Source organism: Maribacter luteus (genome assembly GCF_009674825.1).
GTDB classification, from domain to species: domain Bacteria; phylum Bacteroidota; class Bacteroidia; order Flavobacteriales; family Flavobacteriaceae; genus Maribacter_A; species Maribacter_A luteus.
The window spans coordinates 1-57,671 of sequence record NZ_WKJH01000008.1; the positions used below are offsets into that span (position 1 = coordinate 1).

Sequence of the window (57,671 nt, forward strand, 5' to 3'; positions counted from 1 at the left end):
TGCGGAGCAAGTTATATTAAAGAAAAAAAGGTGGTTTAAGGCAAAAAAGAAAATATTGATTAACTTTAGAGAACTGGACTAGGGCTTTTCATAGGAGCCATTGTTAGGCACAGTTTTTATTCAGACGTTTTTAAATGTTTTATATAATTATTTAAAAGCCCTCTTATTTGCTCCGCTGCAACAGGATTCGCTGAATGAACTTTAAATTCCAAATTTCGTAAATCAATTCCAGATTCATAGACAAGCCATTTCGCAGCAGCCAATCCATCAGGTGCAACTTTTCCGTCTTCTCCAAGTCCAAGGTCATTATCAAAACTTATGTAGTTCGGAAGACCATTAGTTTTTATGTAATCAACAAAAGCAGAGTAGCTGCGAACAATATCAAATTCAGATTCCATTGATTTGTCATAAATCATTTCGATAGTTCTTACGTCGTCTAAAAACAGCTTTTTCATTTTATTTTTATTCTGGAATTGGGTCTCCTTCTCCTGGTTTTAATACTGAAAATGCCCAATCCGCAGATTTTGGTACATTTAATTTGTCGAGCCATTCTCCACCTAATCCAGCTACTTGAATTTTATTGTCAATTACTTCCAATCCTTCCGTTTCTCCAAAGAAGAATTGAATTCCATTGTCAAGCGCAATACCCATCGTGTCAGGTATTTTAAATACATAACTTTCGTTTGGCTTAATTGTTACTTTTTCATTGGCACTAATTGAATTCGCAGTTTCATTGAAAATAAAAATGCTATATACTTTCCCAGTCGCATTATATGTTTCAGGTTCGATGGTCTCTCCACTATAATTCGGATTAACGTAAACCTTATTATTTTGCGTGTCTTCACTCTCGTTTGAATTATTTTCCGTCTGCGATTTACATTGGAAAAATAAAATTGAGACAAATGTTACTATGTAAACTAAATACTTTCTGTTTTTCATTTTTCTAATTGTGCCTAACGGTTTCGTATAACCGTCAGTTACGGGATTAAAGATAATGTTTTTCGGTTTAGCACTGACGTTAGCAATTCCGAGTGGATTCGGACGCAGTCGAATCCGCCGTAATTGCGGTTATACATTGTTAGGCAACGTATTTTATTTTAATATTGATTTCTGTTTTGAAAATTCAGATTCCAACACCTTAAATATCGGAATTGTCCTTTCAAAACATAATTCATTCACTTCTTTAAAATCAGATTTAGTCTTTTTTATAAAATTCGTTAAAGTTTGTTGTCTTATGAATTTAAATTTTTCTTGTTCTTCCGGACTCGCTTTCATAAAATAATGTTCCACTATTGTTGGGTTATAAAACTTTTCGAGTCTAAATAACTCCTCATTGATATAAGAATGTCTATGAATAATAGCATTTCTGTCTCCTGTGAAATCGATTAGGATTTTTTTGAAATTTTTAAAATGTTCAGGAATATTCGTTTTTAAAACTTTTGAGTTGTTTAGAACTAACCTCTCTTTTACGTCTTTTTCATTTATTCCCAAGTTGAAAATTGCATTAATCATTTGTAGCATCCTATCAGAAACAGATGTTATTCTAATGATATAATTTTCGACATTATAAACTAAATGTTTTCCTCTACCAATTTCATCTTTCTTGTTATATCTGTAATTAGAAAGGAATTCGATTGAGTTTTGAAGTTGGTCATATAAAGTCATTAAGTGAATTGTGTAGAAAAAACTATCATTCAAGTAATTCAATAAATCAAAATTTTTGTCATTTTTCCTATCTCTATTTTCAAACTCCATATTTTCTAATAGAATAGTCTTTAAAAAGGGTTGTTCTAATAATTTATCAAAATTGGTCATTGATTGGTTTATATGTTGCCTAACACATAAATATGTGCATGTTTTAATTTGCACCTCCAATTTACACATTTTTCACTTAGACCTGTCACTATAGGGGATAACAATTTTTATGGTGTTATTCATTTTGTATATCAATTAAGTAAAGCGTTGTTGATATATATTTTTGTGATATACAAAATGCGCAATAGTTGCCGAAGTAATTATAAAAAAAATTAGGTCTTAACAATCAGTCAAATATACCCCAACGGCGAGTCCGCCTTCCGAGGTTTCTTTGTATTTGGTGTTCATATCCTTGGCGGTTTCCCACATGGTACGTACCACCTTGTCCAATGGTACCTTGGCTTCCTTGGGGTCAGAATCCAATGCAAGTTCAGCGGCATTAATGGCTTTTATGGCACCCATTGAGTTTCGCTCTATACACGGCACTTGTACCAAACCGCCAATAGGATCACAGGTAAGGCCCAAATGGTGCTCCATGGCTATTTCGGCGGCCATTAAAACCTGTTCGGGGCTTCCGCCCAAAAGTTCGGTCAGGGCACCTGCGGCCATGGCCGATGATACGCCGATCTCTGCTTGGCAACCTCCCATGGCCGCGGAAATCGTTGCTCCTTTTTTAAAGATACTCCCGATCTCACCGGCTACAGATAAAAACCGTTTTATCTCCCCGAAACCTGCATCATGGTTTTCAATGACCAAGTAATACATGAGTACGGCGGGGATTACACCGGCACTCCCATTGGTTGGGGCAGTGACCACACGGCCCAACGAGGCATTTACCTCATTGACCGCCAAGGCAAAGCAACTTACCCACTTTAGGATTTGTCGAAATTTGACCTCGGTCTGCCGAATCGTCCGTAGCCATTCCTCGGGATTGGAGTAGGGCAACCCGCCCTTTAGGTTTTGGTGCATGCCAAAGGCCCGTCTCCGCACTTGGAGTCCGCCTGGGAGTATGCCTTCGGTATGGCAACCGATATACATGCATTCTAGCATGGTATCCCAAATGCGATGCAGTTCACGGTCTATTTCAGCATCCGTGCGCAGGGATCGTTCGTTGAGCAGTACAATTTCAGAAATACATTTATTTTCCTGTTCGCAATAGGCCAATAGTTCATTGCCCGTGGTAATGGGCAAGGGAAAGGTTTTAAGGGTCTCTATATTACGCTTGGCATTCTTGCGCTCTTTTACGACCACGAAACCACCTCCGATAGAATAATAGGTTTTCGATTTCTTATCGCCGTTGGCAAGGGTAGCAACGAATTTCAATCCATTGGCATGAAAAGGGAGGAATTCCCTATTGAAAACAATATCGGTGGCCGGATCAAAGGGAAGCGATACTTCGTTGTTCAGGATCAAGGTTTTAGTGTCCTTTATATGTTGAACAATAGCATGTATGTCGGCAATAGGTACATATTCGGGATCGGCGCCCGAAAGGCCGAGCATAACGGCATAATCGGTGGCATGGCCTTTTCCCGTCAAGGATAGGGAACCGTACATATGAACCTGTATTTTTATTACTTGGGAAAAATGTCCTTGGTATTTGAGCCTGGCAATATAACGTTCAGCGGCACGCCAGGGTCCTAAGGTATGGGAGCTAGACGGACCGATACCTATTTTCAACATATCAAAAATACTGATACACTCTATCTTTGTTTCCGTTTGCTTCACGTTGTAAAGATAAAATTATTGTTGAATGAAATGTTGTATCCGAAATTTCTTGGGCACTAAAATTTCAATTTCGTTTCAGTATTTTCCATAAAGCGAATATTGCCGGGCTAAAAGCTATTTTTTTTTGGTATAAAACGACGATGTGGAAAAATATTGGTAGGGCGTTCAATTTAAAAGATACTGAAATATTAATGGTTTACACCGTAATCGATTAAAAGAAGTCGGTTTGTCCTTCCAAATAAAACAGGAAAGTCAAGGAATAGGAAAACCTTCAAGTGCCCATTAGATGGAGGTTTTACCCGGATATGACAATATTCTGAATGACATCATGTCAGTTCACCGGCAATTGGCATATTGTTTGTCATTCCCTTACCGACGAATAAAAACAAGCACTAATATTTAAAACATAAATAATGAGCAAGATCATAGGTATAGATTTGGGTACGACCAACTCCTGCGTTTCAGTAATGGAAGGTAACGAGCCCGTTGTAATCCCCAATGCCGAAGGTAAACGAACTACACCATCAGTAATCGCATTTGTAGAAGGTGGTGAAATTAAAGTGGGCGACCCTGCAAAAAGACAGGCAGTTACCAACCCGCATAAAACCGTTTACTCGATAAAACGTTTTATGGGCAACAAGTTCTCTGAATCTAAAAAAGAGGCAGACCGTGTTCCTTATAAAGTAGTAAAAGGGGATAACGATACCCCAAGGGTAGATATAGACGGTCGTTTATATACACCACAAGAACTTTCAGCCATGATTCTTCAGAAAATGAAGAAAACCGCTGAGGATTATTTGGGCCAAGATGTGACCAGGGCGGTAATTACCGTACCTGCATACTTTAACGATGCCCAAAGACAGGCCACCAAAGAGGCCGGTGAGATTGCCGGACTTAAAGTGGAACGAATCATTAACGAACCTACCGCCGCTTCTTTGGCATACGGAATGGATAAAAAGGATACCGACCAAAAAATAGTCGTTTTTGACTTTGGTGGTGGTACCCATGATGTTTCCATTTTGGAGTTGGGTGATGGTGTGTTCGAGGTATTGTCTACCGATGGAGATACCCACTTAGGTGGTGATGATGTTGATCAAAAAATCATTGATTGGTTGGCCGAAGAGTTCAAGAAAGATGAGAGTATGGACCTTCGTGACGATGCCATGGCATTGCAACGTTTGCGTGAAGCTGCCGAAAAAGCCAAAATCGAGTTATCTTCTTCTGCACAGACAGAGATCAACTTACCTTACGTTACAGCAACGGCTACAGGACCAAAACACTTGGTACGTACGTTGACAAGATCAAAATTTGAGCAATTGATCGCTGATCTTGTAAAAAGAACAATCGATCCTTGTGAGTCGGCCTTAAAAGCAGCCGGACTTTCAAAAAGTGATATTGATGAGATCATTTTGGTAGGTGGATCAACACGTATCCCAGCAGTACAGGAAGCAGTTGAGAAATTCTTTGGTAAAAAACCTTCTAAAGGGGTTAACCCGGATGAGGTTGTTGCCGTAGGTGCCGCCATTCAAGGTGGTGTATTGACCGGTGATGTTAAAGATGTATTGTTGTTGGATGTTACCCCTCTTTCCTTAGGTATAGAGACCATGGGTAGCGTAATGACGAAACTGATCGATGCGAATACAACGATCCCTACCAAGAAATCACAAGTGTTCTCTACTGCAGCTGACAACCAGCCATCTGTTGAGATCCATGTGTTGCAAGGGGAAAGACCAATGGCAGCGGATAACAAAACGATAGGACGTTTCCATTTAGACGGTATTCCACCTGCACAAAGGGGAACACCACAGATCGAGGTTACTTTCGATATAGATGCCAACGGTATCATCAAGGTTTCCGCAACCGATAAGGCTACTGGAAAATCCCAAGATATCCGTATCGAGGCTTCTTCAGGTTTAACCGAGGAGGAAATCAAAAAAATGAAAGCAGAAGCGGAAGCAAATGCTGAAACCGATAAAAAAGCGAAGGAAACTGCCGATAAATTGAATGAGGCCGACGGAATGATCTTCCAGACCGAAAAACAATTGGCAGAGTTCGGGGACAAACTTTCAGATGATAAGAAAAAGCCTATCGAAGAAGCTTTGGAAGAATTGAAGAAAGCACATGAAAGTAAAGACCTTGCGGTAATTACCCCAGCTTTGGATAAAATCAACGAAGCATGGAAAGTAGCTTCTGAGGAAATGTACAAAGCCCAAGCCGAAGCGCAACAACCGGGAGCAGCACCAAATGGTGAGGATACTGCCGGCACTGCCGATGCGGGTGAAGGCGATAATGTTGAAGACGTAGACTTCGAAGAAGTCAAGTAGCCTGTCTTGAGCGCAGACGAAGGGTAGACTTCGAAGAAGTCAAGTAATCTTCATAACATTTATACAAAAAAAACATCCTGACGTTTCCGTCAGGATGTTTTTTATTTTATATACTTAACGAATAAGCAGGCCGCGATCTGGCTCACGGCCATACCCCTTTACGATAAGGGAATCATTATGAAATGCGACCCTTGCAAAGGAGGTGCTGTCCCGAGTATCTAACATTCCCTTGAAATTTAGGTAGTGTACGCCATCTTTTTGTACATAACTGCCATCGTGGTGGTGACCATTGAAATAGAACTTTACACAATCGTATTTATCGATTATAGAGAGTAATTGTTCATAATTCCAGAGGTTAAGGTCATTGGTTTCCCCGAGAACGGGAAAATGGCAATAAAAACCTACACGCTCCTTGTTCTGTGTGGCGAGTTTCAGCTCATCTTCGATCCATTGTAATTGTTCTTTTCCCAATCCGCCGTTCCAAGGCTTCAAATTGGGCAGCTCTTTACTTGATAGTTGTTGAAAGAGCGAGTCGGTCTGTTGCTTTTTGGTTTCCGTAAGGGCACCATGTACACTCAGGTCATTTCCATCCAAAACAATGAACCGCCATTTATTCTTAACGATGCTGTAATACCGGTCTTTAAGATCCATTTTTTCAAATACCAAAGGTTTAAGGGAGTCGGCAACACTAAAATCATGGTTGCCCAAAACATGGTACCTTTCCGATTTTAATCCGCTCCAAATAGGGATAAGGGTATCGAAACTATTAAAATCCCTGTCAATAAAATCCCCCAAATGTATGGTATAGTCCAAGGTATGGGTATTCAGTTCGGTTACCGCTTGCTTTAAACGAGCCGGTGCTTTCTTATAAAAACGTACGTCGGTCGGTTCACAATAACAGTATTGGCAGTCGGCAATGACCCCGATTTCAAAATCGGGATATTCGGGAACGGGCTTTTCTTTGGTGTTGCACGCCATGATCAAAAGTAGCGGTACAAGGGCATAAAAAAGTTTCATATCGTTGGTTTACGGGTTACATTAATTTCAATGGGGCTAAAGATACAGGTCTATTCGATTAAAAATACATGTACGGTCAACGAATTTTCACTGCAAAAGGCAATATTAATGGTACGGAATTTGTTTTATTGTTGCAGTATTATAAAGTACATTTGGTATATGGTAAAAAATTACGCGTCTACTTTTTTACATTCTTGGATAATCGTTGCCCTTTTTGGCTTTGTCGCTATAGGTCAAGGACAAGAACCCAGGATTTTCACAATTTCCGATTTTGACCTAAAAGGTCCCGTAAAATCGTGCTTGGTAAGTACCAAGTATGGCAAGGAGGCTTATGATTTTGATAAACAGGGAAAATTAACGAAATCGGTTACCCGATATAACGAAAGTGATTACGATGTTACCTACTATAAATACAAGGGAGGGGAGCTTGCGGAAAAGCGTTTTGAGAATTATAGGAACAATGTTTTTGAGCGCAGTACCTCCTACGCGAATTTCTATGAGGTAGATACGGTTCCTGAACGTAGGGTCACTGAAAAGATAATCTCTTACGATAAGGAGTTTTTGGACCGTTATGAATATATCTATAATGCGGATACCATTCTGACAAAAATAATACGTACCAATAATGATGGTAACGACGAAACATTGATTGATTATTCGGAATACCGTGGGGAGCAGACCCAGATCCATGAATTGAACGGATCTGTTATCAAATCTATTCGCAAATCGGTCAAAGTAGGTAAAAACAAGCAAAAACAAAGGGTAATATTGACCAAGAAGTTTTTGGAAGGGGAACCACAAAGCGCTTTGGAAGAGGTGTTCGATGAACAAGGGAAATTACTATCGGAAACCCATTTTGTAAACGATCCCAATAAAAATCAATTTGCCCCCAAAGAGGTCATTACCTATGAGTACGATTCAAAAGGAATGCTCTTGAAATCAATTACCAAAAGAGGGAAGTCGGTAGCCGTAAAAGAATACATTTACCAATTCGATAATGGGGAAGAAGGTAACTGGATCAAAGAGATCATTACTCCCGAAAATTCTTATACTACCCGAAAAATAAAGTACTACGAAGACGAAGTTACCGAGAAGAAAGAAGAGTAACTAGGATTTAGGTTCTATAAGGTCCCATAGGTTGCCATAAAGGTCCTTGAACACCGCTACCGTGCCATAGGCTTCCTGTCTTGGTTCTTCCTTGAAGACCACCCCGTTCTCGCTCATGTGCTTATGGTCTCTCCAAAAATCATCGGTATGCAGAAACAGGAATACGCGGCCCCCGGCTTGGTTGCCGATACACCGTATTTCTTCTTGGGTTGTGGCCTTGGCCAAAAGTAAGGTGGCACCATCAGATTTGGGAGGAGTGATCAGTACCCATCTTTTATCCGGGCCTAAAGTGGTATCCTCCAGAACCTTGAAACCTAATTTTTGGGTATAAAATGAGATAGCCTCATCATAATCTTTTACGATCAAGGCAATAGTGGCGATTTTCTGTTTCATGGTTCAACTGCTTTTTATGATCCTTGGTTAAATTCTTCCTTTAAAATACCATAACAGCAGGTATTTCGCTTAAATCCGTCTAAGAGGTATACATTTTTACGTAACACCCCTTCAAGTATTCCGCCTACTTTTTCAACCGCCTTTCGTGAGCGCATATTACGTTCGTCTATCCGGAATTCGATTTTTTCGAATCCCATTTTCTCAAAGGCATACCCGAGCATTAGGGCTTTCATTTGGGAGTTGAGTCCCGTACCATGGAATTCCCTGCCGATCCAAGTAGACCCGATATGAAGCACCTTGTTTTTCCAATCTATGTTCATGAATCGGGTACAACCGGCATAGTGTTGGTTTTTCTTGTCAAACACGATAAAAGGGATACTTGTCTTTTCCTTATTCTGCAGCAAGGCAGTTTCCACATATTTTTTCAAGGCCTCGGGAGTTTCAATATCAGAGGGGGAATATTGTACCAACTTTTTCTGGCAAGCAATGGGGATAAGGTGCTTATAATTGTCCAAGGTCAAAGGTTCAAGTCGTACCCTTTCATTTTCCAGGGTAAAGGAAAGGTTGTTTTGCATAGGGTCCATGGGTTAGAGGGATTTATATTCACTTTTTGTCATTCTATATTGAATCAGGGAAACATAGGTGTTGTCTTCAATAGTATGACCTCTTTTAATATCATGGTCCTTGAATACCCCTTCTTTGACCATTCCGTTTTTGACCATTACCCTGCCCGATGCTTCATTGGTGGTTAAATAAACGGCAATGATTTTGTTGAGTTTCAGTTTATCGAATCCGAAGGCAAGTATGGCCTTTGCAGCTTCGGTGGTTATACCTTGGTTCCAAAAGTCCTCAGCCAACCAATAACCTAATTCCGCTCGGTTGTTTTCCTTGTTGATGTCAAGTCCGATCGCACCGATCAATCCGGGAGAATCTTTTAATCGTATGCCAAACATATAATTGTCTTTTTCCTTAAAACCGGAATTGGTCATTTGGAGCCATGCGATGGCATTTTCTTCAAGGTAAGGATGAGGAATACTTCGGGTGTTTTCGGCGATTTTAATATTACCCGCATAAGTAAGTATATTTGGAATGTCGGAAGTTTTGACTTGGTCAAGCACCAAACGTTCTGTCCTAAGGGTAGGAAACTGTTCCATATTAAAGAAATTGATTTAGTAGTTCTTTTTTCACTTCATGTTTGCCTTCGAAAATCTTGAATTTTGCCTTCCCGCTGAAAAGTGATTTTATTCGCTCCTTTTCCTTTTGTAGTCGTTCGGCGTTGATGTATTCATCTTGGTCGCCTACCAAGGCCGTGACTTTGGTGTTGTTTTCGATCAGGAAATCAAAATCGCCCGGGCGCAGTTCATTGGGAATTCCTCCGGCATATAAAACCAATTGATGGCACTTTAATTTGCTGTGTTTTACCCAACGTGTGGCAATGGAAACACCTTGGGAATATCCGAAAACTATCAAATTACAGGAAGGTGGAAGATTTTCACTATCGAAAACCGCATCTAAATAATTCAGTACGTTTTTGGTTTCCAAGGCTGTATTTTCTTTGGTCAACCAGCTGGCACCTACATGGCGATATTCATTGTTCAGATAATATTTTGAAGGGGCTTGTGGGGCAATGATGTAATTTTCATCGCATGGCAGGTCTTTGAAATATTTAAGGAAATATCTGCTTAGATATCCTATACCATGAAAAACGAGCCAAACATTCTTCGTTTTGTCCGAGAGCGAATTTAGCGTTGTATATGAATTCGTTGTTTGGAATGTCACCAGTTTTTCAACCTGCTTCATGTAAATATGATTATTCAGCGAGATGTTGTTGCCTAAGTTATGCTTAATTTTACAAAAAATCTTTAGATGAACGAATACAAAGATAAGATCCTAAAGGTTTGCAACGAGTCTTCGAAGAACACTTTAATGCAAACATTGGAAATTGAGTATGTTGAAATAGGGGAAAATTTTTTAGTGGGTAAAATGCCGGTAACCCCCAAGGTGCACCAACCCGATGGTGTGTTGCATGGTGGGGCCATGGTCGCCTTGGCTGAAAGTGTGGGTAGTATGGCTTCCTACATTTTCCTGGATGCCCAGAAATTCTTTGTACGTGGTATTGAAATTTCGGCCAACCATGTCAAAAGTGTAAAATCCGGTGATGTTTTCGCCAAAGCCACGATTTTACATAAGGGTAGAACCACGCAATTGTGGGATATAAAGATTACCGATGCCGATGATCAGTTGATATCTATCTGTAAATTGACAACGATCGCATTACCCAAAGAATAGAATGTTGAAAGATGTTTTGAATAGGGTAGAGGGGCAGTTATCCCTAGAATTACCTTTTGTAATCTACCGAAAACCGAATGCACAGGAGGTACATGCCATTTTGCAAAAGGATGCCGAGCTGCACCATGTGCGGGATTTTAGTGAAAAAGGATTTGTTTTTGCGCCTTTCAATGTTGAAAGTCCAACTATATTATTGCCTTTGCACGAGCAATTGAAGGCCGATTTTGTAAAAGAAAAACTGCCGAAGGGATTAAGTGTTAATGAGCAAAAGGAGGCAGGGGAGGAAAAAGCACATCACGTACAGATAGTAAGGCAAGGTATCCTGGAAATAGGAAAGGGTACGTTTGATAAGGTCGTGCTATCCAGAAAACAGGAGGTAGCTTGTGCCAATTCGCCTTTAGCTATTTTTCAACGATTATTGAACACCTACGATAGGGCATTTTGCTATTTATGGTACCATCCTAAAGTTGGTATGTGGTTGGGGGCCACCCCAGAGATATTGCTACGAACCTCCAATAACAGTTTAACGACCATGTCATTGGCCGGTACAAAGGCTTTTATTGAGGGGGAACAGCCGGTTTGGGGGCAAAAAGAATTGGAAGAACAGCGAATGGTCACCGAATACATAAACAAGGCCCTACAGGATAAGGTTACGGGAATAAGGCAATCGGAAGTAGAATCGTCCAAAGCTGGTAACCTATGGCATTTACGTACCAAAATAACTGCCGTGTTCCAAAATAACCTTTCGAGCATCATTAGGGCGCTTCATCCTACCCCGGCCGTATGTGGCATGCCTTTATTACCTGCAAAAAACTTCATTGGGGAATTTGAACAGTATGATCGGGAATATTATACAGGGTTTTTGGGTGAATTGAATTTTAAGCAGGAAGTTTCAAGGGTAAGAAGTCAACGTAACCAGGAGAACAAGTCGTACAAAACGATAAAGACGGCTACAGAACTGTTCGTGAACCTGCGCTGTATGAAATTTACCGACGCAAAGGCCACCGTTTTTGTTGGTGGCGGAATCACCAAAGATTCCGACCCTCTGAAAGAATGGCAAGAAACGGTCGCCAAAAGCAATACAATTTTACAAGTAATTATCGATTAACAGTATTTAATTGAACATTGGGTTAAGAACAACGGAGGTTGTATTTTTGTTTTAATGAACTATTCGAGCATACCTGTGGCCCAAACTGTGGTCATGCATTGTAAGGCCAAAGGCATAAAGGATATTGTTATATCCCCTGGATCCAGAAACGCCCCTTTGACCATAGGATTTACTGAAGATCCCTATTTTGATTGTTATAGCATTGTTGATGAGCGCAGTGCCGCTTTCTTTGCATTGGGTATGGCCCAACAATGGCAAAGGCCCGTAGCTGTCCTATGTACCTCTGGGAGTGCTTTACTTAATTATTACCCTGCAGTTGCGGAAGCTTTTTATAGTACAGTGCCCTTGGTGGTCATATCTGCAGACCGTCCTTTTTATAAGATCGATGTGGGGGACGGACAAACCATTCGTCAAGATCATGTTTTTGATCGCCATATCGGGTATTCGGCCAATTTGAAACAAGATGTCTCCCATGCTACCGGGAAAGTAAGGAAATATGCACCTGAAACTATGGATGGTGAGGTTGAAAAGCTTCAAGTGGGCATACAGGTGTATAACGATGAGGTTTTGAACAAGGCCATGAACCTGGCTATTGATCGCCGATTGCCCGTGCATATCAACGTGCCATTGGAAGAGCCCTTGTATGATAAGGTGACCAAGCCCAATGTATATCCGAATTGTGAGGTTAGCCATGAAAAAGATGCAATACTTGAGAATCTAGAGGAATTTTCAAAGCAATGGAATTCGGCCAAGCGTAAAATGGTCTTGGTAGGGGTCAATTATCCGAATTCCATAGAAGAAAAGTTCTTGGATAGTTTGGGAACCGATCCTTCTGTCATTGTTTTGACCGAAACTACTTCGAACCTGCACCACCCCAATTTCTTTCCAAGTATCGATAGTATTATCGCCCCTATTGAAAAATCGGGACATTCCGAAGAAATGTTCAAAGCGCTACAACCAGATATCCTACTTACTTTCGGCGGCTTGGTCGTATCTAAAAAAATCAAGGCATTTTTAAGAAAATATAAACCTACGCAGCATTGGCATATAGATCCATTAAGGGCAAATGATACTTTTTTCGCCCTAAACCACCATTTTAAAGAGCATGCCAACGGTTTTTTTAATCGATTCATGCCCAAATCAGTTCATGTCGATAGTGAGTATTTTGAGTTTTGGGATCGGTTCAAAGTGGTTTATGAGGCTAAAAGGGAGTCGTATATAAAGAATATCCCATTTTCTGATTTTCTGGTTTTCAAAAACATTTTCGGGAAAATGCCCGAAGGGGTGCAATTGCAAATGGCGAACAGTTCTACCATAAGGTATGCCCAATTATTTGATTTAAAACCTTCCCTTGAGGTTTTTTGCAACCGAGGCACTAGTGGTATAGATGGGAGTGTATCCACGGCAGTGGGGGCAGCAATGGCCAATGGTAAACAAACCGTGTTGATTACCGGGGACCTGAGTTTTTTCTATGATAGTAATGGATTATGGAACAAGTACTTAAGGCCTGATTTTAGGATTATCGTAATAAATAATGAGGGAGGGGGGATTTTCAGGATCCTTCCCGGAAAGGAAGAAACTGAAACCTACGCCACCTATTTTGAAACCACACATGGTTTGGATGCGGCACATTTATGTAAAATGTACGGTCTGGATTATTGCTCGGTGAAAGATGAAGTCGCCTTGAACGATCAACTGGATGATTTCTTCGAATCTTCAACAATACCCAAGCTTTTGGAGATTAAGACCCCTAGAACATTGAACAATAAAATTTTGATGGAATACTTTGATTTTATATCTTCGGGTATTATTAATCATATTCTATAAGAACACTAACTATTATGAGTAAAAGAGACGATTTGATCAAGAAGTATGCCGAAGACATTAAAGATAAATTCGGTGAAGCTGCAGACATGGACCTTTTGACCAAAGTAACTATTGGTTTGGGCCCATCTATTTACAATATCGATGCTTCTAAAGTTTCAGGTTCCGATGAAAAGGAATTGGAAACCGTTAAGAAAAACTATTTGATGAAAAAATTAGGGATGAGCGATAGCCCGGAACTAATGGAAGGTATCAAAACCGTTATGGACAAATATGGTTCATCCAATAGAAACAAGCATAGAGCTGTGGTTTACTATATGCTTTGTAAGCATTTCAAAAAACAATCTGTTTACTAGTAGGCAATACGATTAAAGATAAATGAAACCGCTCTTTTTAAGGGCGGTTTTTTTATGCCAACACTTTTAAACCTTACTTTTGCAATATGATAGCATTGGGAACATACAATACACTTGAAATCTTGAGGGATACCAGTGTGGGACTTTTTTTAGGGGATGGTGAAGGCAATGATATTCTATTGCCCAACAAATACGTTCCAGAGGATTATTCAATAGGGGATTCATTGACCGTATTCTGTTATCTTGATCATTCTGAAAGGCCCGTGGCCACTAACTTGGAGCCTGAAATACTCGTTAATGAATTTCAGTTGTTGAAAGTCGTTGAGGTCAATGAATATGGAGCCTTTTTGGACTGGGGACTTGAAAAGCATCTTTTGGTGCCATTTAGGGAACAGCGAGATAAAATGCAAGAAGGCCATTGGTATGTGGTCTATTGTTATTTGGATCAACAGAGCAATAGATTGGTGGGTTCGAACAAAATAGACAGGTTCTTGAGTAACGATACCTTATCGGTCAAAGAAGGTGATGTGGTAGATTTGGTGGTTGCCAGGAAAACCGAATTAGGATACGAGGTGATCATTAACAACCTGCACAAAGGCTTGGTATATCTCAATGAGATTTTCAAGACCATATCCATAGGGGACAATACAAAAGGTGTTATTAAGAGAATACGTCCCGATAATAAAATAGATGTTTCATTGCAGCCCTTGGGGGAAAAGATCTTGGAACCTGCAGCAAACAAGATTTACGAGCAGCTAATGGCCCATGGAGGGTATTTGGGTCTGCACGATAAGTCCGATCCCGAATTGATCAAGGAAGAGCTGCAAATGAGTAAAAAAGTCTTTAAAAAAGGAATAGGTACACTTTATAAGGCAAGAAAGATCGAGATAAAGAGTGACGGTATTTATGCCATAGGTACCTGAAGGGGGCAAAACCTACTTGAATAATGGTCTAAGGTAATGAATATCAGTTCTGTACTAAGAAATTTGTTGCAAAGTATGGATATAATGGGCAAAAATTTTAATTTTATTGCTTGATATTTTTTATATGTTAAATTCATTAATTTTTTTTGGTTACCTTTAACCGATCAGACCCCTAAAAACATAACATTACATGCCATTTATAGAAGAAAGCGATTTATTGGAATTGCATAAGGATATAGACAAGGCGCAGATCATAAACGAACGTCTTCTAGATCAAATTAAAATAAAGAACAAGGAACTTAAAAGAAGTAAGGTACAACGGAATGTACTGGCAGTGATCACCGGACTGTTTCTAGTTGGTACATTTGGAATAACCACCTATACCGCAGGGCTTAGTACTTCGAATAGTTTGGAGAACCGAAATAACCTTTTGGTTTCCATAGATAGTTTAGAGGCACATAAGGCCCGTATCGACAATCTTAGGAAACAAAATGAGGAATTGAGCTTGGTGAAGGAATTTTACTTGGCCAAGAGTTTTTTGGATAAGGAAACCATCTATTCAGTTCAGGTAAAATCATTTGTCGATAATAATGTTACTTTGGCCTCTGAGGCTTTGACCAACACACTTTTTGTTAAGACCAATCCGTTTTACTCATACTCGTTAGGTAATTTCGAAACGCTTCAAGAAGCGCAGAAATTTCGTAAGCAGTTGGTTAACTTAGGATTCAACGACGCATTCGTTGCCTCCTACAAAGATGGGAAACGACTACAAATAGAAGACCCTTACTAGGTTGCCTAAATTATCTACTTGGATAAACGCTGCGCGATTACGTACACTTCCTCTTTCCGTATCCGGGATTTTGGTAGGTACTGCTTTGGCCGGTTTTCAGGGCAGTAGCGACATAACCATTTTTATCTTGGCACTATGTACGGCCATCGGTTTTCAGATAACATCTAATTTTGCCAATGATTATGGAGACGGGGTCAAAGGTACCGATAATGAAGACCGTATTGGCCCAAAACGGGTTTTACAAAGCGGGTTATTGACCAGGAAAGTACTGAAACGAGGTATTGTCATTTCGATAATCATCAATATAATTTTTGTGGTCGCCGTGGTCTATCTTGCTTTCGGACCTGAAAACCTAGGATATATTTTCTTGTTCATGGCTTTAGGGGCATTTAGTATTTGGGCCGCGATTAAATATACCGTTGGGGCTTCGGCCTATGGATATCGGGGTTTGGGAGATGTTTTTGTTTTTATCTTCTTCGGATTGTTGGCTGTTCTGGGAACCATGTTCCTATTTACCAAGAGTATTTCATTAACGGCGGTATTACCGGCTATGTCCATAGGGGCTTTGAGTACAGCGGTACTTAACCTCAATAACCTTAGGGACCACGAATCGGACAAGGCATCGAACAAAAATACCTTGGTGGTAAAAATGGGTTTTGAAAAAGGTAAGGTCTATCATACCTTCTTGATTGCGATAGGCCTGATATGTTTATTGGTCTATTTGATTTTGGAGTTCCAATGTTATTTTCAGCTTCTTCCTTTAATTGTTTTTATTCCGATAGTATTACAGCTTAAAAGGGTTGTTAAAACTGGTGATCCATCTTTATTGGACCCCGAATTGAAGGTGTTGGCGATTAGTATATTTTTCCTTTCCCTCTTGTTTTATTTGGGTAATAATATTTTTTGTAATTTTGGGTAATAACTTACTAAACCATAAATGTCTTGGAAAAACCTATTAGAATATTGATCGTTGAGGATAATGTGATTATTGCCGACGATATGCAATCGATGCTTGAAGAAATCGGCTATGAGATTGTAGACAATGTCATAGTGTATGAACAAGCTGAAAAAGTTTTGAAAACGGAGCAAGTGGATCTTGTTCTGATAGACATTATTTTGGCATCTGATAAAACTGGGATAGATCTGGGCAAGCATATTCGTGAGAATTATGATATACCTTTTATCTTTGTTACTTCCAATTCGGACAGGGCCACTGTTGAAAATGCGAAGACGGTAAAACCCAATGGTTATTTGGTAAAACCTTTTGAGCAACAAGATCTTTATACTTCCATAGAAATAGCCCTTTCGAATTTTACATACGGCACCAACAAGAGCGCTGCACCCGAAAATGTTGCGAACGATGATGTGCCCATGTCCAATTCCGTACTAAAGGATTCTATTTTTGTTAAGAAACAACATTTATATTATCGAATACAGTTCGGGGATATCCAATTTATCAAGGCGGATAATGTATACTTGGAAGTAAACACGGTTGACAAGAAATTTTTGGTACGTTCTCCATTAAAGGATTATTTGGAGAAATTGCCTAAGAACAAATTCTATAGGGCACATAAATCCTATATCGTGAATGTGGATCATATTGATGCCATCAATTCAAAGGATATAATGATCAACAATAACCTTATCCCTATTTCAAAAGATTTTAAAGAATTCATCATATCAGCAATGAATTCTTAACGAATAGCTTTAACTATTGAAAAAGAGGTGCCGAAAGCACCTCTTTTTTTATTACAACATTTTTTAAAGGGCCTCACCACAAGAATCAACTACTTCACAACAATAAGTTTCAGGAACTCGAACTTGGGTATATATTAGCCATGTGATTCAAAACAAGGAATTGCATTTAAAAAGTAAATAATTTTTTCATTTTCATATAGTGTTCTCGTAAAAGAGCTTTGTTGTAAAACAGGGCTCTTTTTAGTTTAAAAAAACCATGCGTTTGCAGAACATGCTATAATCGGGATAAAATCAATTTTCTTTCCTACAATCATTCTGTGAAATGCATGAAAAACACGATGAAATACATAGTGGTTTTCGGTTTTGCCTTTTCGCAACAGAAAACGGGGGTTTCACAACATTGTTCTAGCGACACGGGCAATGAAATCATATTTTTGTTTCTCTTTATAAGTTCCCAAAACTTACCGTATTACTTACCTAAAAGCACTATCCCATCAGGATGGTGTCTTGTGGGTTTAAAAACAAGGGAATCCAGTTGTTTTTTAGTATACAGCAGGGTTTTCTGTGTAATTATGGTAGAAATTATTGAAACGAGGACAATCACTATTGTAAAATTTCGTTCTATCGATACACGTATGTTATCTTATGAACGGGCGTTTACAACTAAAATCTAATGAAACCGATTTATCACGAGTAAGTTCGGTTTTATATTACGTATGAAAAAGCTGCTTGGCAAATCTTTGATCATAAGCATATTTTGCTTATTTATAGCTCCCGGAATTCATTCACAGGACTCTGTGCCATTGGTCGATGATGTGTATCTTAATTTTAAGAATCAGGACCAGCACGCCCAACGCTTTTCATATTTTTTCGGTTCACCTAACCGATATAAGCAGAATTCTGCCTACGATTGGTTAGATTCGGTAAACCAGTATCTGAACGAAGCCATAAAAGATAAGGATTCTATGGCCATTAAGCATTATATGCTTATGCAATCCCAAGTTTATTATGATCTAGGTGATTACGATAAAAGTTTGGCCATTTCCAGCGAACTGTATGATGAAAAGGATCAGTTGGAACTTGATTTCAAGGCCAAGTTATTGGGGTTGATGGATAGTACATATTCGCAATTGGCCCTTTATGCGGAACAAATTGATATCCGAAAAGAAAAAAAAGACCTTGGCTTAACAGAGGATATCGCTTTTTATGATATCTATTCTAATTTGGGGTTACACCGAAAGGCCATGAAAGACTATATTATCGAAGTTAGGAAGACTTTTCCCGACGATGATGAATTCAGTCAGGCCAAATACCACAACAATATCGGTAATTATTTACGTTTGGATAATTCCCCTTCCGTTGCCCTTAATAAGTATAAGGAGGCCAAGGGGCATTTAACCGTGTATTTAAACAATATAACAGTCGTTAAATCCGAAAGTGAGCTTATCAGTGCAAATAGCCTTATGGGGGTCATTGACGGTAATATCGGAAAATGTTATTCCCAACTTGGCCAGTATGAGGTGGCCATTCCTTTTTTGGAATCAAGTATTCAACAGATTTCAGAGAATAGCAAAGGGAAATACTCTTCCGATATCGTTGAGAACACCCTGGAAATTGCGAATTGCTATCTTCGATTGGAGAATTATGAAAAGGCAGTGGAGTATTTGAGTTCGGATTTGAGCTTAACGAAGACGGCCCATATCTTAAAAAGAAATCGCCTTTTGTCTTCCTATTATGATAAAACAGGTGACTATCAAAATTCAGCCGCGTATTTAAAGCGTAATATGCGGATCAGGGATTCTATAGACGTAAATGAATCTGAATTACGTACACAACAATTGGCCACCGTTATGGGTAGGGATCTGGCCAATACCCAGGCCATGTTCGAAGAACAGAAAAAAAACTTGGAACTGCAAAGGCTGGAAATGACCGCTCAGGATGAAAAAATAAACCTTGTTTTCATTTCACTGGTATTTACCTTAATGGGATTTGCCGGACTTGTGTATGCCTATTTAAAAAGTATCAAAAACCAACGATTGATCGCCGAGCAGAAATATATCATCGAGAATTCGTTAAAAGAGAAAGATTCCCTATTAAAAGAGATTCACCATAGGGTTAAGAATAACCTACAAATGGTTTCAAGTTTATTGAGCCTTCAAACCAAAAATACGCGTAGTAAGGCAGCCATCGTTGCATTGGAAGAAGGTAAGAGCAGGGTAAAGGCCATGGCGCTTATACACCAGAAACTTTATCAAAACGATGACCTTTCGGTAATTGAAATGCAAGGATATATTGAAAGTTTGATCAATAGCGTTCAATCGGTCTATAAAAAAGGCGGTCATAACATCAATATTACCATAGATGCCGAGGGGGTTGAGTTAGATATTGATAGGGCCATTCCTTTTGGGTTGATTTTGAATGAATTGGTATCCAATACCTTTAAATATGCATTTCCACATGACGAGGAAAATGGTAAGATCTATATCCATATCAGAAAACAAAACGGTCAAGAAGGCTTTTTTGAATATACCGATAATGGGGTTGGTTTGCCCGATGATACCGATGAACGCGCTCAAGCTTCCATGGGTATTCGTCTTATGAATAGACTGGCGAATCAGTTACAGACTAATTTAAATGTAGATAAAACATCGGAAGGTGTGCGCTACTGGTTTAATTTTAAGTAAGAGTTCTGTAACTTTGAAGTACCAAAAACTTCAAAAATGAAAATAACGTTCCTAGGTCATGCTTCACTTTTGATTGAAGCTGAAAAAGCATCCATTTTAGTAGATCCCTTTATTTCAGGAAACGAAAAGGCTTCCGGAAAAATCAATATTACCGATCTTAAGCCCGATTATATTCTTGTAACCCACGCACATCAAGATCATATTTTAGACGTAGAGGAAATTGCAAAGGCCTCTGGTGCGATCGTTGTAAGTAATTTTGAGATCGCCACACATTATGAGACAAAGGGAATAAAAGTACACCCGATGAACCATGGTGGTCAGTGGCAGTTCAATTTTGGAAAACTCAAATATGTTCATGCCATTCATACTTCATCTTTTCCTGATGGGTCATATGGTGGCCAACCCGGTGGATTCATTCTGTCTACTGAAGGGAAAAACATCTATATTGCCGGCGACACCGCTTTGACAATGGATATGAAACTGATTCCATTGAGTACGAAATTGGATCTTGCCGTTTTACCGCTTGGGGACAATTTCACCATGGGTATCAATGATGCGATTTTAGCTTCTGATTTTGTGGAATGCGATAATATCTTAGGGTATCATTACGACACTTTCGGTTATATTGAAATTGATCATACAGTGGCCATTGATGAATTCAAGAAAACCGGAAAAAAATTACATTTGCTGGAGATAGGTGGTTCTTTGATTATCTGACCTGGCTTCTTAGGACCATTTTGTGCAATAGTCTTGGAAAAAACCGTTTTAGGTAAACGCCTTTCGTTTCTCCTTTTCCGATATATACCTCGAACTTTTTTTGTTCAATGGCACGAATCATTTTTTTAGAAAAAGTTGTGGCCGAGAGCCCGTTCTGTGTGGCGACATCATCATTTTCCTGTGCGCTACCATCTCCTGTGAGGGCATTTTTCGCAATATTGGTCTGTACAAAACCAGGGCAAACCAAGGTAACGGAGACCCCATCCTTTTCATGCTCCATACGCAAAACATCAAAAAAACCATGAAGCGCATGTTTGGCCCCACAATAACCAGACCTATAGGGTGATCCAAATTTCCCCATTAAACTGGTAACGGTAACAAAATGTCCTTTTTTGGTTTGGATAAAATAGGGGAGAAGGGCCTTGGTCAAGGCAATGGTTCCGAGGTAATTGATGTCCATCAATTTTTTATAGACTTCGAACGCGGTATCGATAATCAATGAGCGCTGGCTAATTCCCGCGTTATTAATGAGAATGTCCACGGAGCTATAAAAGGAAAGGGCTTGTTCCACAGTTTGCCCCATGGTTTTAAAACTCCCTAAATCCAATGGTAAGATCTTTACTAGGTCTTTTTTTGCGCAATTGTTCCTAACGCGCTGTAATGCTTCTTCGTTTCTAGCGGAAATGATCAGTTTACAGTTTTTTTCACTTAATGCATAGGTTAGTGCTTCACCTATACCGGAGGACGCTCCCGTAATCCATACCACTTTACCTTCGATACTTTGCATTTCTTTGTTTTTTAGACCTAAAATATAGTTAAATTTGGCAGCAACGAATGCAGGCCTCAGTAAAAAAATATACGTTAGATTTTAAAAGACCCAGTGGTACTTCGCGCGGAATCCTTACACAAAAGGAAACTTGGTTCCTGATAATAAGGAAAGATGGTAACTATGGGATTGGGGAATGCGGTATGTTCAAAGGCCTTAGTTTTGACGATGTACCCGGATTTGAGGAAAAACTTGAATGGACATGCAGGCATATACAAAAGGGTTTACCATATCTTTTAGACGAATTACGAGACTTTCCTAGTATTCAATTTGCTGTGGAACAGGCTTTTTTGTCTTTAAATTCTGAGGATTTCCTTGATTTATTTCCATCGGCATTTACAAAAAGCGAAGCCCATATACTTATAAACGGACTCATTTGGATGGGCGATGAATCTTATATGCTGGAACAGATACAACAAAAATTGGAAATGGGCTTTCGATGTTTAAAACTAAAGATAGGGGCCATCGATTTTAGGGCCGAAATTTCCCTCTTAGAGGCAATTCGTAAGGAGTATTCACAAGAACAGATAGAACTGCGCGTCGATGCCAATGGGGCTTTTAAACCCATTGAAGCTTTAGATAAACTCAATGAATTGGCTAATTTTGGATTACATTCCATTGAACAACCCATACGTCAAGGCAATATTCTGTTAATGAAGGACCTATGTGCAAAAACACCCTTACCCATAGCCTTGGATGAAGAATTGATCGGTGTGGTCGATATTAAAAAGAAAGAAAAGTTGTTGGAAACTGTTAAACCCCAGTATATTATATTAAAACCAACATTGGTCGGGGGTTTCAGGGGAAGCGGGGAGTGGATTGAAATTGCGGAACGTTTGGGTATTGGTTGGTGGGTCACCAGCGCGTTGGAAAGTAATATCGGTTTGAATGCCATTGCCCAATGGACGTACACCTTAAAGAATACAATGCCTCAAGGTCTGGGTACAGGCGGGTTGTATACCAATAATTTTGAAGGCCCGCTACAGGTGGAAAAAGGATATATTTATAGCCGAAAGAATAAAGGTTGGCAACCGAATTTAATAGAGAATTTATGTTTATAGAACAAGGTTACAAAGGTAATTTAGGATTGTGGAAATATTGGGTTCCTATCTTGGGCTTTTCAGCGATGATGGTGGCCAATTACATTATGACCATTAATTCCCCGGTAGATACCGATGTGATGATGAAGAGTATCATTGATAAAATAGGGCTCAATGCATTTTTCATCTTGGCCATAGGACCTTTGGTTGCTGGGTTTTTCATTATTCTTGGATGGGTATATTTGGTGCATGGGCAGTCGATAACCTCTTTGACCACATCCCGTAAAAAGGTAGATTGGAAAAGGATATTATTCGCTTTTTCATTGTGGGGAGGTATTACAGCCGTTATGATGTTGGCCGATATTATGTTATCGCCCGAGGATTATGTCTTCAATTTTAAGCCCATTCCTTTTTTGGTACTATTTGTCATGGCCGTGGTCCTGGTGCCTTTACAGACCAGTTTTGAAGAATATATGTTCCGGGGACATTTGATGCAAGGCCTTGGTATTATGGCGAAGAATAGATGGGTGCCCTTGATTGTTACCTCCGTACTCTTTGGGGTTATGCATGCCGCGAATCCGGAAGTAGGTAAAATAGGATACGGTATCATGGTTTTTTATATTGGAACTGGATTCTTTTTAGGGATTTTGACCTTGATGGATGAAGGACTTGAACTGGCTATCGGTTTTCATGCAGCGAACAACCTTACGGCAGCATTACTGGTAACCGCCGATTGGACCGCTTTCCAGACCAACTCAATTTATAAAGACGTATCACAACCCACTTTAGGATGGGATATTTTTATTCCGGTACTGGTAATCTATCCGATTCTGTTGTTGATTTTTTCCAAAAAATATGGGTGGACCAATTGGAAGGAAAGACTTACGGGAAAAGTGATGGATAAAGAAATATTTTTAGCACAAAACACAGAAGAAGCGCATGTATAGGGATATTCATTATAAGTTCAAATGGAATGGAGCATCCATTGAATACAAAGATCTAGGGGAAATAAGCTATAGCTTGATCAAAGAGGGGGAGCCCTACCAAAAGGCCATGGGGGAATTTTTATTGGATTGGATCGACAAGAACGATTTTATCCCCGTAAAAACATCAGGGTCAACTGGCGAACCCAAGGTGATTTATTTAAAAAAACAGCATATGGTCAATTCGGCCAAAATCACAGGAGCTTATTTTGATCTTTGGCCGGGGCAGTCTGCCTTATTATGTCTGCCTGGGGATTATATTGCAGGTAAAATGATGTTTATAAGGTCAATGGTACTTGGTTTGGAATTGGATTGGGTGCCACCTTCCTCGACTCCATTGAAAGATTTGGAACGTTGTTATCACTTCTGTGCCATGGTTCCCCTGCAATTGGAAAACTCTTTGGATCAGATCAACCATATCAAAACGTTGATCGTAGGTGGTGCTCCGGTATCAGTGGCCCTAAAAGCAAAGATCCAGGATAAAATGACGGATATATACGAGACCTATGGAATGACGGAGACCATAACCCATGTCGCCGTAAAGAAAATAAACAATGGGGTCAAGGACTGTTTTGAGACATTGCCCAACATCTCCATCGAAAAGGATGAAAGAAATTGTCTTGTTATTAATGCACCTAACTTGAATAATGAGCGAATCGTTACAAATGATATCGTGGAACTTGTCTCTGACAAAGAATTCAAATGGTTGGGTAGGTATGATAATGTGATAAACTCAGGAGGGATCAAATTATTACCTGAACAGATTGAAAGAAAACTTAGTTCCGTATTAGATCAAAGATATTTTGTTACCGGTGTACCAGATGACCTATTAGGGCAAAAATTGATTCTTTTGATTGAAGGGAAAAACGAAGATACCGATCTTTCGGAAAGGATTAAGACTTTGGCGACATTGGAAAAACACGAAGTTCCCAAGGATATCTTTTTTGTTGAAAAATTCGTGGAAACTGTCAATGGTAAGGTGTCTAGACAAAAGACACTTCAGGAAATTTTAAAGTGACCCGATTTTAATTGCAAGATTAATTTGTATTTTCATAGCTAAAACCAACCTATGAAAAAAATCGCATACTTTTTATTCACCATCTTTTCCATTACTGCATATTCCCAACAGGTTCTTCCCAAGAATGAACGGGCCAGAATAGTTGATGAAATATTGGCGGACAGATTCAACAACCTATTGCCTGGTCTTATGGATAAAAGCGATATTGATCTGTGGGTGGTTATTTCACGGGAATACAATGAAGATCCGGTTTTACGAACCATGTTGCCGGCAACATGGTTAAACGCGCGAAGAAGAACCATCTTGCTTTTTTACAGGGATAAGACGAAGAATAACATAGAAAAGTTGGCAGTTGCCCGTTATAATGTGGGAGAGAATATTGTTTCTGCCTGGGATAAGGAAAAAGAACCTGATCAATGGAAACGATTGATGCAATTGATCTCGGAAAGGAATCCGTCTAAAATAGGGCTTAATTTTTCTAAAGACCACAATATTGCCGATGGATTGGATAAGACCGATTATGATGCATTCATGGACAATTTACCCAAAGCATATCATAAAAAAGTGGTTTCAGCGGAACAGTTGGCGGTTCGTTGGATCGAGACTCGTACGGAACGGGAGATGGTCATCTATAATCAATTGGTAGACATTACACATGATATCATTGCAGAGGCATTTTCTGAAAAAGTAATTACACCCGGAGTTACTACTACAACTGAGGTTGAGTGGTGGATGCGGCAAAAAGTGACCGATATGGGGTTGGAAACATGGTTCCACCCTACAGTCGATGTACAACGAACGAGTGAGGAACTTGTTGATCATTTGTATTCCTTTTCAGGTAGGCCCGATGATATGGTAATCCGTCCAGGGGATTTGTTGCATTGTGATTTTGGTATTACTTATTTGCGCCTGAATACCGATTGCCAGGAATTGGCATATGTTTTAAAGCCAGAGGAAAAATCAGCCCCTAAATTTCTTGTCGACGGATTGATGGCCGGAAACAAAGTACAGGATTTCTTAACAAAGAATATGATCAAAGGCAGAACAGGAAATGAAATTTTGGCCAAAGCATTGCAAGATGCCAAGGCAGAAGGACTTCGTCCGGCCATTTATACCCATCCTTTGGGGTTATATGGGCATTCGGCAGGTACAACAATTGGTATGTGGGATGCGCAAGGAGGGGTAATGAAAGATGATGGGGAAAACTATCCGTTAAATCCCAATACGGTGTATGCCATTGAATTGAATACGACCATCACTATTCCCGAATGGAAACGTGACATTCGTATTATGCTCGAAGAAGCGGGGTTCTATGGTGAAAATGGCTTTCGCTATGTAAATGGTAGGCAGACGGAACTATTGCTGATACCCAGAGTAAAATCGCATCAGGGGAATTAAACCTGCAAAACCCCCATATTAAATTGCTTTTCAATAGGCGCATGGTTAGCGGCTTCTATTCCCATTGATATCCATTTACGGGTATCCAATGGGTCTATGATAGCATCTGTCCATAAACGGGCAGCGGCATAATAGGGCGAAACCTGATCATCATAACGTTCCTTTATTTTACTGAAAAGGGCTTCTTCCTTTTCTTTGGTAATCGTCTCTCCCTTTTTCTTTAAAGAGGCTTTTTCTATCTGTAATAGAACCTTTGCGGCTGAATTGCCACTCATAACCGCAAGTTCGGCACTTGGCCATGCTACGATCAGTCTAGGGTCATACGCTTTACCGCACATGGCATAATTACCGGCACCATAACTGTTTCCGATCACAACCGTAAATTTTGGTACCACCGAGTTACTAACGGCATTTACCATTTTAGCCCCGTCCTTTATGATTCCACCTTGTTCGCTTTTACTACCTACCATGAACCCAGTGACATCCTGTAGAAATACCAATGGAATTTTCTTTTGGTTACAGTTGGCAATGAAGCGTGTTGCTTTATCTGCGGAATCGGAATATATAACTCCCCCGAATTGCATTTCCCCTTTAGCTGTTTTTACAACTTTACGTTGATTGGCCACGATGCCAACGGCCCACCCATCAATCCTGGCATAACCGGTGAGAATGGTTTTTCCGTAGCCTTCTTTATATTCCTCAAACTCGGAATTATCGACCAATCTTTCGATAATATCATGCATATCGTAAGGGTCTGTCCTGGAGCCGGGAAGAATTCCGTAAATATCATCAGCATTTTCTTTGGGATTTTGGGCATCCTTCCGATTGAATCCAGCCTTATCAAAATCCCCGATTTTATCTACGATGTTTTTGATTTTGGTTAAGGCATCTTTATCATCAAGCGCTTTGTAATCAGTTACTCCACTTATTTCACTGTGGGTGGTTGCACCACCGAGCGATTCATTATCAATTTGTTCGCCAATAGCGGCTTTTACCAAATAACTACCGGCAAGGAATATGCTTCCTGTTTTGTCCACGATCAAAGCTTCATCGCTCATTATGGGTAAATAAGCACCCCCTGCCACACAACTTCCCATGACAGCGGCAATTTGGGTAATTCCCATACTGCTCATGATGGCATTATTCCTAAAGATGCGACCAAAATGTTCTTTGTCCGGGAAGATTTCATCCTGTAAGGGAAGATACACTCCGGCACTATCGACCAAATAAATAATGGGTAATCTATTTTCAATGGCAATTTCCTGGGCGCGAAGGTTTTTCTTTCCGGTAATGGGAAACCAAGCTCCCGCTTTTACAGTGGCATCATTGGCCACTACAATGCATTGTTTTCCTTGTACATGGCCTATTTTCACAATTACCCCACCAGAAGGGCATCCCCCATGTTCCGCGTACATTCCTTCTCCGGCGAAGGCACCTATTTCCAGGCTGTTCCCGTCATCATCCAACAAAAAGGCAATACGTTCCCGAGCGGTCATTTTCCCTTGTTTGTGCTGCTTTTCAATACGGGTTTTCCCACCACCTAATTTTACTTGGGCCAGTCGCTTGCGTAACTCGGATAATTGCAATTTATTTTGATCTTCGTTTTTGTTGAACTTTATGTCCATATACTATCGGATTTGTAAAATATTCGGTTAAAGATAAGGAGTAAAATTGATTACTTTTGGGTATAATTTAAAATGAATATGGGACAAAAGATACGATGGGGAATTATAGGTTTGGGCGGAATAGCCCAAAAATTCGCCAATGACCTTAATTTGGTAGATGATGCTGAAATTATCGCAGTTGCTTCAAGAAGTATGGATAAAGCGGATGCTTTCGCCAAACAACATCAAGCAAAACATGCCTTTGGGTCGTACCAAGCATTATTTGAATGTGATGAGGTAGATGTTGTTTATATCGCCACACCGCATACGGGACATAAAGAATGGAGTATTAAGGCGATGAACCATGGCAAAAGTGTGCTTTGTGAGAAACCGATGGGCATGGATCGTTCGGATGTGGAAGAAATGGTTTCGGTAGCGGAAAAGAACAAGGTTTTTCTCATGGAAGCGCTTTGGTCGCGTTTTAATCCTTCAATAAGAAAAGCAAAAGCTTTGGTTGAGGCCGGTGAAATTGGGGAATTAGGTTATTTACATGCCGATTTTGCATTTTATGCCTTGGATAGACCAGAGGATGGAAGGTTGTTGAATCCCGAATTGGGTGGGGGCTCTTTGTTGGATATTGGTATATATCCTATTTTTCTTTCTTATTTGTTTTTGGGTATGCCCGTTAATATAAAAACATCTTCCAAATTTTATAAAACAGGGGTAGAGGTACAAACCTCGATGATATTCGAATACCCTAAGGCACAAGCGATTTTATACAGTGGCCTAACTTCCGGTTCAAAAATGGAAGCAGAAATATCGGGTAGCAAAGGGGCTTTGTTCCTTAGTCCCCAATGGCACATTGCCCAGGGTTATACATTTAAAAAAGGGGATGATGCCGATTATGTTGAATTACCTACGCCCGGTTTTGGTTATACGTATGAAGTGGAAGAAGTACATTCTTGTTTAAAACAAGGGAAGTTACAAAGTGATCTTTGGAGTCATAAAAACAGTTTGGACCTTGCAGAATTATTGGAAACCATACGGGTCAAAAATGGCATCAAGTTCCCTTTTGAACAATAAAATCAAGGCTTACACGATATTTTCACCTAAAATTTACGATATTTACAGTTACCTAAAACCTAACTAACAAGATATGGGAATGAATAAGAACACGGTATTGGCCTGGGCTACTTTTATAATGATTTTCGTAGGTCTTGCCTTGATCGCGCTGGGAGCTTTTAGATATGATGAAATTGCAGGCTGGGGCTTTGCTTCGGTAGGTATTGGTTTTTTTGCCATTGCCTGGGTTTTCAATGCGCTCAAAGGAAGGGTCTAACCAAAAGAATATCCAATAATTTAATACAGAATAATCAATGTCTGACGATAAGAAAGTCATTTTCTCCATGTCCGGAGTTACGAAAACGTATAAAAATGCGAATACTCCGGTACTGAAAGATATATACCTGAGCTTCTTTTATGGTGCCAAAATCGGCATTTTAGGACTTAATGGTTCGGGAAAATCAACCTTGTTGCGCATTATAGCAGGGGTAGATAAGAATTTTCAAGGCGATGTGGTTTTTTCGCCGGGATACAAAGTAGGGTACTTGGAGCAGGAACCCAAGTTAGATGAAGAAAAGACTGTGCTCGAAGTGGTCAAGGAAGGTGCGGCCGAAACCGTTGCTATTTTGGATGAGTACAATAAGATCAATGATATGTTCGGCCTGCCGGAAGTGTATGAGGATGCTGATAAAATGCAGAAACTCATGGATCGGCAAGCAGCCCTACAGGATCAAATAGACGCTACGAACGCATGGGAGCTCGATACTAAATTGGAGATTGCCATGGATGCCCTGCGTACACCGGAACCCGATAAAAAAATAGGGGTATTGTCAGGTGGGGAAAGAAGAAGGGTGGCCCTATGTCGGTTGTTGTTGCAAGAACCGGAGATTTTACTCTTGGATGAGCCTACGAACCATTTGGATGCCGAATCGGTACATTGGTTAGAACATCATTTGGCACAATATAAGGGTACGGTAATTGCCGTGACGCATGACCGTTATTTCTTGGATAATGTTGCTGGTTGGATTTTGGAACTCGACCGTGGGGAAGGAATTCCTTGGAAAGGGAACTATTCCAGTTGGCTGGATCAAAAATCCAAACGAATGGCCCAAGAAAGCAAAACGGCCTCGAAACGCCAAAAGACCTTGGAGCGCGAATTGGACTGGGTACGGCAAGGTGTTAAAGGACGCCAAACCAAACAGAAGGCGCGTTTAAAGAATTATGACAAATTAATGAGCCAAGACCAAAAACAGCTCGATGAGAAACTGGAAATCTATATTCCTAATGGACCCCGTTTAGGGACCAATGTTATCGAAGCGATTGGGGTTAGTAAGGCTTATGGGGATAAACTGTTATATGAGGATTTGAACTTTAAACTTCCCCAAGCAGGTATTGTTGGGGTTATAGGGCCTAACGGCGCTGGTAAAACCACTATTTTCCGAATGATCATGGGAGAAGAAACCCCGGATAAAGGAGAGTTCATTGTTGGGGATACAGCTAAAATAGCCTATGTTGACCAAAGTCATTCCAATATTGATCCGGAAAAGACCATTTGGCAGAATTTCAGTGATGAGCAAGAGTTGATCATGATGGGAGGAAGACAGGTGAATTCCAGGGCCTATTTGAGTCGATTCAATTTTTCAGGCAGTGAGCAGAACAAAAAAGTGAACATGCTTTCCGGTGGGGAACGTAACCGTTTACACTTGGCCATGACCTTAAAGGAAGAAGGGAACGTACTTCTTTTAGATGAGCCAACAAACGATTTGGATGTGAATACATTAAGGGCCTTGGAAGAAGGTTTGGAAAACTTTGCAGGTTGTGCAGTGGTTATTTCCCACGACAGATGGTTCCTAGATCGTATCTGTACGCATATTCTTTCTTTCGAGGGGGATTCCCAAGTTTATTTCTTCGAAGGTTCATTCTCGGATTATGAAGAGAACAAGAAAAAACGTTTAGGCGGTGACCTGATACCGAAACGAATTAAATACAAGAAATTGATACGCTGATAAAAAAAAGCCCCTTCAAAATTTTTGAAGGGGCTTTTTTAATAGACTGTTTTTCGTATTACTGTTTTAAGGATTGCTTCACCGGCTTCGGAATTTGATTTTCAATCTTTTCCCGATCACCAACCACGATCAAGGTCATATTTTCCGGCTTAATATATTTTTTTGTCATTTCTTGAACTTTTTCAGGAGTTACTTCATGCATTTTTGCCACTTTATTGGTCAAGAACGACTCGTCAAGATCATGGGTGTCCAAAAATATCATCTGACCAATGATTCCACTTGGAGTGGAGTTTTGGAGGACATAGATTCCTGATTCGTAATTGATGATACCTTCCATTTCCTCTTTGGAAGGTGGTTCGTTCTGAAGCTTCTCGATTTCCTTTTTTATTTCGGTCAATGAAGCCCCGGTATGTTCGGTGGTGACATCTGCGGATTCATACCACACACCACTCTTATACCTAGTATCTAAACTACTGTATGGTGAATAGGTATATCCTTTGTCCTCCCTAATATTACTTGTGATTCTTGAAGCAAAAGAACCTCCCAATATTGAATTGGTGATGTCCAAAGCAATGTAATCCTCATGTGAAGGCCCTATAACGGGGAGACCATAATAAATGGTAGACTGTGGAGCTCCTGGTCTATCAATGATCTTAACTTCATTTGAAGCTACAGGTTTGGCGATGTTGTATTTCGAAGGTGTTCCTTCACGCCAATCCAAGAAAGCCTTTTCAACTGTTTTTTGTACCGCATCCCTATCAAATTTGCCCGCTACATAAACTGTGGTTCGTACTGCTCCAAAATGTTCCTCGTAGAATTGTTTTATATCGTCCACGGTATAGGATTCTATCATTTCATCAGACGGATAAACCCTGCCGTATGGATGATCTGGGTATAACTGTGCATAAAAATCGCGACGCGCTTGTGAACCTGGTCTGGACAGTCGAACCGATAGGTCACGCTTCATATCGGCTTTGAGTCTATCTAACTCTTCTGCAGGAAATTTTGGATTTTTCAGAACATCGGCCATGAGCATAATCGCTTCTGGGGCAAATTCATACAAAACAGAGCTATTCATTGAAGAAGTATGAAGGCCAACACTTATGTTCAGGTTACCACCCATACCGGCCATTTCATCGGCAATTTGTTTTGATGATTTTGTTGTACTGCCTTCTTCCAACAAATCGGCCAGTAGATCGCTTAACCATACTTGGTTTTCATTCTCATCAATATTTCCGGTTTTAATGCTGAACCTTATTGTGGCCTTTGGGATAGAGCCATAAGGCACCATGACCAAGGTTAGACCATTGTCCAGTTTCACGGTTTCTTTTTTAGGTAAGGAGAAATTTTTCGGTTCCCCACCTTTTGGAGGTTGCTCTTTTTCTTGGGCAATCAATGAAAATGAAAAGAAAAAGATCAATATGTATGTAATACTAGTTTTCATTTGGATTGTGTTTTTTCGTTATCAGCTAAAAGAGGATTCACCGTAAGAATGGTACGGTTCGTATTGATCAAATACTCGTCTATGGTTTTTTTGACGATATCCGGGGTTATTTTTTTGAATTCGTCTTCTAGGGTATTTATACGTTCCGGATTGTCATCAAAAAGTGCAAAACTGCATAATAGGTCTGCACGCCCTAAACCAAAGGTTCCTCCTATGTCGTCGTATAGTTGCGAACGAAGCTTAACAAGCGCTTGATCAACCGTCTTTTGGGTAATATTCTCTTTTAGGTTGGTCATGACCTCGTCTATAGCCGATAATATTTCTTCTCGCGATGTTTCGTTATCATAGGTAAAGTCATACATCCAGATCATGGGGCCTTTATAGTTGAACATATTTCCCAGATAATTAATACCTCCACCAACATCAGATGAATATCCTTTGTCTTTTTCTAATTTCTGGGCCAATAAACTATTGTCACCTTGGACCAAAATTTGATCTAGTAGTCCCATGGCATAATATTCTTCGGTGTTTCGTTCTGGCATGTGGTAAGCCAAAGCAATAGCAGGTTTGTTGGCCAACGAATCGTTTTTCACGAACTCTTTTTGTTCAACTTGCTTTGGTTCGCTTATATCCGGTTGTTCAGGAATTTCGGCAGAAGGGATGTTGGAAAAGTACTTGTTTATCCATGTTTTTGCTTCATCAATATCAAAGTCGCCTACTACTGATATGGCCGCATTGTTCGGGGCATAGTAAGTTTTGAAGAAACTTTGGACATCTTCGAGGTTCGCAGCATCCAAATCTTCAAGATCCCCATAAAAGTTATGGGCATTGTACCAATTTGTGTTTGCATATTGGGGCATATCCAACCACGGAAACCCACCGTAAGGCTGGTTCAGGACATTTACCTTGACTTCATTTTTTACAACTCCCTGTTGATTGGTCAAATTTTCCTGGGTAATATCCAATCCCCGCATTCTGTCAGCTTCTGCCCATAGCATGGTCTCTAATTTATGCGATGGTACGATTTCAAAATAATTAGTGAAATCAAATCGGGTTGAACCATTAAGCACGCCACCGTTCTGCTGAATCAATTTTATGAACTCCATTTTGCCAAGGTTTTGGGACCCTTGAAACATCATATGTTCAAAAAGGTGGGCAAAACCGGTACGGTCTTTGGGTTCAATTCGAAAACCAATATTGTAATAAACGGCAACAATCGCTGTAGGCGAAGTAGTGTCTTTGGATAAAATAACCTTTAGGCCATTGTCCAATTTGTAATATTCCACGGGAACTTTAAATTGGGCCGTCTCCTTTTGTTGTTCTTCCTTTTCCTCGGCACAACTCGATATTAGTAATGCAAAGAGCATAAGGACAAACCATTTTGATTTGATTTTCATACAGTTGTTTTTAGATTAATGATATAGTTGGTATTATATTTTTTACTCTTATTTGCTTTGATCAATAGTCCTGATTCGGATACCAATCCAGTTGTATAACCTCAATGTTTGGGTCGGTCTTTTCAACTAAAGCCTTGAATTTAGCTACGTCACTCACGTCAGGTTTTCCCCTGTAATGATAAGGGTACACCTGTTTGGGTTTAAATTCCAATACGGCATCGGCAGCACTTTCCACGGTCATTGTGTAAGGTAGGTTCATACATACAAATGCTATGTCAATGTCTTTTAGGGCACGCATCTCAGGAATATCCTCGGTATCTCCGGAAAAATAGATACGTTGATCGCCCATATTCAATATATAACCATTCCCACGACCGATTTCATGGAAGTTTTTAGCTTCTTCCCGTAAGTTATACATGGGAACGGCCTCGATTTTTATGCCATAGCGTTCTTTGCTTTCGCCATTGTTGAGTACATCGATCTGAGGATTGAATTCCTCCGGTAACCCATCGGCAACAGCTTGTGGAACGATTATTTTTGCTTTTTCAGTATTTAGGGCCTGTAAGGTTTCTACATTTAGGTGATCCCCATGAATATCGGTAATCAAAATCAAATCAGGTTCTTTTTGGTCTTTAAAGGCATCCGCACCGCCGACAGGGTCTATATAAATCGTAATGTCATTCCAATCCAAAACGGCGGTCGCATGTTCTATTGGGGTAATTTTTAAGGTTTTGGAAGTAGGGTTCCCTTCTGGGGTTAGAAGCATATCTTCCATGGTTGCTTTTGCTTCCGGGCTCGAAGCATTATTTTCCGGCGATTTCTTTTCGTCCTTGCAGGAAACCATAATCATACAAATGGCAGTCATTAGAATTACGAATCTTTTCATGGTGCTTTTTTTAGTTTAGTTTCAATTCCATCTTAACATCACTTCTCGTATAGGGGAGGTCTTTTTCCAAAGGAACTTCTTTGAACCCTAATTTTCGATAGATATGTAATGCAGTATCCAATTTTGTACTTGAATATAAGATAATTTTTTCCCATTGTTGGTCTTCGGCAAATCCAATCGCGAATTGCAGTAGGTTCTGACCAATTTTCAAACCATGGAATTTTGGTGCTACGGCCATTTTGCCCAGCTCATAAACCGTATCGTTTAAGTTGATAAAGGCAAAGCATCCGGCTATTTGCCCATCGTATTCAGCGAAAAAGATATGGCCGCCTTTGTCGATTATCGATTTTTTACAATTTTCCAGAATTTCTTTGTCCTTGGCTTCCAAATGAAAGTATTCTTTTATCCATGTCGAGTTCAAATCACGGAAGTGGTTGATATACTTGTCTTTAAATGGGATTATTTTGGTCTTCATGTCTAAATCTAAAAACATAATACCCCCTAAAATACAGGATTACGAAGGTATATTTTAATATAAATGTTAAATATTTTCAACTATAAAAAATCCAATCAGAAAATTGAACCGTATATAAATCACGAACAAACACTTTTAAAAAGGTAAAAGTTAATTAATTTTTAGATTATGACTGAAACGAAGAATAACAATGGATTAAAAGTATTGGCAGGTTTGCTAGGTGTTGTACTTTTAGGTGTGATCATTTACACAGTGAGCCTTTATCAGGACAAGAAAAAAACCGAGTCTGTACTTACCCAAGAGAAAGAATTGGTCGTTGAGGATCTAAACAGCTTAAAGTCTGAATATGACAAAGCTATTTTGGAAAGCAACGCTACCAATGAAGAGTTGGTAACTGCTAGGGACAATATTGCGAAGTATCTTGATTCTGTAAAAACAATGAAAGCTGATATCGCTTCTTTGTCAAGATACAGAAGACAGGTTAGTGTCTTAAAAGCTGAAAGGGAACAATTGCTTAAGCAAGTGGATTCTTTGACAAGATCGAACACATTGATTGCCATGCAACGTGACAGTACGTATGTTGAGTTGGAAAAACAAACTGTATTCAACGATTCATTAGTAGTACAAAACACTCAATTGGCCGATGTTGTTGAAAAAGGTTCTGCTTTGAATCTTTCCAAATTCAATGTAGATGCCGTAAAAGAACGTACCAGTGGTAAATTGGTTTCTACCTCTAGGGCAGGAAGAACGGATAAGTTCAAAATCTGTTTCACTGTAGCCGACAATATCATCGCTGAAGCAGGGGATAGGGAATTTTACGTAGAGGTTCTTGATCCTCAAGGAAACGTTCTTGGTGAGAGCTTCTCAAAAACGAACGATGGCGGAGCTTCTGTAACATACAGTAAAGCAACCAACTTCTACTACGAAAACAAGTCATTGGACGTATGTGATTATATTAGTAAGCCAGCTGGTGATTTCCAAAAAGGAAATTATATGGTAAATGTATATGATGACAAATTGAAATTGTTGGGAACTTCAAAGTTCACTTTAAAATAAAACACACTATCCATTCATACAAAAAGGGGCAATCTTAATTGATTGCCCCTTTTTATTTTTAATTGGTTTTGGTAATTTATTTTAAACTACCCACCATGTCCTCAGGTTTTACCCATTCATCATACTCCTCAGCAGTAACGTAACCTAGATTAACGGCTTCCTCTTTTAGGGTAGTACCGTTCTTATGTGCCGTATTTGCAATTTCAGCAGATTTATAATATCCTATTTTAGGATTAAGGGCTGTAACCAACATTAAGGAATTGTTCAATAATTGTTTGATCACTTCATGGTTTGGTTCAATACCTACCACACAATTGGTTTCGAAACTTAAACAAGCATCGCCCAATAATTCGGCAGATTGCAAAAAGTTCGCTGCCATTACGGGCTTAAAGACATTCAACTCATAGTGTCCTTGTGTACCACCTACGGTAATCGCAACGTCGTTGCCCATCACTTGTGCACATACCATGGTAAGGGCCTCACATTGGGTTGGGTTTACCTTTCCAGGCATAATTGAACTTCCTGGCTCGTTGGCAGGAATAATGATTTCCCCGATTCCTGAACGAGGACCGGAAGCCATCATACGAACATCATTGGCAATTTTATTCAATGATACGGCCAATTGTTTTAAAGCACCGTGGCTTTCGACCATAGCATCATGTGCTGCTAATGCCTCGAATTTATTTTCAGCCGTTTTAAAAGGTAACCCGGTAAATTTGGCAATATATTCAGCTACTAGTACATCATATCCCTGTGGAGTGTTTAAACCGGTTCCTACAGCTGTTCCCCCAAGGGCAAGTTCACTTAGGTGGTCTAAAGAATTGTTCAAGGCTTTTAAGCCATGTTCCAATTGAGAGGCATAACCGGAAAACTCTTGCCCTAGGGTTAGGGGAGTGGCATCCATTAAATGCGTTCGTCCTATTTTGACCACATTTTTAAATTCCTTCGATTTTTTCTCCAAGGTCTCCTTAAGCTTGGTGACACCAGGAATGGTTACTTCTACGATTTTCTTGTAGGCTGCGATATGCATGCCGGTAGGGAAAGTATCGTTGGAAGATTGTGATTTATTCACATCATCGTTCGGTTGAATGGTCTTTTCCCCTTCACCGATAACATTACCTGCAATTTCGTGTGCGCGGTTCGCAATGACCTCGTTTACGTTCATATTGCTTTGTGTACCTGATCCGGTTTGCCAAATTACCAAAGGAAACTGGTCATCGTGTTTGCCGTCAAGGATTTCATCACAAACATTGGCGATCAAATCTCTTTTCTTCTCATCAAGTACGCCCAATTCATGGTTGGCATATGCCGCTGCCTTTTTTAAATATGCAAAGCCGTAAACGATGTCCAATGGCATGGATGCCGCTGGTCCGATCTTAAAATTATTCCTAGAACGTTCAGTCTGTGCACCCCAGTATTTATCGGAGGGCACCTCGACTTTTCCCATCGTGTCTTTTTCTATTCTAAAACTCATATGTAAGGTGTTTTTTATTTCTTGCAAAGGTACTTCATTGCGAGATTTTAAGAGACTCAGGTAAACCTTAATTTTAGAAAAATCATCATTTTTTTTGAATTTGATTTGTTCTTTTGAATCTTTTCAAAGTATATTTGTTTTTAATAAACAAGTACAGATGTTCGATTTTGACCAATATTTAGGATTTTTAGCGTTTTTAACCATTTTTACCATTGGCTTTTGGCTGATGATCTTCTTAATTACATTTGTAGTGCCTTATTGGTTATTCGGTAATATCAGGGAGTTGATAAAGGAAAAACGAAAAGCCAAAGAGGCTGCTCGCTTACAAGAATAAAAAAAAGAAGCCATTTGGCTTCTTTTTTGTTTTATGCTGTTTTGGTATTTTATCCTTCAAAATCCATATCATCGTCCCCGCCTCCATTTCTCTGGCCGTTTCTTTCACCTTTTTGGTTCTGGGGTTGATTGAACCTGTAAAGGAAAGATAAAGTCACTTGCCTTTCCCTACGTTGAAATTCACTATAAGTAAATACATTGTCGGTTCTGGTTTCACTTCTACGCTTGCGGGTATTGAACAAATCGCTCACATTCAATGAAACCGTGGCTTTGTCCTTAACTACATCCTTACTAAAGGCTAGATTGGTGCTCAACATGCTTTTGTATTTTGATTGTGCACTCTCCGAAGGTCCCATATAAAAAAGGTTGGATTGGAAATCTATTGCTCCGGGCAATGGTAATTTAGCACTGAATCTAGTGAAATAGGTAAAATTGTCCACATCAAAATTTTGGACAATTACTTCATTCTGATAATTGGTGTATTCATAATCCCCGGTTAATTTTTGTTGGAAAAGGTTCAGATTCCAACTTAACCTCCAATTCCTTTTCGGAACGAATGATGTGGTAAACTCCATACCGAACCTACTTTCGTCAGCTAAATTAATGGGTGTACGAACCTGAACGGGTACTATTACCGGATTGGAAGGGTCTTCTGAATTTTCAATTTCAACGAAATCCCCGGTTTCTTGGGTAATGAATTGAAAAACCCCGGTCGAGTAATTATAATAAGCAGAGGTATTGAATGTAAATTTATCCCACCTTCTTAAATATCCTAGGTCAAAAGCATTGGTATAAGTAGGATCTAAGTCGGGATTACCTTGAAAAAGGTTAGTGTTACTGGATCTTGAAGGGAAAGGGTTGATGAACCTTGAACGTGGCCTTCGCAACCTTCGGCTATAACTGATGGTAAGCTGTTCCTTTTCGGAAAATTCATATCCTAAAAATAGGGAAGGAAACCAATCTACATAGGTTTTATTGCTTACTTCGTTCGTATTTACCAATTCTATACCTATATCCGATGCTTCCATTCGCAAACCGCCCAATATATTGAATTTATCGATCTTAGTTCCTAATTGGGTGTAGGCAGAGTTTACATATTCCTTATAATTAAGTTCATTGCTATAATCAGGGTCACTGGCAAGAACCCCGTTTGTAAGAATGCCGTAATTAAAATCGGTATTGAAATTATTGAAGGTTCCTCTATAACCTAATTCAAACTGGGATTTGCTGTTCTTTCCAAATGGCAGAACATAATCCATTTGAACCAATTGGCTAACCTGGTTTTCGTCGTTTATGGTCTGTTCTGTAGGTAGCTCATCAGTTTCACCGACAATGGTCTCTTCTATTATCGAATTTTCAAGTTCGCTTCCCGAAGAATATTGGTAATCGATTGTAAGTTCATGCCCGTCCCTTTCAAAGTTTTTCTTGTAATTCACGGAATATTGTACATCTTCGTCGTCATCACTTTCGGTAGAGAACCGGTTTCTTTGGATCGTAGGGTTCATAACGGCATCGTAATTGAAAAAATCAATATCCGTATTGTCATCCCCACCGGATGTCCTATAAACAAAGGAATTAGTGATGCTACTCGATTCATCGATAAAATATTCGAAACCAATGTTCGTATTAAAGCCATCACTTTGCCTTTGATAATCCCTTATTTCATCTTGAAAACTTGCGGTAGATCCATCCTCATTGAAATTTTCTTGCTCAAAAAGTGCATTTCCAGGACTATTACGGTATCTATAGGATGTATTCGTGAATATATTGAACTTATCCCTTCTTAGATTGAGGCTGACATTGGCTCCGTAAGATTCAGGGGTGCCAACGTTTAAACTTACAGATCCATTAACACCTGCTGTTTTACTTTGTTTTAAAATGATATTCAGGATTCCTGCGGTGCCCTCGGCATCATAACGGGCAGACGGGTTGGTAATGACTTCAACCTTTTCAATGGCCTCGGCAGGTAGTTGCTGTAAAGCATCGGTACTAAGGCCTGATAGTGCAGAGGGTTTGCCGTTCACCAATATTCGTACACTTTCATTACCACGCAGGCTTATGGTGCCTTCCACATCAACTGTAACCGATGGCACATTGTCCAAGACATCGGTTACCGAACCACCTTTAACGGTAAGATCCGATCCTACATTGTAAATTTTCTTATCTAACCGAAGCTCAACGGTCGTGCGTTCGGCAGTTACTTCAACTTCTTGTAGTTGTTCAACGTCCAAGACCAATTTAATGGTTCCTAAATCTGTGGAAGTTTTGAATGTTTGGGCTTCGAAGTTGTAGGTTTTATAGGACATATATTCTATCCTTGCATTATACCTTCCCGGCATTGTCTCTACTGAGAACTTACCGGATGCATCCGTTATACCCCCGGTTACCTTATCTGGGTCTCTAAGGCTCTGTAAAATCAAGGTGGCATATTCCAAAGGTTGCCCTGTATCCTGATCTATGACTATTCCTGTTATTGTAATGGGTTCGGGTCGCTGTCCTTGTGGTCTTTGGGCTATTGTGGTAAACGTTGCGAATAATAGAACTAACGGGAATAGATGCTTCATTTATTTGTTTGGTTTAATCCTTATCGGACTTTTTTTTCTTTTTTTCCTTTTTCTTCTTTTTCTTTTTCTCCTTGTTGGTCTTGGCCACTCCTTTCTTTTGGAGTTCTACAAAAGCCTCATACTTTTCCAATGGCAGTCCCGCTTTCAATTCTTCCGTTTGTCGCTCGGTAATCTTTTCCATTTGCGCTCGCATCTGGTCTGGCTCTAACTTAAGTATCTGCATTTCAATACGTTCTTGAACATATTTTTTTAAGATACTGCTTAAAACAGCGGTTTCGAACTCATTCAATTCGAGTGCCGATGCTATTGCCGGCATTTCATTTTCGACGATTTGATCGGCAGTTAGAGGTTCCGGCTCTTTTTCAGGAGTTTGGACTTGGGGTATTGAACTACGGCTTCTGCCATAACTACCTCTGTTATATCCGCCATAGCCATAACCGTTACCATAACCGTATTGGGCATGTAACTCTATACCTGACAACAATAAGATAAAAAGAACGAGAAAGAATGCGCTATTGAATTTCATTACGTGAGTATTAGATTATAAAAATAATTGAAGGTTTAACCCGCAAAGGTTAAAACTTTGTTAATTCAAAAATAGTGTTTCTTAAGAATAACAAGAAGGATGCCACGTTTGGTTTTCATCCTTGAGGGCATCAAAAACAGTATACTATTTTTGTAGGAGATCTAGAATATTCTCGACAGGTCTTCCGATAACCGCTTTTTGGCCTTTAATTACTATGGGCCGTTCTATCAGTTTGGGGTAGTCGACCATGGCGGTAATGATCTCATCGTCGGTAAGGTCTTTTCCTCGAAATTTTTCTTTCCAAATGGTTTCGTTCTTACGAACCAACTTCTCAGCGGGAATGTTCAAATAGTCCAACACCTTTTTCAATTCCTCTTTAGAAGGAATATCCTCCAAATATTTGATGGTCTTAAATTGAACCCCGGAATCTTCCAACGCCTTTAGACCTTGACGGGATTTTGAACATCTAGGGTTATGGTAAATCGTAATCATGTTCAATTATTTTATCTATTTATAATTTGACATTCAAGGCCAGTAACTCTTCTTGTAATTGATCTGCGTTTTTAAAATGGATTCCTTTAATCCCCAATTTGTCGGCGGTTACGATATTGTCATGGTTGTCATCTATAAAAACGGCCTTATCCGGGGAGATTTTATATCGATCCAAAATAATCCCATAGATTTCAGGGTAAGGTTTTCTGGTTTTTTCATCACCGGAAACCACTATACCCTCAAAATCATTCAAAAAACCATATCGCTCTTTGGCTATGGGGAAGGTCTCGTTACTCCAATTGGTCAAAGCAAAAAGGTTATAGGTTTCCATTTGCTTCAACCGCTTTAAGATTTTTACCGTGTCCGAAATTGGGCCTCCCAACATTTTTGGCCATTGATCGTAGTACAATCGGATCCAAGATTCATATTCGGGATAGTCATTGATCAAGAGCTCGGTACCTTCTTTTATAGGTCTTCCTGCATCATGCTCCATATTCCATTCATAAGTGCAGATGGTATTAAGGAACCAATCCATCTTTTCTTCATCTCCATTAAAAACCTCACGATAAAGGTATTTGGGGTTCCAGTCTATCAAGACACCTCCAAGATCAAATATTACCGTATCTATTACTTTCATAGAAGTTACATTTCAGTTTATTCATCCTCTTTTTGCCCCATCATCATTAAAAAGGCCTTTAAGAATTGATCTATACTACCGTCCATCACGGCATCGACATTACCGGTTTCTTCCCCGGTCCTTACATCTTTTACCAATTTATAAGGATGCATTACATAATTTCTGATTTGGGACCCCCATTCGATCTTCATTTTAGAGGATTCGATTTCTTCCCTGGCTTCCATTTTTTTACGGAGTTCGATTTCATACAGTTGGGATTTCAACATTTTCATTGCTGTAGCCCTGTTGTCGTGCTGTGATCGGGAATCCGAACATTGAATCTGTATGCCCGTGGGTTTATGTACTAATTGAACTTTTGTTTCTACTTTGTTCACGTTCTGCCCACCCGCACCACTGGATCTTGCGGTGGTTATCTCAATATCGGCAGGGTTTACTTCGATTTCGATACTATCATCCACTAAGGGGTACACATATACTGACGCAAAGGAGGTATGCCTCTTTGCATTGCTGTCAAAAGGGGAGATACGAACCAAACGATGTACGCCATTTTCCCCTTTCAGCCACCCAAAGGCATATTCACCTTCAATCTCTAAGGTAACTGTTTTGATACCGGCAACATCCCCTTCTTGGTAATTGAGTTCCTTAACTTTATATCCGTTTTTTTCGCTCCACATCATATACATCCGCATAAGCATGGAGGCCCAGTCACAACTTTCTGTACCACCGGCACCAGCGGTAATCTGTAAAACGGCCGTTAATTCATCACCTTCTTCCGAAAGCATGTTCTTGAACTCTAATTTTTCAATAAGATCGGTGGCTTTTTCATATTGTGCGGTAACCTCTGACTCGGGCACTTCACCTTCTTTCTGAAACTCGATCAAAACTTCGAGGTCACTGACCAAAGTGTTGGCCGTATTATAATCATCTACCCAATGTTTTTTGGATTGGATGAATTTCATTTGCTCCTGTGCTTTTTTGGGGTCATCCCAAAAATCGGGGGCAAGTGTTTTTTCCTCTTCGTTCTCTATCTCTATAAGCTTGGCATCTATGTCAAAGATACCTCCTTAACGCACCAAGGCGCTCAATAAGATCTTTAGATTGATCTACGGTTATCATATATTCTGATTTTTGCACAAAAGTAATATACTTTAGTTGTACTTACTGATGCATTTTAAAAAGTTTTATTGTTGTTCTTGGCTCAGCACTTCAACAGAATGCGTAGTTTCATTGTCTCCACTGGCATAAACAACTCCTTTTAAAGGGGCGCAATCATCATAGTCCTTGCCGTGGGCTACTTTTATATGGTTGTCACTTACCAAGATATTGTTCGTAGGGTCGAAACCTACCCAGTCCATATTCGGGATATATGCTTCTACCCATGCATGCATTTGCGCATCCCCGAAATAGCCGTTTCCTTGATGAAGGTACCCTGATACATATCTGGTCGGAATATTGTTTTTTCGGGATAGGGCACAGAACAAATGGGCAAAATCTTGGCAAACTCCTTGTCGATGTTCAATAATTTGTTCCAGTGTTGTCTGAACATCGGTAACTTCAGAGGAGTATTTGATGGCCTTGAATATCCATGTATTCAATGCTTGAAGGTTTTCGAAAATGGAAATGTCTCTTCTAAACTTGAATAAGTCCTGACTGTTATCCGGTAAGGATGTGAAATGGGTAAATCGTAAAAATGGTTCAAAATCCACCTTAAAATCAAGAGAGTTTATTTTTTCATATTCTTCGGAGGGGGTTAAACCTGAATCTAACTCAAAAGGATTGGTTTGGTGTTTTACAAGTTTAAAGGAAGCTTCGAAGCGGATTTGGTCAAATTCTTTTTTTGGTCGTATACGTATGGATCTAAAACCAAAACCATTAACTGATCGCTCATCATAGGCATTTATGGAGTTCTTAAAATCGATACTGACCAAATCTTGGGTGGTATTTTGCTCGGGGATAATCAGAAACTGCCAATGTGCTTTATGAACTGGACCCTCATATAGGTTTTCAGCTTTATAGGTAATTACATATTCTGTCGACATAGTTCAAGTATAGGAGTGCTAAAATAAAGCAATACAATAGAATTAATAGTTAAAAAACTCTTTTTCCATTTTTATACTTATCTGGCTTAAACTTTCGAGTATGCTCTCTATAAATGATTTTATGTTTCCCTCGATTTCCTCTATATGTTTATACTGATATTCAGACTTTACTTTTCCTACAAGGAAGGCCGTTGAACTTTTATTGTAATATCTATTGGTGTCTAAAAGTAGTATATGTTGATATACCTGGTTTAAACTGTTCATGACCGACCTTGGGCAATTAGGGTTCAATACCAAAAATTCCAACGTTGAAATACTTGTAGGTGTTTTTTTGTAAAAACGACGCATCATATCGTAAGATTCGGTGCATTTCAATAAGGTCGTCCATTCAAAACTCTTGCTCAAAGGCTCTCCGCAATTCAGTTGAGCCTTTAGGGCGTCATTATATTTAGAGTTGATTATTCGTGTTATCTGCGTTGCCCTTTCGATGTTCATGCCCATCATGATAATTGCATATACTTCATTATGCAATAAGGTACCCCTGATTTTTCCCCTTAAGACGGAAGTGATCTCTGTAATATTCGTGGTAAAGTCGTAAAGACCGTTTTTTACAAAGGTTGCCACGGGATAATTGACACTAAAGTGATAGAATTTATTCAATGATTCGTATAATTCTGTCGAAATAAGATCTCTTGCGCTATTGGCGTTTTCCCTAGCGTACTTAATATTGTTCAGGATCGAATTCGGTGAATCTGGATCTAAACCTATCTTAAATAATACATCTTCTTCAATAAGTACCTTCGTAGGGTCCTCTTCTTTTTCACCTACCATAAAAAGCATGGAATGAAGTACAAATTGCCTCGATTGTGATAATGAATTGGGGGCATCCAATGAGGAAAAATAATTCACGTTCAGGTATCGGGCAATATGTTCGGACCTTTCAATATAACGGCCCATCCAAAATAAGTTATTCGCTACTCTTGCAAGCATTCATTAATTTTTTAAAACCCAAGTGTCTTTTGATCCGCCACCTTGGGATGAGTTAACAATAAGATTTCCTTTTTCCAAGGCGACTCTGGTCAATCCTCCTTTTAGGACATACTCCTTATCTTTTCCCAGTATCGTAAAGGTTCTTAGGTCTATATGACGTTGTTCAAAAGATTCGCTTTTATCTATGTACGTAGGATGTACGGAGAGCGACATTATAGGTTGGGCTACATATTTTCGAGGGGATTCCTTTATTTGTTTTTTAACATTTTCGATTTCAGCTTTGGTAAGTTTGTTACCTATTGAAATACCATATCCACCGGCTTCATCAACTGGCTTTATGACAAGTTCATGCACATGTTCCAAAACATATTTAAGTTCATCCGGTCTACTACAATGGTAGGTATGTACATTGTTCAATATGGGTTCTTCATCAAGATAATACTTGATAATTTGTGGCATATAGGTATATACGGCTTTGTCATCAGCAACTCCTGTACCTGGGGCATTGGCAAGGGTTACATTACCTTTTTTATAGGCGGCGAAGAGTCCGGGAACACCTAATGCCGAATCGGGTTTGAACTCTAATGGGTCTAAAAAAAGATCGTCGATTCGTCTATAAATGACATCTACTTTAATAGGGCCGCGTATGGTCTTCATATAAACAAAATCATTTTCGACGAAGAGGTCGCTACCTTGTACCAACTCAATACCCATGGTTTTTGCGAGGTAAGAATGTTCGTAAAAGGCCGAATTGTACATGCCGGGTGTTATAACAACACATACCGGATTATCGACTCCCTTGGGTTTTACGGACTCTAAAAGATCCAATAGGTTTTCCCCATAATCGGTAACCGTATGGGTCTTATAATGATTGAACACCCCAAAAAGTGCTCTTTTAAGGGCAGTACGGTTGCAAATTACGTAACTCACCCCTGAAGGACAACGTATATTGTCCTCCAAAACATAAAAGTTGCCATCTGAATGCTTTATGATATCCGTGCCAGAAATATGGTTGTAAATGCCACCAGGTGGATCTAAGTTCATCATTTGATGAAGATAGTTGTTGGAAGAACTGATAAGTTCCAATGGTACTATACCATCTTTGATTATTTGCTTTTCGTGATAAATATCCCATAGAAACAGATTCAATGCCTTGCTACGTTGAATAGATCCTTTTTCTATAATTTCCCATTCGTTGGAATCTATAATCCTAGGGAATAGATCAAACGGAAAGATTTTTTCCTGCGTTTCGTTTTTACCGTAAACCTGGAATGTAATGCCCTGATTAAAAAAAGAAGCTTTTGCCTTATCGTTAAGATTTACATAGTCTTTGATAGAATGGGCCCCATAAAGATCGAATAGTTCTTGATAAACTGATTTTATTGATCCATTTTCATCAAATAATTCATCGAAAAGATCGGTGTTTCGTTTATATGAAGAAAATATACCGCTATCAATATTTGCCATATTCCTGATTATTTACTAACAAATTACAATTTTTAAACAAGCAGTACCCAATTCATATTTGCTCACCCTTGTCTTTTTATGTTCTTCTTAAATTATAAACCTGATTTTTATGAATCCTATTTTTTTGAAGCCTTTATTATGAGGGTTTTCAAGTCAAATCTTTTATCTAAATTTAGATTTCCAAAATTAACCTTATGAGATACTCCTTGACTACTTTTATTTTAATCTTGATTACATCAAATTTTAGCCACGCCCAGTTTTCTGATCAAAAAAAGGATTTTCAAAAATTCACAGGCCTGTTCGATTTTTATTATGATGATGCCAATGATAAAATGTATATGGAGGTTAAAGATCTTGAAAAAGAATTTCTCTATGTTTATTCATTAAGTAGTGGTATAGGAAGTAATGATATAGGGTTGGATCGCGGCCAACTCGGAAATGAACAGGTCGTGTATTTTAAAAAGGCAGGGAATAAATTGTTGTTGGTGCAGCCCAATTTAAAGTTCAGGGCCTTGACCGATAATGCTTTGGAGAAGAAATCGGTAGAACAGGCCTTTGCGAAATCGGTTTTGTTCGGTTTTAAGATAAAGGAAAAAAAGAATGGCACGTATATCATAGATATCACTGATTTTTTAATGCAAGACACCCATGGGGTAACGGCAAGATTAAAGAAAACAAAACAAGGGTCTTATAAATTAGATACCTCTAGAAGTGCTTTTGCCATGGATCGGACGAAGGCTTTTCCAAAGAATATCGAGTTTGATGTAACCCTGACTTTTAAGGGCGAGGCTACTGGGGGTTATATTAAATCAGTATCGCCGAATGCAAACTTGGTAACGGTTGCCCAACATCATTCCTTTATTGAATTACCAGATGACAAATTTGGGAAAAGGACTTTCGACCCTCGATCGGGATCCTATCCTTTCAGTTATTTTGACTATTCCACACCGGTCCAGGAGCCTATTGTAAAAAGGTTCATTACTAGGCATCGATTAGAGAAAAAGGACCCGAATGCGAAAGTCAGTGAGGCTGTGGAGCCTATAATCTATTATTTGGATAATGGTACACCAGAACCTATCCGTTCTGCACTATTGGATGGTGGAAGATGGTGGAACCAGGCCTTTGAGGCCATAGGATATAAAAATGCATTTCAGTTGGTAATGCTCCCTGATGATGCCGATCCTATGGATGTTCGTTATAATGTGATCCAATGGGTTCATAGGTCTACTAGAGGGTGGAGTTACGGCAGTAGTATTACCGACCCACGAACAGGTGAAATCATAAAGGGTCATGTAAGTCTGGGGAGTTTACGTATTCGTCAGGATTTCTTGATAGCCCAAGCTTTAATGAACAAGCCGTTTGCAGAACGCGATGATAATTACCAACCCATGTTGGATATGGCTTTGGCTCGGATCAGGCAACTTTCCGCCCATGAGATCGGCCATACTCTTGGTTTTGCACATAATTATGCGGCTTCTACCAATAATAGGGCATCGGTGATGGATTATCCGCATCCCCAATTTAAATTGAACAATGGGGAAATTGATTTTTCAAGTGCCTATGCGACGGGAATCGGGGAGTGGGATAAGGTCACCGTTGCTTATTCATATTCCGATATTCCTGAAAATACCGATGAAAAAAAAGCACTTTCGGCAATCCTCGATAGTGCCACTGATAAAGGTCTTCGTTATATAACTGACCAAGATGCCCGTCCGCAGGGTAGTGCCCATGTTTTGGCACATCTTTGGGATAACGGAAAGGACGTAGCAAAAGAGTTGGAGGACATGTTGAAATTAAGGGCCAAGGCCATTGATAATTTTTCCATTGATAATATCAAAACAGGGGAGCCCAATACGGTTTTGGAAGATGTTTTCGTGCCTTTGTATTTCTTTCACCGCTACCAAACTGAAGCGGTAGCTAAGGTCGTAGGTGGTATGGATTACAATTATGCGGTAAAAGGAGACGGACAATCAGTCGTTGTAATAGCCGATAGAAAAACGCAAAACCAAGCACTTATGGCCACCCTTAAAACGTTGGACGCTAAATGGATGGCCATTCCACAGGAAAAATTAAAACTTTTTCCTCCAAGGGCATTTGGTTATCGAAAGAGCAGGGAGTCATTTAAAGGGAAAACAGGGGTTTCTTTTGATGCCTTATCCGCATCGGGAACAGCTGCAGGTATGACATTGACATTTATTTTGCATCCTGAAAAAGCCTCGAGGCTGATTCAGCAAAAGGCATTGGAACCAGATAATTTTGGGCTATCCGAAGTGTTGGACAGTTTGATTGAAAATACGCTGTACAAGCAGCAAAAAGATACTTATCTTAATGAAGTACAATGGAGTATCAACTTTAGGGTTTTGTACCACCTTATGAATCTTGCTGCCCAAGATAGCGTTTATCCTCAAGTAAATGCAATCGCCCATCAGAAACTTAAGGAATTAAAAAAGAAATTACTTTCAAGTAGTAATGCATATGCACAAGAAATTATCAGGAAGATCGATGGTTTTGAAAAAGCTCCGGAAAAATTCAAATTGATCGCAGCTCCAAAGATTCCGGATGGCTCTCCGATTGGAATGGATTGTATGCATTGGGAACAGCAAATAGATTAGAACCTGTTTTAGAATTCTTAAAATAAAATAACAAAGTGAATATCAATTTAATTAGTGATACGGTGACCCAACCCTCCAAGGGAATGTTGGATGCCATGATGAATGCACAGGTTGGTGATGATGTTTTCAAGACCGATGCTTCTGTAAATGAACTTGAAGCCAAGACCGCGGCATTATTCGGAAAGGAGGAAGCCTTGTTTTTCCCAAGTGGAACTATGGCGAACCAGACAGCGATTAAACTGCATACCCAGCCAGGAGAACAGTTGATTTGTGATAAATATGCCCATATTTATAATTATGAGGGAGGGGGAGTCAGTTTTAACAGTGGTGTTTCCTGTAAGTTGATCGATGGTCATCGGGGAATGATGACAGCCGAACAGGTCGAGGGAGCAATCAATCCACCAGATTTTTATCACAGTCCGTTGACCACATTGGTATGTATTGAAAATACGACCAATAAGGGTGGTGGTGCTTGTTGGGATATTGAAGAGCTGAAAAAAATAAAGAAGGTTTGTAAAAACCATAACCTTGCCTATCATTTGGATGGTGCCAGGATTTGGAACGCGATGGTCGCCAAAAATGAAAAGCCCGAGCAGTTCGGTGAACTTTTCGATACCATAAGTGTTTGTTTTAGTAAAGGGTTAGGTTGTCCCGTAGGTTCTGTTTTGGTCGGAAGTAAGGCCATGATGGATAAGGCTTTGAGGATACGGAAGATTTTAGGTGGTGGAATGCGACAAGCAGGTTATTTGGCTGCTGCTGCCCTTTATGCTCTGGACCATAATAGAAGTAGATTGGCAGATGACCATAAAAAAGCATTTGAGATAGGTGTTGCCCTTGAGAATTTGCCCTTCATTAAAAAAGTGGAGCCCATAGAGACTAATATCGTGATTTTTGAAATAGAGGAGGGTAGTATTACGGAAGCTGTTTTTTTGGATAAGTTGCTTGAGCAGGGAATATCGATAATAGGAATGGGCCAAGGCAAGCTTCGTATGGTTACCCATTTGGATTATACCGATGAAATGCATGCCGTTTTTTTAAAGACCTTGAAAAAACTCTAGGTATTATTGGTCTAATAGGGATTCCATATTGTTGATTAGATTCTTTATGCCATTTTCCATACCGGCTTCAGAAGTATAGTTTTGACTGTGGCCTATAAGCTGACCGTTTGAATTTTTTATATCGAATAAAAAGAATCCTTCATTATTGGTTCGGCGCTCGAACCTTAACGTATTGTTTTCAATTGGCCGCAGGTTGGCCACGGTCCGTTCTATAATTTCTTTGTTTGGGTATTCTACGCTTTTCAATAAAGTGTGCCCACTTTCGGTTTTAAGTTTAAAACTAAAGCTGTTCGCCCCCTTTTTGTTTATTTCGATCATAGTTATATATCCTATTCTTAAAAATAACACTTTTTAAGCATATTTGAAAGCGCTACAAATTCAAATATATGTAAGAATAAACTGATAAAAGTGTATTTCATCGATAAAATAATACGATTTATCGATGAAAATTAAAACCCGTTTCGTTCTTTATATTTCAAATAGGGTTGGCCACTATTTTCGCAGCAAGTGAACAAATACAATATAACAAACACTAAATTTTAATTATGAAAAAAGTTCTTTTACTTTTCGCAGTTATGACTGCATCCATTACCATGGCACAAGATTTGCCATCTAATCCTGAACCGGGAAAATGTTACGTTCGTTGTACAACTCCAGATGTTTATGTTAACGAAACAGTTACATTGACCGTAAAACCTGCTTACAAGGTTTTAAAAACCGTACCTGCAACATTCAAGACTATTACTGAAAGGGTTGAGGTTAAAGCTGCTGGAAAAAGATTGACAGTTATTCCAGAGAAATGGGGAACAGAGACTATTACTTATGTTTCTAAAGAAGGAGGAAATACATTACGTGTATCCCCTGCTACTTTTAGGGCAAGTTCAGAAACTATTGAGGTTAAGCCTGCCTATGCCAATTGGGAATTGGGAGCTGCTGCACCTGATTGTGCTTCTGGAAATCCTGATGATTGTAGATACTGGTGTTACAAAGGGTATCCTGCTGAGTTTACCACTATTTCTACAGAAGTTCTTGGAACAGATGCTTCTGTATCCAAAACTCCGTTAGGTTCCCAAAACGCGACTTACACGAAAAGGGTTTTGTTAGAGCCAGCAAAAGTTGTTGAAGAGGTTATCCCTGCTCAATACGATGAAATTACGAAAACCGTTTTGGATAAAGATGCTTACACAGTTGAGGAAACGATTCCTGCAGTAACAAAAACTATCTCTAAAGAGGTGTTGAAGCAAAAAGGTGGTTTAACTACTTGGACAGAAGTTGAGTGTTCTTTAGTTGAATACCAAGCTTTACCGATCAACTGGAACTTAGGAAGTGCAACATTGACTTCTGAGGCCAAAAGAATTATCGATACTAGATTAATGCCTGTATTACAGCAAAACCCTGGTGTTAAATTAGAGATCGCTTCCCATACCGATGTTAGGGGTAATGCTTCTTCTAACCAAGATCTTTCTGAAAGAAGAGCTAAGGCGGTTGCTGATTATTTGATCACTAAAGGAATCAACTCTAGCTTGTTGGTAGCCAATGGTTACGGTGAGAACAAAGTTAAGAACAGATGTAGAGAAGGTGTTTCTTGTACAGAAAGAGAGCATGCTGTTAACAGAAGAACCGAATTCCGATTGATTAACAACTAGTCAAAAAGAAAACACTAACCTATGAAAAGGGCGTCCCGAAAGGGAGGCCCTTTTTTATTTCCGTCATTTTTGTTGGCTCATACATTAAAGATGTTCTCAAGCTTTTGAAGATGGTCTAGGTTAGGAATACAAAAAGGTTGGGCTTGAACAAGCTTCATTTTCTTTAGCAGCTTCCTGTATTTGGCTCTACTTAATAAAACAAGCTTTCAGTCGTCCAATTTGACTAAAGATGTATTGCCCTTACAGTTGTGTTGCGATAGAACCCATCTTATTAAAAGCCTTGGGCCAATAAAAAAAGCTTCCAAAAATGGAAGCTTTCCTTTGTATTTGAATTGTTCAACTATTTATATTTGTTCAACAGTTGTAAATGATAGCGTATCTCACCATTCATGCTATAACCGGAATATTCATCCAAAGCATTGCCTTTTTCATTTACTATCGTCAACAGTGGAAAAACCCCTTTCTTGTTATACTTTTTCAATAGCTCTTTGTTGTGTTTCAGTTGATCGTGGGTCAGAAGGTCCTTATTCCGTGGCATATCTACATATAACAGGACATAATCCTCTGCGAGCGCTTTGAACTCTGCCGATTCGAATAGATCGGTTTTCAGCATCTTACAAGGAGGGCACCAGTCACTACCGGTGAAATAGACCAAAACGTTCTTATCTTCTTTTTTTGCTCTTTTTATGGCCTTTTCATAATCGGTCAGCCACTTCGTGTCTTTTTCAGCCTCAAGATAATTCTGGGTGCTAATGAAAAAGGGAACTATTAATAGTAGTAATATACTTTTCATCGTGTCGTTTTTTAAAACTTTTCAAAAACCTTGCCAAGGGTTTATTTAAATAACGAATCCATTCCCGGAATATTGGGCATGCCTTCTTTGGCAACTGCCGCAAGTTCGGTTTCATTGACTTTAGTGGCGTTTTCAATGGCCTTGTTTAAAGTTAAGATCAGGTAGTCTTCCAACTGTTCCTTATCCTGTAATAAACTATCGTCAATTTTTATTTCCTTGATGGCCCTATTGGCCGAAATGGAAACCGATAATAATCCATCTACAGATTTCTCATCTATGTAAACGGTATCCAATCTTTTTTTAGTCGCTTCAACTTTTTGTTGGGTTTCTTTGAGTTTTCCCATCATTCCCATCATATCTCCAAACATGGTGTCTTTTTTATAAGGTTACGGAGCCAAAATTAATAAATTGTACCGATACGTCAATTTTAGGATACACTTGGCCAAAAGAATGATAGTTTCTATGTTAAGTCTTACTTTTGCATTCGCTCTCCATAATGAATAGAATAGCATGACAAATAATGTAGCCCCCGTTGCTAAGAAGATTAGAAAGGAATTAGTAATACATAATGATATAAGGGTCGATGAATACTATTGGATGAACGATAGGGAAGATCCTGAAGTTATAGCCCATCTTGAGAAAGAGAACAGTTATTATGAAGCATTGACTTCACATACGACGGATTTTCAGAATCTTTTGTTCGAGGAGATGAAGGCACGAATAAAGGAGGATGATTCTTCGGTACCATATAAAAAGAACGGATATTGGTATGTTACCCGTTATGAAAAGGGAAAGGAGTATCCTATTTACAGTAGGCATAAAGGTACATTGGAGGCGCCAGAGGAAATAATGTTCGATTGTAATGTACTGGCAGAAGGCCATGATTTCTTTAATTTAGGGGGAATAGCGATAAGTCCGGATAATAAATTGGCCGTTTTTGGTATAGACACGGTCTCTAGAAGGCAATATACCGTTCAAATCAAGAATTTGGAAACCGGGGAAGTTTATTCCGATAAAATTGAGAATACTACGGGTGGTGCCGTTTGGGCCAATGATAATAAAACGATGTTCTACAGTAAAAAAGATCCCGTTACGCTGCGTTCCGATAAAATTTATCGGCACATATTAGGGACTAAAACGGAGGAGGATCAATTGGTCTTTCATGAGGAAGATGAAACCTTTGGTACTTTTGTATATAGAACAAAATCAAAGAAATTCTTAGTTATCGGGAGTTATAGTACCTTAACTTCCGAATATAGGATTTTAAACGCCGATACCCCTTACGCCGATTTCGAGGTTTTCTCTCCCAGAAAAAGAGGCTTGGAGTACTCTATCGCCCATTATGAGGAATCATTTTATGTTTTGACCAATAAGGATAAGGCGAGGAACTTTAAGTTGATGAAAGTAGGGGAGAAGAACACTTCCTCTGAAAATTGGAAAGAGTTTATACCCCATCGGGAAGATGTTCTTCTGGAGGACATAGATATTTTTAAGGATTATTATGTGCTCTCTGAGCGAGAAAACGGTTTAAATAACCTGAAAATCACACGATGGGACACAGCTGAGAGTTATTATTTGCCTTTTGATAATGAGACCTATACGGCCTATGTGAGTACCAATCCCGAGTTCGATACTGAAATCTTACGTTATGGTTACAATTCCATGACCACCCCAAGTTCGGTAATAGATTTTAATATGCGAACCAAGGAAAAGGTCGTTATGAAAGAACAAGAAGTGCTTGGGGGTGCTTTCAAAAAAGAAAATTATACATCTGAACGTATTTGGGCCACAGCCCGTGATGGGGTTAAAATACCCATGTCCATCGTTTATCATAAAGATACCGAAATCAATGGCCAAACTCCCATACTGCAGTATGCCTACGGCTCTTATGGTTCAACCATTGACCCATATTTCTCGACCATTCGGTTAAGTTTGCTCGACCGTGGTTTTGTATATGCCCTTGCGCACATTCGCGGAGGTCAGTATTTGGGAAGACAGTGGTATGATGATGGTAAGCTACTTAAAAAGAAGAATACCTTTACAGATTTTGTCGATTGTTCAAAGTACTTGATAGACAATAACTATACCAGTGCCCAACATTTATATGCCATGGGAGGGTCTGCTGGCGGACTTTTAATGGGGGCGATAGTGAACATGGCCCCGGAACTTTATAATGGGGTCATTGCGGCCGTACCTTTTGTCGATGTTGTAACCACGATGCTAGACGACTCCATACCATTGACAACGGGAGAATATGATGAATGGGGCAATCCTAATGAAAAGGAGTATTATGATTATATGAAATCGTATTCGCCCTACGATAACGTTAAAGTTCAGGATTATCCTAATATGTTGGTGACCACTGGTTTGCACGATTCCCAAGTGCAATATTTTGAGCCTGCCAAATGGGTCGCTAAACTAAGGGATTTAAAAACGGACGATAATTTGTTGTTGTTCGACATTAATATGGATGCCGGTCACGGAGGTGCTTCAGGTCGTTTCGAATCCCTTAAGGAAGTTGCTAAGGAATATGCCTTTATATTAGATTTGGAAGGAAAAATCAATCGATAATAAAAAAAAATAGTAGTTTTGTAGACAAATTTTGACATTTTATCGATGGTTGTCAGAATTTAAAATATAGATTGCCTTTATGGAACAAACGATAAATGCCTACGATAGTGTCCTTGACTTAATAGGAAATACCCCCCTGGTCAAACTGACAAAATCAACAGCAAATCTTCAAGGTAACTTTTACGCTAAAGTTGAGGCCTTTAATCCGGGACATTCTACAAAAGATAGAATAGCGTCCTTTATTATAGACCAAGCGGAAAGGAAAGGTATATTGAAAAAAGGCAGTACGATCATAGAAACTACATCCGGTAATACGGGATTTAGCCTTGCCATGGTGAGTATCATTAAAGGATACGATTGTATTTTGGCCGTTAGTTCCAAATCTTCAAAAGATAAGATCGATATGCTTAGGACCATGGGCGCAAAGGTTTATGTTTGCCCTGCCCATGTTAGCGCCGATGACCCAAGATCATATTACGAGGTTGCAAAACGATTACATAAAGAAACAAAAGGTTCGGTATATATAAATCAATATTTCAATGAATTGAATATTGATGCACATTATCATTCCACTGGCCCTGAAATTTGGGAGCAGACCAATGGTAATATTACCCATTTGGTAGCATGCAGTGGTACTGGAGGAACAATTTCAGGAATTGCTAGATATTTAAAAGAGAAAAATTCGGATATCAAAGTTTTGGGTGTCGATGCTTTTGGCTCGGTGCTTAAGAAATATCATGAGACCATGGAATTTGATGAGAATGAAATCTATCCATACAGGATCGAAGGTCTTGGTAAAAATCTGATTCCGGATTCCACTGATTTTAAGGTTATTGATGAGTTCATAAAAGTAACTGATGAGGAAAGTGCCCATGCGGCAAGGGAGTTGGCCCGTACCGAAGGTATTTTTGCAGGGTATACCAGTGGAGCGGCCATGCAGGCCATAAAACAGTTTAATGAGTTAGGTAAATTTGATAAAGATAGTAATGTAGTTGTCATATTCCCAGACCACGGTTCTAGGTATATGAGTAAGATCTACAGCGATGAGTGGATGGAAGCACAAGGGTTTAATGAATCTGCCGAAGTCAAAGAAGAAATACAAAGTGTACAGTTTATAAAATAAGGTTTTGATATAATCTTGGCCAGATATAAGCAATGATGTCAAGATCGTTGCTTTTTTTGCATGAGAATGAGTTATGAATGCTGCGTAAAAATCAATATTTTTGCAGATAAATCAAAGAGGTAAAATGAGAGATATATTTGAAAGGATAATCGAGAACAAAGGTCCGTTGGGAAAATGGGCTTCTCAGGCAGAAGGATATTTTGTTTTTCCAAAACTAGAGGGACCTATATCGAATAGGATGAAATTTCAGGGAAAAGAAGTGATCACTTGGAGTATCAATGATTACTTGGGACTCTCAAATTTACCCGAAATCAAGAAAGTAGACGCCGAAGCTGCGGCAGAACATGGTTCTGCTTACCCTATGGGGGCAAGAATGATGAGTGGCCATACCGATTTTCATGAGCAATTGGAAAGGGAACTGGCTGAATTCGTAAGTAAGGAGTCCGCTTATTTATTGAATTTCGGATACCAAGGAATGGTCTCGGCCATAGATGCTTTGGTAGCCAAAGATGATATTATCGTTTATGATGTAGATGCCCATGCATGTATTATCGACGGTGTTCGTTTACATATGGGTAAGCGTTTTACTTTTAAGCACAACGATATTGAAAGCCTTGAGAAAAACTTGGAACGTGCCAAGAAAATGGCCGAACAGACCGGTGGCGGTATCTTGGTTATTTCCGAAGGTGTTTTCGGTATGCGCGGGGAACAAGGAAAGCTAAAGGAAATAGTTGCCTTAAAGGAAAAATATAATTTCAGATTGTTCGTAGACGATGCCCATGGCTTTGGTACCTTAGGGGAAAAAGGTGGTGGAGCAGGTCAGGAGCAAGGTGTTCAGGACGATATTGATGTATATTTCGCTACGTTTGCAAAATCCATGGCAGGTATCGGTGCCTTCTTGGCAGCGGATAAGGAAATCATAGATTATTTAAAATACAATCTACGTTCCCAGATGTTCGCTAAATCGTTACCCATGATTTATGTAAAAGGAGCCTTAAAACGTTTGGACATGCTACGTACCATGCCTGAACTTAAGGCCAAGCTTTGGGAAAATGTAAATGCCTTGCAAAACGGACTTAAAGAAAGAGGTTTTGATATCGGTACCACAACAAGTTGTGTAACCCCGGTATATTTAAGTGGTAGTATTCCAGAGGCCATGGCTTTGGTTAAGGACCTTAGGGAGAATTACGGAATTTTCTGTTCAATTGTGGTTTATCCTGTAATTCCAAAAGGGATGATTCTATTGCGTTTAATCCCTACAGCTACCCATACTATGGCTGATATTAATGAAACATTGGACGCTTTCTCAGCAATACGGGAAAGGCTGGAAAACGGTACTTACAAAAGATTATCGGCTGCTGTTGCTGCCGCAATGGGAGAGTAAGTAGTTTAAAATAAAATAAAAAGACCCCATATTCATTGAATATGGGGTCTTTTTTAT

The 57,671-nt window shown here is 39.5% G+C and carries 54 protein-coding genes; 27 read left to right on the forward strand and 27 right to left on the reverse strand.

Annotation, left to right across the window (positions count from 1 at the left end):
* Positions 1–116: 116 nt before the first annotated feature.
* The 4 genes from GJ691_RS10415 to GJ691_RS10430 form a co-directional block, all read right to left on the reverse strand.
* On the reverse strand, positions 117–455 hold the full coding sequence (locus tag GJ691_RS10415) for a cyclic-phosphate processing receiver domain-containing protein (RefSeq protein ID WP_154366609.1): 339 nt from the start codon (positions 453–455) through the stop codon (positions 117–119).
* A gap of 7 nt (positions 456–462) precedes the next feature.
* Positions 463–939, reverse strand: coding sequence for a hypothetical protein (locus GJ691_RS10420; RefSeq protein WP_154366611.1), 477 nt, complete (start codon positions 937–939; stop codon positions 463–465).
* Positions 940–1,092: 153 nt separating this feature from the next.
* The gene (locus GJ691_RS10425) at positions 1,093–1,815 is read right to left on the reverse strand and encodes a Cthe_2314 family HEPN domain-containing protein (RefSeq protein ID WP_154366613.1); all 723 of its coding nucleotides are present in this window, start codon (positions 1,813–1,815) and stop codon (positions 1,093–1,095) included.
* Positions 1,816–2,034: 219 nt separating this feature from the next.
* Positions 2,035–3,459, reverse strand: a complete 1,425-nt coding sequence (locus tag GJ691_RS10430) for an L-serine ammonia-lyase (protein WP_179955103.1) — start codon at positions 3,457–3,459, stop codon at positions 2,035–2,037.
* 434 nt (positions 3,460–3,893) lie between these two features.
* Between GJ691_RS10430 and dnaK the strand changes: the two genes are divergently transcribed.
* On the forward strand, positions 3,894–5,804 hold the full coding sequence (gene dnaK, locus GJ691_RS10435) for a molecular chaperone DnaK (protein ID WP_154366615.1): 1,911 nt from the start codon (positions 3,894–3,896) through the stop codon (positions 5,802–5,804).
* A 114-nt stretch (positions 5,805–5,918) separates the two neighbouring features.
* Here the strand turns inward: dnaK and GJ691_RS10440 are convergent, their stop codons facing one another.
* The gene (locus GJ691_RS10440; protein ID WP_154366617.1) at positions 5,919–6,821 is read right to left on the reverse strand and encodes a metallophosphoesterase; all 903 of its coding nucleotides are present in this window, start codon (positions 6,819–6,821) and stop codon (positions 5,919–5,921) included.
* A gap of 159 nt (positions 6,822–6,980) precedes the next feature.
* Between GJ691_RS10440 and GJ691_RS10445 the strand changes: the two genes are divergently transcribed.
* On the forward strand, positions 6,981–7,928 hold the full coding sequence (locus tag GJ691_RS10445) for a hypothetical protein (protein WP_154366620.1): 948 nt from the start codon (positions 6,981–6,983) through the stop codon (positions 7,926–7,928).
* Here GJ691_RS10445 and GJ691_RS10450 read toward each other — a convergent pair whose 3' ends face one another.
* From GJ691_RS10450 to GJ691_RS10465, 4 genes are read right to left on the reverse strand one after another with little or no spacing between them, the layout of a single operon-like run.
* Entirely contained in the window at positions 7,929–8,321 is a 393-nt protein-coding gene (locus tag GJ691_RS10450) for a VOC family protein (RefSeq protein ID WP_154366622.1), read from the reverse strand.
* Positions 8,322–8,335: 14 nt separating this feature from the next.
* Positions 8,336–8,896, reverse strand: coding sequence for a GNAT family N-acetyltransferase (locus tag GJ691_RS10455; protein WP_154366624.1), 561 nt, complete (start codon positions 8,894–8,896; stop codon positions 8,336–8,338).
* Positions 8,897–8,908: 12 nt separating this feature from the next.
* Positions 8,909–9,475 (reverse strand): GNAT family N-acetyltransferase, encoded by a 567-nt coding sequence (locus GJ691_RS10460; RefSeq protein ID WP_154366625.1) that lies wholly within the window; start codon positions 9,473–9,475, stop codon positions 8,909–8,911.
* 1 nt (position 9,476) lies between these two features.
* Complete coding sequence (locus tag GJ691_RS10465) at positions 9,477–10,121, reverse strand: alpha/beta hydrolase (RefSeq protein ID WP_154366627.1); 645 nt, start codon at positions 10,119–10,121, stop codon at positions 9,477–9,479.
* 66 nt (positions 10,122–10,187) lie between these two features.
* Here GJ691_RS10465 and GJ691_RS10470 point away from each other — a divergent pair, with 66 nt between their 5' ends.
* From GJ691_RS10470 to GJ691_RS10515, 10 genes are all read left to right on the forward strand, one after another.
* Complete coding sequence (locus GJ691_RS10470; RefSeq protein ID WP_154366629.1) at positions 10,188–10,610, forward strand: PaaI family thioesterase; 423 nt, start codon at positions 10,188–10,190, stop codon at positions 10,608–10,610.
* A gap of 1 nt (position 10,611) precedes the next feature.
* A complete protein-coding gene (locus tag GJ691_RS10475; protein WP_154366631.1) occupies positions 10,612–11,718 on the forward strand; it encodes a chorismate-binding protein in 1,107 nt (368 codons plus the stop codon).
* Between the two features lie 54 nt (positions 11,719–11,772).
* Complete coding sequence (gene menD / locus GJ691_RS10480; protein WP_154366633.1) at positions 11,773–13,545, forward strand: 2-succinyl-5-enolpyruvyl-6-hydroxy-3-cyclohexene-1-carboxylic-acid synthase; 1,773 nt, start codon at positions 11,773–11,775, stop codon at positions 13,543–13,545.
* Positions 13,546–13,559: 14 nt separating this feature from the next.
* The gene (locus GJ691_RS10485; protein ID WP_154366635.1) at positions 13,560–13,898 is read left to right on the forward strand and encodes a DUF2853 family protein; all 339 of its coding nucleotides are present in this window, start codon (positions 13,560–13,562) and stop codon (positions 13,896–13,898) included.
* 86 nt (positions 13,899–13,984) lie between these two features.
* Positions 13,985–14,821: a CvfB family protein gene (locus GJ691_RS10490; RefSeq protein ID WP_154366637.1), complete on the forward strand. Its 837-nt coding sequence runs from the start codon at positions 13,985–13,987 to the stop codon at positions 14,819–14,821.
* Positions 14,822–15,011: 190 nt separating this feature from the next.
* Positions 15,012–15,611, forward strand: a complete 600-nt coding sequence (locus GJ691_RS10495; protein WP_154366639.1) for an SPOR domain-containing protein — start codon at positions 15,012–15,014, stop codon at positions 15,609–15,611.
* Between the two features lies 1 nt (position 15,612).
* Complete coding sequence (gene menA / locus GJ691_RS10500) at positions 15,613–16,530, forward strand: 1,4-dihydroxy-2-naphthoate octaprenyltransferase (RefSeq protein ID WP_154366641.1); 918 nt, start codon at positions 15,613–15,615, stop codon at positions 16,528–16,530.
* Positions 16,531–16,553: 23 nt separating this feature from the next.
* Positions 16,554–17,309 carry a LytR/AlgR family response regulator transcription factor gene (locus GJ691_RS10505; protein ID WP_154366643.1) on the forward strand — a complete coding sequence of 252 codons (756 nt, stop codon included), beginning with the start codon at positions 16,554–16,556 and terminating at the stop codon, positions 17,307–17,309.
* A 716-nt stretch (positions 17,310–18,025) separates the two neighbouring features.
* Positions 18,026–19,993 carry a sensor histidine kinase gene (locus GJ691_RS10510; protein WP_154366645.1) on the forward strand — a complete coding sequence of 656 codons (1,968 nt, stop codon included), beginning with the start codon at positions 18,026–18,028 and terminating at the stop codon, positions 19,991–19,993.
* A gap of 36 nt (positions 19,994–20,029) precedes the next feature.
* The gene (locus GJ691_RS10515) at positions 20,030–20,710 is read left to right on the forward strand and encodes a metal-dependent hydrolase (RefSeq protein ID WP_154366647.1); all 681 of its coding nucleotides are present in this window, start codon (positions 20,030–20,032) and stop codon (positions 20,708–20,710) included.
* On the opposite strand, the gene GJ691_RS10520 is transcribed toward GJ691_RS10515, so the two are convergent.
* Positions 20,703–21,497, reverse strand: coding sequence for an SDR family oxidoreductase (locus GJ691_RS10520; RefSeq protein WP_154366649.1), 795 nt, complete (start codon positions 21,495–21,497; stop codon positions 20,703–20,705). The two genes, GJ691_RS10515 and GJ691_RS10520, sit on opposite strands and share 8 nt — an antisense overlap.
* 47 nt (positions 21,498–21,544) lie before the next feature.
* Here GJ691_RS10520 and GJ691_RS10525 point away from each other — a divergent pair, with 47 nt between their 5' ends.
* From GJ691_RS10525 to GJ691_RS10540, 4 genes are read left to right on the forward strand one after another with little or no spacing between them, the layout of a single operon-like run.
* Positions 21,545–22,597 carry an o-succinylbenzoate synthase gene (locus GJ691_RS10525; RefSeq protein WP_154366651.1) on the forward strand — a complete coding sequence of 351 codons (1,053 nt, stop codon included), beginning with the start codon at positions 21,545–21,547 and terminating at the stop codon, positions 22,595–22,597.
* A complete protein-coding gene (locus GJ691_RS10530) occupies positions 22,588–23,523 on the forward strand; it encodes a CPBP family intramembrane glutamic endopeptidase (protein WP_154366653.1) in 936 nt (311 codons plus the stop codon). The genes GJ691_RS10525 and GJ691_RS10530 overlap by 10 nt, the downstream gene beginning before the upstream one ends.
* A complete protein-coding gene (locus tag GJ691_RS10535) occupies positions 23,516–24,577 on the forward strand; it encodes an AMP-binding protein (protein WP_154366655.1) in 1,062 nt (353 codons plus the stop codon). The genes GJ691_RS10530 and GJ691_RS10535 overlap by 8 nt, the downstream gene beginning before the upstream one ends.
* A 51-nt stretch (positions 24,578–24,628) precedes the next feature.
* Positions 24,629–25,975 (forward strand): M24 family metallopeptidase, encoded by a 1,347-nt coding sequence (locus GJ691_RS10540; protein WP_154366657.1) that lies wholly within the window; start codon positions 24,629–24,631, stop codon positions 25,973–25,975.
* On the opposite strand, the gene GJ691_RS10545 is transcribed toward GJ691_RS10540, so the two are convergent.
* A complete protein-coding gene (locus GJ691_RS10545) occupies positions 25,972–27,600 on the reverse strand; it encodes an acyl-CoA carboxylase subunit beta (RefSeq protein WP_154366659.1) in 1,629 nt (542 codons plus the stop codon). The two genes, GJ691_RS10540 and GJ691_RS10545, sit on opposite strands and share 4 nt — an antisense overlap.
* A gap of 78 nt (positions 27,601–27,678) precedes the next feature.
* On the opposite strand from GJ691_RS10545, the gene GJ691_RS10550 reads away from it, so the two are divergent.
* From GJ691_RS10550 to ettA, 3 genes are all read left to right on the forward strand, one after another.
* Positions 27,679–28,662: a Gfo/Idh/MocA family protein gene (locus GJ691_RS10550; RefSeq protein ID WP_179955091.1), complete on the forward strand. Its 984-nt coding sequence runs from the start codon at positions 27,679–27,681 to the stop codon at positions 28,660–28,662.
* A gap of 73 nt (positions 28,663–28,735) precedes the next feature.
* Positions 28,736–28,918, forward strand: coding sequence for a CAL67264 family membrane protein (locus GJ691_RS10555; protein ID WP_154366663.1), 183 nt, complete (start codon positions 28,736–28,738; stop codon positions 28,916–28,918).
* Positions 28,919–28,955: 37 nt separating this feature from the next.
* Positions 28,956–30,647: an energy-dependent translational throttle protein EttA gene (ettA, locus tag GJ691_RS10560; RefSeq protein WP_154366665.1), complete on the forward strand. Its 1,692-nt coding sequence runs from the start codon at positions 28,956–28,958 to the stop codon at positions 30,645–30,647.
* A 58-nt stretch (positions 30,648–30,705) separates the two neighbouring features.
* On the opposite strand, the gene GJ691_RS10565 is transcribed toward ettA, so the two are convergent.
* The 4 genes from GJ691_RS10565 to GJ691_RS10580 form a co-directional block, all read right to left on the reverse strand.
* Positions 30,706–32,091 (reverse strand): M16 family metallopeptidase, encoded by a 1,386-nt coding sequence (locus GJ691_RS10565; protein WP_154366667.1) that lies wholly within the window; start codon positions 32,089–32,091, stop codon positions 30,706–30,708.
* Entirely contained in the window at positions 32,088–33,488 is a 1,401-nt protein-coding gene (locus GJ691_RS10570) for a M16 family metallopeptidase (RefSeq protein ID WP_154366669.1), read from the reverse strand. The genes GJ691_RS10565 and GJ691_RS10570 overlap by 4 nt, the downstream gene beginning before the upstream one ends.
* A 61-nt stretch (positions 33,489–33,549) precedes the next feature.
* On the reverse strand, positions 33,550–34,374 hold the full coding sequence (locus tag GJ691_RS10575; RefSeq protein ID WP_154366672.1) for an MBL fold metallo-hydrolase: 825 nt from the start codon (positions 34,372–34,374) through the stop codon (positions 33,550–33,552).
* A 10-nt stretch (positions 34,375–34,384) separates the two neighbouring features.
* A complete protein-coding gene (locus GJ691_RS10580) occupies positions 34,385–34,849 on the reverse strand; it encodes a GNAT family N-acetyltransferase (RefSeq protein WP_154366674.1) in 465 nt (154 codons plus the stop codon).
* Between the two features lie 168 nt (positions 34,850–35,017).
* Here GJ691_RS10580 and GJ691_RS10585 point away from each other — a divergent pair, with 168 nt between their 5' ends.
* Positions 35,018–35,905, forward strand: a complete 888-nt coding sequence (locus GJ691_RS10585) for a hypothetical protein (RefSeq protein WP_154366675.1) — start codon at positions 35,018–35,020, stop codon at positions 35,903–35,905.
* 76 nt (positions 35,906–35,981) lie between these two features.
* Here GJ691_RS10585 and fumC read toward each other — a convergent pair whose 3' ends face one another.
* Complete coding sequence (gene fumC, locus GJ691_RS10590) at positions 35,982–37,379, reverse strand: class II fumarate hydratase (protein WP_154366677.1); 1,398 nt, start codon at positions 37,377–37,379, stop codon at positions 35,982–35,984.
* Between the two features lie 157 nt (positions 37,380–37,536).
* Between fumC and GJ691_RS19530 the strand changes: the two genes are divergently transcribed.
* A complete protein-coding gene (locus tag GJ691_RS19530) occupies positions 37,537–37,713 on the forward strand; it encodes a hypothetical protein (protein ID WP_179955092.1) in 177 nt (58 codons plus the stop codon).
* Between the two features lie 49 nt (positions 37,714–37,762).
* Here GJ691_RS19530 and GJ691_RS10595 read toward each other — a convergent pair whose 3' ends face one another.
* From GJ691_RS10595 to GJ691_RS10630, 8 genes are all read right to left on the reverse strand, one after another.
* Positions 37,763–40,276: a TonB-dependent receptor gene (locus GJ691_RS10595; RefSeq protein ID WP_154366680.1), complete on the reverse strand. Its 2,514-nt coding sequence runs from the start codon at positions 40,274–40,276 to the stop codon at positions 37,763–37,765.
* A gap of 13 nt (positions 40,277–40,289) precedes the next feature.
* Positions 40,290–40,802 carry a hypothetical protein gene (locus tag GJ691_RS10600; protein WP_154366682.1) on the reverse strand — a complete coding sequence of 171 codons (513 nt, stop codon included), beginning with the start codon at positions 40,800–40,802 and terminating at the stop codon, positions 40,290–40,292.
* Between the two features lie 144 nt (positions 40,803–40,946).
* Positions 40,947–41,294, reverse strand: coding sequence for an arsenate reductase (glutaredoxin) (arsC, locus tag GJ691_RS10605; protein ID WP_154366684.1), 348 nt, complete (start codon positions 41,292–41,294; stop codon positions 40,947–40,949).
* 19 nt (positions 41,295–41,313) lie between these two features.
* The gene (locus tag GJ691_RS10610) at positions 41,314–41,931 is read right to left on the reverse strand and encodes an HAD family hydrolase (RefSeq protein WP_154366686.1); all 618 of its coding nucleotides are present in this window, start codon (positions 41,929–41,931) and stop codon (positions 41,314–41,316) included.
* A gap of 17 nt (positions 41,932–41,948) precedes the next feature.
* Positions 41,949–43,047 (reverse strand): peptide chain release factor 2 gene (prfB, locus tag GJ691_RS10615; RefSeq protein WP_154366688.1). Its coding sequence is split into 2 segments (ribosomal slippage): positions 41,949–42,983 and positions 42,985–43,047, totalling 1,098 coding nucleotides; the frame shifts between segments, so codons are not numbered across the junction.
* 65 nt (positions 43,048–43,112) lie between these two features.
* Positions 43,113–43,970, reverse strand: a complete 858-nt coding sequence (locus tag GJ691_RS10620; RefSeq protein WP_154366689.1) for a transglutaminase-like domain-containing protein — start codon at positions 43,968–43,970, stop codon at positions 43,113–43,115.
* Positions 43,971–44,012: 42 nt separating this feature from the next.
* Positions 44,013–44,960 (reverse strand): alpha-E domain-containing protein, encoded by a 948-nt coding sequence (locus GJ691_RS10625; RefSeq protein ID WP_154366691.1) that lies wholly within the window; start codon positions 44,958–44,960, stop codon positions 44,013–44,015.
* 3 nt (positions 44,961–44,963) lie between these two features.
* Complete coding sequence (locus tag GJ691_RS10630; RefSeq protein WP_154366694.1) at positions 44,964–46,427, reverse strand: circularly permuted type 2 ATP-grasp protein; 1,464 nt, start codon at positions 46,425–46,427, stop codon at positions 44,964–44,966.
* Positions 46,428–46,621: 194 nt separating this feature from the next.
* Between GJ691_RS10630 and GJ691_RS10635 the strand changes: the two genes are divergently transcribed.
* Positions 46,622–49,039 (forward strand): zinc-dependent metalloprotease, encoded by a 2,418-nt coding sequence (locus GJ691_RS10635; protein ID WP_154366696.1) that lies wholly within the window; start codon positions 46,622–46,624, stop codon positions 49,037–49,039.
* A 35-nt stretch (positions 49,040–49,074) separates the two neighbouring features.
* Positions 49,075–50,097, forward strand: coding sequence for a GntG family PLP-dependent aldolase (locus tag GJ691_RS10640; RefSeq protein WP_179955093.1), 1,023 nt, complete (start codon positions 49,075–49,077; stop codon positions 50,095–50,097).
* 3 nt (positions 50,098–50,100) lie between these two features.
* Here GJ691_RS10640 and GJ691_RS10645 read toward each other — a convergent pair whose 3' ends face one another.
* A complete protein-coding gene (locus GJ691_RS10645) occupies positions 50,101–50,415 on the reverse strand; it encodes a YegP family protein (protein WP_154366698.1) in 315 nt (104 codons plus the stop codon).
* Positions 50,416–50,642: 227 nt separating this feature from the next.
* Between GJ691_RS10645 and GJ691_RS10650 the strand changes: the two genes are divergently transcribed.
* Complete coding sequence (locus tag GJ691_RS10650; RefSeq protein ID WP_154366700.1) at positions 50,643–51,743, forward strand: OmpA family protein; 1,101 nt, start codon at positions 50,643–50,645, stop codon at positions 51,741–51,743.
* A gap of 340 nt (positions 51,744–52,083) precedes the next feature.
* Here the strand turns inward: GJ691_RS10650 and GJ691_RS10655 are convergent, their stop codons facing one another.
* Both GJ691_RS10655 and GJ691_RS10660 read right to left on the reverse strand, forming a co-directional pair.
* Positions 52,084–52,536, reverse strand: a complete 453-nt coding sequence (locus tag GJ691_RS10655) for a thioredoxin family protein (protein ID WP_154366702.1) — start codon at positions 52,534–52,536, stop codon at positions 52,084–52,086.
* 41 nt (positions 52,537–52,577) lie between these two features.
* Positions 52,578–52,904: a YbaB/EbfC family nucleoid-associated protein gene (locus GJ691_RS10660; protein ID WP_154366704.1), complete on the reverse strand. Its 327-nt coding sequence runs from the start codon at positions 52,902–52,904 to the stop codon at positions 52,578–52,580.
* A gap of 142 nt (positions 52,905–53,046) precedes the next feature.
* Here GJ691_RS10660 and GJ691_RS10665 point away from each other — a divergent pair, with 142 nt between their 5' ends.
* The 3 genes from GJ691_RS10665 to capB all read left to right on the forward strand — a co-directional run bounded on the left by GJ691_RS10665 (position 53,047) and on the right by capB (position 57,614).
* On the forward strand, positions 53,047–55,107 hold the full coding sequence (locus GJ691_RS10665; protein WP_179955094.1) for a S9 family peptidase: 2,061 nt from the start codon (positions 53,047–53,049) through the stop codon (positions 55,105–55,107).
* A 79-nt stretch (positions 55,108–55,186) separates the two neighbouring features.
* Positions 55,187–56,230, forward strand: coding sequence for a cysteate synthase (gene capA / locus GJ691_RS10670; protein ID WP_154366706.1), 1,044 nt, complete (start codon positions 55,187–55,189; stop codon positions 56,228–56,230).
* A 124-nt stretch (positions 56,231–56,354) separates the two neighbouring features.
* Complete coding sequence (capB, locus tag GJ691_RS10675; RefSeq protein WP_154366709.1) at positions 56,355–57,614, forward strand: cysteate-C-fatty acyltransferase; 1,260 nt, start codon at positions 56,355–56,357, stop codon at positions 57,612–57,614.
* Positions 57,615–57,671: the final 57 nt, after the last annotated feature.

Excerpts from the sequence above, each read along its gene's own strand:
- GJ691_RS10415 (WP_154366609.1), bottom strand. The coding sequence starts at position 455 with ATGAAAAAGCTGTTTTTAGACGACGTAAGAACTATCGAAATGATTTAT.
- GJ691_RS10420 (WP_154366611.1), bottom strand. The coding sequence starts at position 939 with ATGAAAAACAGAAAGTATTTAGTTTACATAGTAACATTTGTCTCAATT.
- GJ691_RS10425 (WP_154366613.1), bottom strand. The coding sequence starts at position 1,815 with ATGACCAATTTTGATAAATTATTAGAACAACCCTTTTTAAAGACTATT.
- dnaK (WP_154366615.1), top strand. The coding sequence starts at position 3,894 with ATGAGCAAGATCATAGGTATAGATTTGGGTACGACCAACTCCTGCGTT.
- GJ691_RS10440 (WP_154366617.1), bottom strand. The coding sequence starts at position 6,821 with ATGAAACTTTTTTATGCCCTTGTACCGCTACTTTTGATCATGGCGTGC.
- GJ691_RS10445 (WP_154366620.1), top strand. The coding sequence starts at position 6,981 with ATGGTAAAAAATTACGCGTCTACTTTTTTACATTCTTGGATAATCGTT.
- GJ691_RS10450 (WP_154366622.1), bottom strand. The coding sequence starts at position 8,321 with ATGAAACAGAAAATCGCCACTATTGCCTTGATCGTAAAAGATTATGAT.
- GJ691_RS10455 (WP_154366624.1), bottom strand. The coding sequence starts at position 8,896 with ATGCAAAACAACCTTTCCTTTACCCTGGAAAATGAAAGGGTACGACTT.
- GJ691_RS10460 (WP_154366625.1), bottom strand. The coding sequence starts at position 9,475 with ATGGAACAGTTTCCTACCCTTAGGACAGAACGTTTGGTGCTTGACCAA.
- GJ691_RS10465 (WP_154366627.1), bottom strand. The coding sequence starts at position 10,121 with ATGAAGCAGGTTGAAAAACTGGTGACATTCCAAACAACGAATTCATAT.
- GJ691_RS10470 (WP_154366629.1), top strand. The coding sequence starts at position 10,188 with ATGAACGAATACAAAGATAAGATCCTAAAGGTTTGCAACGAGTCTTCG.
- GJ691_RS10475 (WP_154366631.1), top strand. The coding sequence starts at position 10,612 with ATGTTGAAAGATGTTTTGAATAGGGTAGAGGGGCAGTTATCCCTAGAA.
- menD (WP_154366633.1), top strand. The coding sequence starts at position 11,773 with ATGAACTATTCGAGCATACCTGTGGCCCAAACTGTGGTCATGCATTGT.
- GJ691_RS10485 (WP_154366635.1), top strand. The coding sequence starts at position 13,560 with ATGAGTAAAAGAGACGATTTGATCAAGAAGTATGCCGAAGACATTAAA.
- GJ691_RS10490 (WP_154366637.1), top strand. The coding sequence starts at position 13,985 with ATGATAGCATTGGGAACATACAATACACTTGAAATCTTGAGGGATACC.
- GJ691_RS10495 (WP_154366639.1), top strand. The coding sequence starts at position 15,012 with ATGCCATTTATAGAAGAAAGCGATTTATTGGAATTGCATAAGGATATA.
- GJ691_RS10510 (WP_154366645.1), top strand. The coding sequence starts at position 18,026 with ATGAAAAAGCTGCTTGGCAAATCTTTGATCATAAGCATATTTTGCTTA.
- GJ691_RS10515 (WP_154366647.1), top strand. The coding sequence starts at position 20,030 with ATGAAAATAACGTTCCTAGGTCATGCTTCACTTTTGATTGAAGCTGAA.
- GJ691_RS10520 (WP_154366649.1), bottom strand. The coding sequence starts at position 21,497 with ATGCAAAGTATCGAAGGTAAAGTGGTATGGATTACGGGAGCGTCCTCC.
- GJ691_RS10525 (WP_154366651.1), top strand. The coding sequence starts at position 21,545 with ATGCAGGCCTCAGTAAAAAAATATACGTTAGATTTTAAAAGACCCAGT.
- GJ691_RS10530 (WP_154366653.1), top strand. The coding sequence starts at position 22,588 with ATGTTTATAGAACAAGGTTACAAAGGTAATTTAGGATTGTGGAAATAT.
- GJ691_RS10535 (WP_154366655.1), top strand. The coding sequence starts at position 23,516 with ATGTATAGGGATATTCATTATAAGTTCAAATGGAATGGAGCATCCATT.
- GJ691_RS10540 (WP_154366657.1), top strand. The coding sequence starts at position 24,629 with ATGAAAAAAATCGCATACTTTTTATTCACCATCTTTTCCATTACTGCA.
- GJ691_RS10545 (WP_154366659.1), bottom strand. The coding sequence starts at position 27,600 with ATGGACATAAAGTTCAACAAAAACGAAGATCAAAATAAATTGCAATTA.
- GJ691_RS10550 (WP_179955091.1), top strand. The coding sequence starts at position 27,679 with ATGGGACAAAAGATACGATGGGGAATTATAGGTTTGGGCGGAATAGCC.
- GJ691_RS10555 (WP_154366663.1), top strand. The coding sequence starts at position 28,736 with ATGGGAATGAATAAGAACACGGTATTGGCCTGGGCTACTTTTATAATG.
- ettA (WP_154366665.1), top strand. The coding sequence starts at position 28,956 with ATGTCTGACGATAAGAAAGTCATTTTCTCCATGTCCGGAGTTACGAAA.
- GJ691_RS10565 (WP_154366667.1), bottom strand. The coding sequence starts at position 32,091 with ATGAAAACTAGTATTACATACATATTGATCTTTTTCTTTTCATTTTCA.
- GJ691_RS10570 (WP_154366669.1), bottom strand. The coding sequence starts at position 33,488 with ATGAAAATCAAATCAAAATGGTTTGTCCTTATGCTCTTTGCATTACTA.
- GJ691_RS10575 (WP_154366672.1), bottom strand. The coding sequence starts at position 34,374 with ATGAAAAGATTCGTAATTCTAATGACTGCCATTTGTATGATTATGGTT.
- GJ691_RS10580 (WP_154366674.1), bottom strand. The coding sequence starts at position 34,849 with ATGAAGACCAAAATAATCCCATTTAAAGACAAGTATATCAACCACTTC.
- GJ691_RS10585 (WP_154366675.1), top strand. The coding sequence starts at position 35,018 with ATGACTGAAACGAAGAATAACAATGGATTAAAAGTATTGGCAGGTTTG.
- fumC (WP_154366677.1), bottom strand. The coding sequence starts at position 37,379 with ATGAGTTTTAGAATAGAAAAAGACACGATGGGAAAAGTCGAGGTGCCC.
- GJ691_RS19530 (WP_179955092.1), top strand. The coding sequence starts at position 37,537 with ATGTTCGATTTTGACCAATATTTAGGATTTTTAGCGTTTTTAACCATT.
- GJ691_RS10595 (WP_154366680.1), bottom strand. The coding sequence starts at position 40,276 with ATGAAGCATCTATTCCCGTTAGTTCTATTATTCGCAACGTTTACCACA.
- GJ691_RS10600 (WP_154366682.1), bottom strand. The coding sequence starts at position 40,802 with ATGAAATTCAATAGCGCATTCTTTCTCGTTCTTTTTATCTTATTGTTG.
- arsC (WP_154366684.1), bottom strand. The coding sequence starts at position 41,294 with ATGATTACGATTTACCATAACCCTAGATGTTCAAAATCCCGTCAAGGT.
- GJ691_RS10610 (WP_154366686.1), bottom strand. The coding sequence starts at position 41,931 with ATGAAAGTAATAGATACGGTAATATTTGATCTTGGAGGTGTCTTGATA.
- GJ691_RS10620 (WP_154366689.1), bottom strand. The coding sequence starts at position 43,970 with ATGTCGACAGAATATGTAATTACCTATAAAGCTGAAAACCTATATGAG.
- GJ691_RS10625 (WP_154366691.1), bottom strand. The coding sequence starts at position 44,960 with ATGCTTGCAAGAGTAGCGAATAACTTATTTTGGATGGGCCGTTATATT.
- GJ691_RS10630 (WP_154366694.1), bottom strand. The coding sequence starts at position 46,427 with ATGGCAAATATTGATAGCGGTATATTTTCTTCATATAAACGAAACACC.
- GJ691_RS10635 (WP_154366696.1), top strand. The coding sequence starts at position 46,622 with ATGAGATACTCCTTGACTACTTTTATTTTAATCTTGATTACATCAAAT.
- GJ691_RS10645 (WP_154366698.1), bottom strand. The coding sequence starts at position 50,415 with ATGATCGAAATAAACAAAAAGGGGGCGAACAGCTTTAGTTTTAAACTT.
- GJ691_RS10650 (WP_154366700.1), top strand. The coding sequence starts at position 50,643 with ATGAAAAAAGTTCTTTTACTTTTCGCAGTTATGACTGCATCCATTACC.
- GJ691_RS10655 (WP_154366702.1), bottom strand. The coding sequence starts at position 52,536 with ATGAAAAGTATATTACTACTATTAATAGTTCCCTTTTTCATTAGCACC.
- GJ691_RS10660 (WP_154366704.1), bottom strand. The coding sequence starts at position 52,904 with ATGTTTGGAGATATGATGGGAATGATGGGAAAACTCAAAGAAACCCAA.
- GJ691_RS10665 (WP_179955094.1), top strand. The coding sequence starts at position 53,047 with ATGACAAATAATGTAGCCCCCGTTGCTAAGAAGATTAGAAAGGAATTA.
- capA (WP_154366706.1), top strand. The coding sequence starts at position 55,187 with ATGGAACAAACGATAAATGCCTACGATAGTGTCCTTGACTTAATAGGA.
- capB (WP_154366709.1), top strand. The coding sequence starts at position 56,355 with ATGAGAGATATATTTGAAAGGATAATCGAGAACAAAGGTCCGTTGGGA.